The sequence below is a fragment of the Anoxybacillus sp. ST70 genome, assembly GCF_019553625.1.
Taxonomy (GTDB): domain Bacteria; phylum Bacillota; class Bacilli; order Bacillales; family Anoxybacillaceae; genus Anoxybacillus; species Anoxybacillus gonensis.
On record NZ_JAHZOF010000014.1, the window covers coordinates 1 to 49,660 of the forward strand.

Sequence of the window (49,660 nt, forward strand, 5' to 3'; positions counted from 1 at the left end):
ACGATGGCGGAGAGGTCACACCCGTTCCCATCCCGAACACGGAAGTTAAGCTCTCCAGCGCCGATGGTAGTTGGCGGGACACCGCCTGCGAGAGTAGGACGTTGCCGGGCAAAGAGAAGACCAAGACGATTTAGTCTTGGTCTTTTTTAGCTCATTGCTTTCTTTATACTCCCGCACAAAATGATTCGTTTCGAAGTATATTGTTATATGAAACTGGGAAAACTGTTAGCGGGAGGTGGAGAACAAATGTCTTATAAAGAAACTTGTATTGTATGTGATGGGCAAAATAAAAAAGGAATTCATGTTTTTCATCATTTTATATGCATGGATTGTCATAACGATCTCATTCAAACGGAGACAAATGATGAAAAATACAAATTTTACGTTGATCGGCTGAAAAAAATAGGAGAGAATAAAATATATTCATAACAAAAGGCCCCTACTATGATTAGGGCCTGTTTTATTTTAATATAAATATATAAAAACAACGAGCGAGGAAGCGAATAAAGATGGATCAAACGAAAACACCTCTATATACACTTTTATGTGAACATGCCTCGACACAACCGATTTCATTTCACGTACCAGGGCATAAATATGGAGCTGTTTTTTATGAAAAAGCTCTTTTTTCTTTTGCACCATTGCTACATTTAGATGTAACGGAACTTTCACATTTAGATGATTTACATCATCCAACGGGAGCGATTGAACAGGCACAACAATTAGCGGCAAAATTATATGGGGTAAAACGGACGTATTTTTTAGTTAATGGTTCTACTGCCGGTAATTTAGCGATGATTACAGCTGCATGTGAAAAAAACAAAAAAGTCATTGTACAACGTAATTGTCATAAATCTATTTTACATGCACTACATCTCGTTGGAGCAACACCTATTTTTATTTCCCCGGAATTTGATGAAGATGTTCGAGTGATGTCTTTTGTGTCGTTTGAAACAATTGATCATACATTGCGTGAGCATTCAGATGCCGCTGCGCTCATTTTAACAAATCCAAACTATTATGGGATGTCTATTGATTTAACGAAAATTATTCAATTGGCCCATTCTTATCGCATACCTGTGTTAGTGGATGAGGCACATGGAGCTCATTTTGTGCTTGGGGAACCTTTTCCAAAATCAGCTGTGGAATGTGGAGCAGACATTGTTGTACAATCGGCCCATAAAACACTTCCAGCTATGACCATGGGATCTTTTTTGCACTTTAATAGTGAGCTTATAAATGAACGTACGTTAAGATACTTTTTGCAAGTTTTTCAAACAAGCAGCCCATCTTATCCAATTATGGCTTCGCTTGATTTGGCTCGCGCTTATGTTGCGCAACAGACACGTGAAACGATTGATGAAATGGTTGAACAAATTCAATTATTTAAGCAAGAGTTGCGAACAATTGAAGCGATTCATGTGGTGGAATCACGGCATCCCCTTATTCGAACGGATTTGTTAAAGGTTACGTTACAAACGCGCAGTGCACATTCAGGTTACGAGTTGCAGCAGATATTAGAAAGAAACGGAATTTTTACAGAAATGGCTGACCCATATAACGTATTACTTGTTTATCCGCTTGCGAAAATCAAAACATTTCAAATGATTATAGAGCGAATAAAACATGCGCTACAATGTATTCGAAGCGAACGACAAAACGAACATGTACAATTTCAACTACCAAAGCATTGTCAAGCTGTGAGTTATGAATGGATTAAAGGTAGGAAAACAAAACAAGTGCTGCTTCATGATGCAATCGGACGTGTTTGTGCTCAAATGGTTGTCCCTTATCCACCCGGAATTCCTATTTTACTTATTGGGGAAATTGTGACAAGGCAACATGTTGAGCTTATTCAATATTTGAAGCAAACGGGCGCATATTTTCAAACAGATATAGAAGGAAATTGTATCGAAGTTTTTGAGGAGGCTTAAGATGAACTACTTATTTTTTTCATTTGAAGGTCCTGAGGGGGCAGGAAAAACAACGATCGTTCGCATGTTAACGGATTATTTAACTAAGCAGCACGTTGATGTTGTCGCAACACGTGAGCCGGGAGGGATCGATATCGCCGAGCAAATTCGTTCCGTCATTTTGCATCCTAATAATGATCGAATGGATGCACGAACAGAAGCTTTACTTTATGCAGCGGCGAGACGACAACATTTAGTTGAAAAAGTGATTCCTGCATTGAAGGAAGGGAAAATGGTTCTTTGTGATCGCTTTATTGACAGTTCGCTTGCTTACCAAGGGGTCGCGCGTGGTTTAGGAATAGATGAGATATTGGCTATTAATGAGTTTGCGATTGAAAATTGGATGCCAACATTAACGATTTATTTTGATATTGATCCAGCGCTTGGGTTAGCGCGCATTCGCGAAAATGGGTTGCGAGAAGTGAATCGGCTGGATTTAGAAGAGCTCGCGTTTCATGAACGAGTGCGTGATGGATATATGATGTTATTAGATCGTTTTCCAAATCGCATAAAAAAAGTAGACGCTACGCAATCTGTAACAAAAGTGTTTGAAGACGTGTGGGCGCTTATAGAGCCTTTGTTAAGAAAGTGAGAGGATCGTCATGTCATGGAAAATGCTCGAAACAAATCAACCACATGTAGCTAAAATGATCGTCAACAGTATAAGAAAAGGCAGAGTGGCTCATGCATACTTATTTGAAGGACAAAAAGGGACAGGAAAAAAGGAAGCGGCTCTTTTATTTGCAAAGCGTTTGTTTTGTTTAACAAATGTACATGATGACCCTTGCGAAACATGTGTGAATTGTCGGCGGATTCAATCTGGTAATCATCCAGACGTTCATCTCGTTGTGCCAGATGGAAATTCAATTAAAAAGCAACAAATTGAGCAGCTGCAAGAGGAGTTTACAAAAACGGCTGTTGAATCGAATCGTAAGCTATATATCATTGAGCATGCTGATCAAATGACCGTTCAAGCTGCGAATAGCTTGTTAAAATTTTTAGAGGAACCATCAGCAAAAACGGTGGCGATTTTATTAACAGAGCAATTACATCGCATACTTCCAACGATTGTTTCACGTTGTCAAGTGATTTCTTTTCGCAAATTACCGACAGAACAAATATACGCTCATTTACAAAAACAAGGTGTACCACGAGAGTTAGCGATATTAGCTGCTAGAGTAACAAATAATGTGCAAGAAGCATTTCAGTTAAGTCAAGATGATTGGTTTGCACAAGCACGAAAAATAGTGATACAATTATATGAAGCATTAAACAAGCAATATGTCCAAGCGTTGCTCGTCATTCAGCAACATTGGCTTAGCCATTTTACGAATAAAGAACAAATGAGCATAGGGTTAGATTTATTATTATATTTATATAAAGATTTATTATATGTGTTACTAGGGGAAGAACAACAAATTGCATACAGTGATTGCATAAATGAATTTCAGCGGTCGCGTTTTCTTTATTCTGAGAAGCAAATTGCTCAACATATGAAGGCCATTTTACAAGCAAAAGCGCGGTTGCATACGAATATGAATCCGCAGCTTTTAATGGAACAGTTAGTATTGCAGTTGCGGGAGGGATCTGCATTTGTATGAAGTTGTAGGCGTTCGTTTTAAGAAAGCAGGAAAGATTTATTATTTTGATCCTGGGGATTTACCGATTTCAAACGGTGATTATGTCATTGTTGAAACCGTTCGCGGCATTGAATTTGGAAAGGTTGTTGTGGCTAAAAAACAAGTCGATGAAAAAGATATTGTTTTGCCTTTGAAAAAAGTCATTCGGATGGCTGACCAAAAAGATAAACTTGTTGTAGAAGAAAATAAAAAGGCAGCGGAAGAAGCATACGACATTTGTTTGAAAAAAGTAGAAGAGCACGGATTAGAAATGAAACTTGTTGATGTCGAGTATACATTCGACCGCAATAAAATTATTTTTTATTTTACTGCTGATGGACGCGTTGATTTTCGTGAACTCGTTAAAGATTTGGCAGCCATTTTTCGCACCCGAATCGAACTGAGACAAATTGGTGTGCGCGATGAAGCAAAAATGTTAGGCGGTATTGGACCATGCGGACGGATGCTTTGTTGTTCGACGTTTTTAGGTGACTTTGATCCGGTTTCCATTAAAATGGCAAAAGATCAAAATTTATCGCTCAATCCGACAAAAATATCAGGATTATGCGGTCGACTAATGTGTTGTTTAAAATATGAAAACGATGAATACGAGACGGCGAAAGAGCAGCTGCCTGATTTAGGTGAAATGATTGAAACTCCTCTCGGATTCGGGAAGGTCGTTGGACTGAATATTTTAGAACGAGTGTTACAAGTCGAATTAGTCGAAAAAGATCGGGTCGTTGAATATACGATTGACGAATTATTAAAAGAGAAAGTTCTTCCTACTCAAGCCACAGAGTGATGGGGTGGATGGCGCGTGAATAAAAAAGAAATTTTCCAATCTGTAACAAGTATCGAGGAACAAATTGCTCATTTATATAAACAGCTAGGTGAGTTAAAAAATTATCTTGGGGAGTTAATTGAAGAAAATCATCGCCTTCAAGTTGAAAATGACCATTTACGTCGACGGCTTGAACAGCTGCCAGAGCGAAAAGACGAACAAGGCAAAAAACAAAAGAAAGCGAAATTAGTTGATATCGGCGAAGGATATGATAACTTAGCTCGTCTGTACCAAGAAGGATTTCACATTTGTAATGTACATTATGGAAGTTTACGGACCGATGGCGATTGTTTGTTTTGTTTGTCATTTTTAAATAAAAAATAGCCTTTCTGACGAATGGTCTGGAAGGCTATTTTGTTGTAGAAAGAGGGATTGTGTATGTTACGTGAAGATGAACGGCTCGACTATTTGCTAGCAGAAGATATGAAAATTATTCAAAGCCCATCTGTATTTGCTTTTTCGCTTGATGCAGTATTGTTGGCGAAATTCGTATATGTTCCCATTCAAAAAGGACATTTAGTCGACTTATGTACAGGGAATGGGGTCATTCCACTATTGTTAAGCAAACGAACAAAAGGGAAAATGATTGGAGTAGAAATTCAAGAAAGAATTTATGATATGGCGAAGCGAAGCGTACAATACAACAAGCTAGAGGAGCAAATTGAAATCATTCACGGTGATATTAAAGATATGCCTGCTCATCTTGGACATAGTAAGTTTGATGTTGTGACGTGCAATCCTCCGTATTTCCCAACACCAAACGAAGAAGAAATGAATAAAAATGAACATTTTGCGATTGCACGTCATGAAATTTATTGTACGTTAGAAGATGTCATTCGCGTAAGTAGTCAATTGCTTAAACAAGGTGGAAAGGCAGCCTTTGTTCATCGCCCTGAGCGGTTGTTAGATATCGTTACACTCATGCGACAATACCGTTTAGAGCCGAAACGTTTGCGTTTTGTTTATCCAAAAGAAGGAAAGGAAGCGAACACCATTTTAATCGAAGGAACGAAAGACGGCAATAAAGGATTGAAAATATTACCTCCTCTCTTTGTATACGAACAAAATGGCGAGTATACAAGCGAGTTAAAACATATTTTATACGGGGAATGAGATGAGATGAACGAACAAAAAAGTTTTATTGAAGAAGATGAAAAAGGAATTTTGTACATCGTCCCGACGCCGATCGGCAATTTAGAAGATATTACGTTGCGTGCCATTGAAACGTTACGAACAGTAGATTTCATTGCGGCTGAAGATACACGCCAAACGAAAAAATTGCTAAATCATTTCGATATTCATACGCCGCTTGTTAGTTACCATGAGCATAATAAACAATCGCGAGGAGAGCATATTCTCGCTTCTCTATTACAAGGGAAACATATCGCTTTAGTGAGTGATGCCGGAACGCCAACGATTTCTGATCCAGGTCATGAGCTTGTAGTTGAAGCGTTACGCGCACAATGTAAAGTGATTCCGCTTCCAGGTGCGAATGCGGCCATTACGGCGTTAACAGCTTCTGGATTACCGACAAATCATTTTTATTTTTATGGTTTTTTATCGCGACATAAGAAAGAAAAGAAAAAAGAACTCGAACAATTAAAACATATAAAAGATACGCTTATTTTTTACGAGGCACCACATCGTCTGCAAGAAACGTTAACAGTGATGCGCCATATATTTGGCAATCGACAAATGGCTGTGGCGCGCGAGTTAACGAAAAAATTTGAACATTTCATTCGTGGAACGATTGAAGAAGTGATGCATTGGGCAGAACATCACGAAGTGCGAGGGGAGTTTTGTCTCCTTGTTGAAGGGAATCTCACACATGATGAACAATCGATATGGTGGAACGATTTAACCATTGTTGAACATGTAAATTATTATATGGAAACGAAACAATATACATCGAAAGAAGCGATTAAACAAGTAGCTAAAGATCGTCAATTGCCGAAAAGAGATGTGTATGAAGCATATCATAAGTAAAAAAAGAAGTTTCTCTAGAAAAGTCTAGAGAAACTTCTTATTTTGACTGTTGAAGAACGTTTTGAATTTCTTGTAATAACGCCTCTGCGCCTTCTTTGCTTAAAATGATTTTTCCATCTGCAAGCTTGTAGTTATCGTCAGACACTTCCCCAGTTACTACGCAAGTCATGTTTGGTTTGTATTTTTTCAAAATGATGCGCTCATCATCTACATAAATTTCTAACGCATCTTTCTCTGCGATTCCTAATGTACGGCGCAATTCAATTGGAATAACAACACGACCTAACTCATCGACTTTACGAACAATACCTGTTGATTTCATCTTTATTCTCCTCTCCTTTTTCATCTTTTTTCGTCAATATTCGACAAAATCTCTATGGATTTATCATAACAACTTTTCCATTAAGCGTCAATCCTTTTATATGCAATGATTAAAAAAAATGTATGATTTACATGTCGTTGCATATAAAATTCGCCGAAATTATAGCTGAAGTGACAAAATCCGAATGATTTGACAAGAGATGCATAACAGTTTTTAACTACTTTTCAAGACGATACAAACCTTATTATAAATATTATTCGACAAAATTCAACACAAATTCGACAAATTTATCGATATATTTTCGACAAAATTCGACAAAAATATATGATTTGTCGACAATGCTATGTCGAATAGTTGACAGCGCTCTCTATTTTTATGTATATTTTGGTGAGATAAGAGGAATAGATGTATTGATCAAGAATACAAATATGCAATCGCTCTCGTCCTTTGGGCGAGAGCGTTTCTACTAAACGTGCAACAAGGAGGGGTACAAGTGACGAAAAAGACGTTTTATATCACCACACCCATTTATTATCCGAGCGATAAATTACATATCGGTCACGCTTATACGACGGTAGCTGGCGATGCAATGGCAAGATATAAGCGGATGCGCGGCTATGATGTGATGTATTTAACAGGAACAGATGAACATGGTCAAAAAATTCAACGAAAAGCAGAGGAAAAAGGAGTTACTCCACAGCAGTATGTCGATGAAATTGTTGCGGGAATTAAAGAGCTTTGGAAAAAACTAGATATTTCTTATAACGATTTTATTCGTACAACAGAACAGCGTCATAAACAAGTCGTTGAAAAAATTTTCGCCCGTCTTTTAGAACAAGGGGATATTTATTTAGACGAATATGAAGGATGGTATTGTACTCCGTGTGAATCGTTTTACACTGAGCGGCAATTAGTCGAAGGGAATTGTCCAGATTGTGGACGTCCTGTAGAAAAAGTAAAAGAACAATCATATTTTTTCCGGATGAGCAAATATGTCGATCGTTTATTAGCGTTCTATGAAGAAAATCCGCAATTTATTCAGCCGGAATCGCGCAAAAATGAAATGATTAATAACTTTATCAAGCCGGGCTTAGAGGATTTAGCTGTGTCACGGACAACGTTTGATTGGGGCATTCCTGTTCCGGGCGACCCGAAACATGTCATTTATGTATGGATTGATGCATTGTCAAACTATATTACTGCCTTAGGGTATGGAACAGAAAATGATGAAAAATATAAAACGTATTGGCCGGCTGATGTTCACCTTGTTGGAAAGGAAATTGTTCGTTTCCATACGATTTATTGGCCAATTATGTTAATGGCTTTAGATCTTCCGCTTCCAAAAAAAGTGTTTGCGCACGGCTGGTTGCTTATGAAAGACGGAAAAATGTCGAAGTCGAAAGGAAATGTTGTTGATCCAGTTACGTTAATTGATCGATATGGCTTAGATGCGTTGCGTTATTATTTACTTCGTGAAGTGCCGTTTGGTTCAGACGGTGTGTTTACACCAGAAGGTTTTGTCGAGCGCATAAACTATGATTTAGCGAACGATTTAGGTAATTTGCTTAATCGAACTGTAGCAATGATTGAAAAATATTTTGCCGGCCGTATTCCTGCATATCGTGGTACGCACACCTCATTTGATGAACAACTTGTGCAAACGGCGTATGATACTGTTAAACAGTATGAAGAAGCGATGGAACAAATGCAATTTTCACAAGCTTTAACAGCTATTTGGCAGCTTATTAGCCGTACGAACAAATATATTGATGAAACGCAACCATGGGTATTGGCAAAGGACGAAGCAGCGCGTGAACAGTTAGCTTCCGTCATGTCGCATTTAGCGGAGTCCCTTCGTTATGTAGCTGTTTTATTGCAACCATTTTTAACAGCAACGCCAAAACGAATGTTTGCTCAACTTGGCGTTCAAGATGAGCAATTAATGAGCTGGGACAGCTTACAAACGTTTGGTGCTTCACAACAAGAGCGAATGGTTGAAAAAGGAGCTCCACTGTTCCCGCGTTTAGACGTTCAAGAAGAAGTGCAATATATTCAAACACAAATGAGCGGGACATCAGCAAATGTAGAAGAAAAGCAGGAACAAAACGAAGAGAAAAGCGAAGAAATTACAATTGATGATTTTATGAAAGTCGATTTACGCGTCGCACAAGTGATTCATGCTGAGCCAATTCCAAAAGCCGATCGCTTGCTTAAATTGCAACTTGATTTAGGCTATGAAAAACGGCAAGTTGTATCAGGTATTGCAAAACATTACAAACCGGAAGATTTAATTGGGAAAAAAGTCATTTGCGTGACGAATTTAAAGCCTGTGAAATTGCGCGGAGAACTGTCACAAGGCATGATTTTAGCGGGGGAAAAAGACGGGGTATTGTCATTGGCGACAGTGGATGAATCGCTTCCAAATGGAGCAAAAGTGAAGTAAAGAGGTGTTGCAAAAACACCTCTTTGTTTCTATTTTGTAATGTAATTGTTATATAGCTGTGATTTATGTAACGGGATTGTGTGGTAAACTGAACATCGGAAGAAAAGAGGGGTTATATGTTATTTGATACACATGCACATTTAAATGCGACACAATTTAGCGAAGATGTTGAACAAGTGATTGAACGAGCACGTGCAGAAGGTGTGTCACATATTGTCGTCGTTGGCTTTGATCGACCAACCATTCAACGGGCAATGGAGCTAGCCGAGGAATATCCCTTTATCTACGCAGCTGTTGGATGGCACCCTGTCGATGCAATTCATATGACTGACGAAGATCTTGTCATGATTGAACGTTTAGCTGCGCACCCGAAAGTTGTAGCGCTCGGTGAAATGGGGCTTGACTATTATTGGGATCAATCGCCGAAAGACGTACAAAAAGAAGTATTTCGAAAACAAATTCGTTTAGCGAAAAAAGTGAAGTTGCCGATTATTATACATAATCGTGATGCGACAGCCGATATTGTTGATATTTTACGAGAAGAGCGCGCTGAGGAAGTCGGAGGCGTAATGCATTGTTTTAGCGGAAGTATAGAAGTGGCAAGACAATGCATCGATATGAATTTTTATATTTCATTTGGCGGTCCTGTGACGTTTAAAAACGCAAAAAAACCGAAAGAAGTGGCAAAAGAAATTCCACTTGATCGTTTGCTTATTGAAACGGACTGTCCGTATTTAACGCCACATCCGTTTCGAGGGAAACGGAATGAACCGAGCTACGTCAAATATATTGCCGAAGCGATCGCTGAATTAAAAGGGTTATCTTTTGAAGAAGTCGCCCAAAAAACGTCCGACAATGCGAAGCGATTATTCGGCATCATTTGATAGAGAATCGTGTCGATGATTAGGAAGACTTGTCTAAAGAAAAGATGAAACGAGATTGTTCTACAACTTTTTTTGCAAGCATACAATAAGCTTGTCGACAAGTCTTCCTTCCCTTTTGAAAGAATATTTTCAATAATAGATAATAAGCTTTATAGAAAGGGAGGGTCGTCGCGATCATCTATCGGAAAAGGAGGCGTTTTTATTTTGATTACGTATGTAAAAAATTTATTGCAATCAACATCAAAAAAGAAGATTGCACTTGCTACTGGAGGGTTTTTAGCCTTATCTGGCATGACGGGATATGCTAGCTATGAATGGACAAAAGAGACCGTGACGTTGTATGCAAACGGAAAAGAGGAAAAAGTGCGTACGCATGCAAATACAGTTGCTGAGCTGCTAAAAGAACAAAATATTCAGTTAAAACAAGAAGATTTTATATCTCCTTCCCCGAAAACTAAAATTGTTGATCATTTAACGGTGAAATGGGAAGCAAGCAAGCCGATTGTATTAGTCGTTGACGGGGTAGAAAAGAGATTAAGGACGACGGCGAAAACGGTGAAGGATGTATTGCATATTCAGCAAATCCAGCTTCGTGACTATGACGAAATATCACCAAACGTCGACGAAAAAGTAAAAGACAACATGAAAATAGTGATAAGTAAAGCGTTTCCGATTACATTAAATGACGGCGGCAAACAGCAACAAGTTTGGTCTACTTCGACTACGGTCGCTGACTTTTTAGCTAAACAACATATTACATTACGAGAGCTGGATCGCGTTCAACCAAAATTGAATGACATGATTCAACCAAACATAAAAATAAACATTGTTCGAGTTGAAAAAGTCACCGATGTAGTGGAAGAACCAGTCAATTATACTGTTGTGAAAAAGAAAGATGCGCAATTAGAGAAAGGAAAACAAAAGGTCATTAGCGAAGGGGAGAAAGGGCTTGTCGCAAAGCAATATGAAGTGATTTTAGAAAACGGGAAAGAAGTATCGCGCAAGCTTATTAAAGCAGAGACGATTAAACAAAGTAAAAATCGTATTGTTGCGATTGGAACAAAACAAGTTCCAAGAATATTAGCTTCCCGTGGAAGTGGTGAGGTAGCTGATGAACTTTATGTGATTGCCACAGCATATACAGCGTATTGTGGTGGCTGTTCTGGAACGACCGCAACAGGCGTAAATTTACGTTCAAATCCAAACGCCAAGGTAATTGCCGTCGATCCGCGTGTCATCCCGCTTGGAACAAAAGTATACGTTGAGGGGTACGGATATGCTGTTGCTGCAGATACAGGAGCGAATGTAAGAGGATATAAAATTGACGTATTTTTCCCAGATAAATCGACCGCATATCGTTGGGGAACAAAGCGTGTGAAAATTAAAATTTTAAAATAACTGCAGAGGATTTCGCGATCCTCTGTTTTTTTCGTTATAATGAGTGAAGATAAATGGATAGATGGAGGTTTTTATGAAAATTAAAGAAATTATCGTAGTCGAAGGACGTGACGATACGGTGGCGATTCGCCGTGCGGTAGATGCAGATACGATTGAAACGAACGGAGCAGCGATTAATGATGAAACGATCGAGCGTATTCGTTTAGCCCAGCAACAGCGAGGAGTTATTATTTTTACGGATCCTGATTACCCAGGAGAAAAAATTCGTAAAACAATTGCTGAGCGTGTGCCAGGATGTAAACACGCATTTTTGACGCGCGAAGAAGCGAGAGGCAAACACGGAAAAGGGCTCGGCGTTGAACATGCTTCCATTGAAGCGATTCGCACAGCGCTTTTAAGTGTGTACGAAGAAATGATCGATCCGCAAGAAGAGATTTCATTTCAGCAGCTTGTCGATGCAGGATTAATCGGGGGGCCGCTAGCGCGTGCTCGTCGTGAAAAGTTAGGTAAACTATTAAAAATCGGATATACAAACGGAAAACAACTGCATAAACGGTTACAAATGTTTCAAATTTCAAAAGAACAGTTTGTCGAAGCGATGAAGCAAGTGATGCAGGAGGAAGAACATGTATAAAGATATTGCTACACCGACGCGTACAAAAGAAATTTTAGCGAAATACGGTTTTTCATTTAAAAAAAGCCTTGGACAAAATTTTTTAATTGAACCGAATATTTTACATCGTATTGTTGATTTTGCTCAGCTTTCTGAACGAACAGGTATCATCGAGATTGGACCGGGAATTGGGGCGCTTACAGAACAATTAGCGCGACGAGCAAAAAAAGTGGTCGCATTTGAAATTGATCAGCGGCTTCTTCCTATTTTAGCGGATACGCTTTCCCCGTATTCAAACGTATCCGTTATTCACCAAGATATTTTAAAAGCTGACGTTCAACAAGTAATATCGGAACAGTTAGCGGATGTAGAAGATATTATGGTTGTTGCCAACTTGCCATATTACGTCACGACACCGATTATTATGAAGTTGTTAACGGATCGTTTACCTATTCGCGGAATGGTCGTTATGTTGCAAAAAGAAGTAGCAGAGCGCATGGCGGCAAAGCCTGGAACGAAAGACTACGGTTCCTTGACGATTGCTGTTCAATATTATACGCACGCGGAAACGGTCATGCATGTGCCACGAACTGTATTTGTACCGAAGCCGAATGTAGATTCTGCAGTCATTCGTTTATTGAAGCGAGAACAACCTGCTGTCGCTGTGTCGAACGAAGATTTTTTCTTTACTGTTGTTCGTGCAAGTTTTGGGCAAAGGCGTAAAACGATTTTAAACAATTTAATGAGCCACTTACCAGGCGGTAAACAGAAAAAAGATGAAATTGAAAAGGCGCTTCAAGCTGCTCATATTGATCCGAAGCGAAGAGGAGAAACGCTTACTATCGCTGAATTTGCTCTTCTGAGCGAGCGACTATACGACACTTTTTCACAAGAGGCTTAAAGCCTCTTTTTTTTACACGTTCGATCTTCTCGTTGCATATGTTACAAACAAAACAGATGAAAGGGCGGGCGTGTATGATTCAAATTGGTGACATTGTTGCGCGAAAATCGTATGAATATGATATTTTGTTTCGAGTCATTGATATAAAAGAAAAAGAAGGAGAAAAAGAAGCAATTTTATATGGAGAAGACGTTCGACTTATAGCGGACGCTCCATTTTCCGATTTAGTTGTTATTGATGAGCGAGAAAAGAAGAAGCGAGAAGAAAAGGAGAAACAACATATTGAGCAATGTTATAAATTGCTGCGTCAAGATTATCGATTGTTGCGGGAAAAAAGCGAATATGAAGCGACTGGTGGATACGAAGTGAAAATGGATTTTTTCCAACTGCCAGGACGAGTGCTTCATATCGATGGAGACCCGCTTTATTTACGAAAATGTATGCAGTTGTATGAACGAATTGGTGTTCCGGTATATGGTGTTCATTGTCACGAAACAGACATGCCTGATCGGATTATTCCGCTACTTGAACAAGTGCGTCCAGATATTTTAGTTGTCACTGGGCATGATGCATATTCAAAATCAAAAGGATCAGTGGACGATTTAAAAGCGTATCGTCATTCGAAATATTTTGTGCAAACGGTGCGACAGGCACGCAAAAAAATTCCGAATCTCGATCAACTCGTCATTTTTGCTGGGGCTTGTCAATCTCATTTCGAATCGCTTATTCGAGCAGGTGCGAACTTTGCTAGCTCGCCTGCACGCGTCAATATTCATGCGCTTGATCCTGTATATATTGTTTCACGTGTTAGTTTTACTCCTTTTATGGATCGTGTCAATGTATGGGATGTGTTAAGAAATACATTAACGGGGGAAAAAGGGCTTGGCGGTGTTGAAACGCGAGGCGTTTTGCGAACAGGAATGCCGTTTCGGACGATTGCTGAGCAAACATAAACAAATGCCTCTTGTCTTTTTGCCGTTGTGGTAAAAAGACAAGATAAGGCAATATGATTTTGTTTTTTAACACTTTTTATACATAATTTGTTTTTATTATTGTCCATAATAAAAACAAAAGTATTGACATAAAATATTTTTTGTTGATATAATTCTTATTTTTTGACTTATTCATTTCTGTTTGTTATACTACGTAATAGTGAGGTGGATACGATGGGAAAAACATTGTCGGAAATTAAAAAAGTGTTGGATTCGAATCTCGGTAAAAGATTGACGTTGAAAGCGAACGGTGGGCGTCGAAAGACAATCGAGCGTTGCGGCGTGTTGGCCCAAACATATCCGTCCGTATTTGTCGTTGAACTCGATCAAGAAGAAAACGCTTTTGAACGTGTATCATATAGTTATGCAGACGTATTGACAGAGACGGTGCAGCTTACATTTTTCGATGACGAACAAGTAGCGATGAGCAGCTCACATTCATGATAGTGAAGGAGGCGACCTATATCGGTTGTCTCTTTTTTTGTAGCTATTGAAAAGGCACGTATTTGTTCACTATTTTTTGTGGTAAAATGTCGATAGGAGTTTGAAGTCGGAAAAGTAGGTGAACAGGTTGAGGTTGTTAGTGAAAGCACCAGCGAAAATTAATTTATCTCTTGATGTCTTACATAAGCGTCCGGACGGTTATCATGAAGTCAAAATGGTGATGACGACAATTGACTTAGCTGACCGTGTAGAGTTAGCGGATTTATATTGTGATAAGATTCAAATTATCTCCCACAATCGTTTTGTGCCGGATGATGAACGAAATTTAGCGTATCAAGCTGCAAAATTGTTAAAAGAAAAGTTTGGCGTTCGTCGCGGCGTAGCCATTTCTATTACGAAATGCATCCCTGTTGCAGCAGGTCTTGCGGGTGGGAGTAGCGATGCAGCTGCAACGTTGCGCGGATTAAATAAACTTTGGGGGTTAGGTTTAAGTTTAGATGAGCTTGCCGAAATTGGCGCAGAGATCGGTTCAGACGTTCCGTTTTGTGTATATGGGGGAACGGCGGTTGCAACAGGACGTGGGGAAAAAATTGAACATATTCCTGCCCCTCCGCCAAGTTGGGTCATTTTAGCTAAGCCCACAATCGGGGTATCAACAGCGGATGTGTATCGCAATTTAAATTTACAATCCGTTGATCATCCGAATGTAGATGGAATGGTTGCGGCCATTAAAGAGAAAAATTACGAAAAAATTTGTGCACTTGCGGGGAACGTGCTAGAAAGTGTCACATTAAACATGCATCCGGAAGTAGCTCAAATTAAAGAACAAATGAAGCGTTTTGGAGCAGATGTATCGTTAATGAGTGGCAGTGGTCCAACCGTATTTGGCCTTGTTCAACACGATTCACGTTTGCAACGTGTATATAACGGGTTGCGGGGCTTTTGTGAACACGTATATGCTGTTCGATTAATCGGGGAAAGGCACGAACAATAAGGAGGTTATCACATGAAATTAAGGCGAAGCAGTCGGCTTGTGGATATGACGCACTATTTGCTTTATCACCCACATCAACTTGTACCGCTGACTTTTTTTGCAGAGCGATATGGATCAGCAAAATCGTCTATTAGTGAAGATTTAGCTATTATTAAGCAAACGTTTGAACAACAAGGAATCGGTTTGTTGCGCACGCTCCCTGGGGCTGCCGGAGGAGTGCAATATGTCCCGAAAATGTCGGAAGCAGAAGCAAAACAATTTATTCAGCAATTATGTACAAGCCTAGCAGACCCTGAGCGATTATTACCAGGGGGATATTTGTACATGACGGATTTGCTCGGTGATACGCGCATCGTCAACCAAATTGGGCGTCTATATGCTTCTGCGTTTGCGCATGAACATATTGATTTTGTTGTAACGGTTGCTACAAAAGGAATTCCGTTAGCTTATGCAGTTGCGAGTTTTTTAAATGTACCTGTCGTCATTATTCGTCGTGATAGTAAAGTAACGGAAGGATCAATGGTCAGCATCAATTACGTGTCCGGTTCATCAAAACGCATTCAAACGATGGTTTTATCTAAGCGGAGTTTAAGAGAAGGATCAAATGTCTTAATTGTTGATGATTTTATGAAAGCTGGTGGAACAATTAACGGTATGATTAGTTTGCTTTCAGAGTTTCGTGCAAACGTTGTTGGCATTGGTGTGCTCGTTGAGTCGGAAGAAGCAGAAGAACGACTCGTTGATGAATATGTTTCCCTTGTGAAACTAACGTCTGTGAATGTCAAAGAAAAACAAATTACCGTAGAAGAAGGAAACTACTTTCATTTTGTCAAATAAAAATAAATGATTTTTACATACAGGAGGAAGAGACATGAAAGTTGTGCACACAAATCAAGCTCCACAAGCGATTGGACCATACTCCCAAGGTATTATCGTTAACAATATGTTTTACAGCTCTGGGCAAATTGCTTTAACGCCGGAAGGAGAAATGGTACAAGGAGACATTCAAGCACAAACGCATCAAGTATTCAAAAACTTACAAGCCGTACTTGAAGCGGCAGGAGCGTCTTTAGAAACAGTTGTAAAAACAACAGTGTTTTTAAAAGACATGAATGATTTTGCAGCGATGAATGAAGTATATGGGCAATATTTTCTCGATCATAAACCAGCGCGTTCCGCTGTTGAAGTTGCCCGCTTACCAAAAGATGCGTTAATTGAAATCGAAGTCGTTGCGCTTGTCAAACAATCGTAAAAAAATTTTTTTATGTTAGCAGGAAAATAAAAAACGACGTGGAATAAATTCACTTAAGTTCTTATATAGGGAAAAGGTGGTGAACAGAATGGAAGTGACTGACGTGAGATTACGCCGCGTGAATACCGAAGGACGTATGAGAGCGATTGCTTCGATTACGTTGGATCATGAATTTGTCGTTCATGATATCCGCGTGATTGAAGGCAATAACGGCTTGTTTGTCGCAATGCCAAGCAAGCGTACTCCTGACGGGGAATTCCGTGACATCGCTCATCCAATTAACTCAACAACCCGCGGGAAAATTCAAGAAGCTGTTTTAGCTGAATATCACCGTGCTGGTGAGTTGGAAAAAGAGCTTGAAGAAGCAGGTGCTTCGTAATCATAACAAGAGGACCCTTTCGTTAAAAAAGGGTCCTTTTCATATGAAAATCACGTTCATCCTATTAGTAAAGAACATATAGTGAAAATGATGAATTTTTTTGGTAGATGACAATGTTTCCTTGAAATACATACATAATTGATATATATTCAATATGGATAAAGAGAGGTATGGAGGCCTTACGATGAAACGATATGCGATCATTTTAGCGGCTGGACAGGGGACGCGTATGCGTTCAAAGCTTTATAAAGTGTTACACCCTGTCTGTGGGAAGCCGATGGTACAACATGTAGTAGATGCAATTTCTACGTTACATGTCGATCGATTAATTACAGTTGTTGGTTTTGGAGCAGAACGAGTCAAAGAACAACTCGGCAATCAAAGTGAGTACGTCATTCAAGAACAACAGCTTGGGACAGCACATGCTGTCATGCAAGCAGCACCTCATTTAGCTGATAAAGATGGTGTGACTCTCGTTGTTTGCGGAGATACACCACTGATCACCTCAGAAACGATGGAAGCGCTTTTACAACATCATTTACAGACGAAAGCGAAAGCAACTATTTTAACCGCCCTTGCAGAAGATCCAACTGGATATGGTCGCATTGTCCGCAATCAAGATGGACATGTCGAAAAAATTGTAGAACATAAAGATGCAACAGAAGAAGAGCGAATGATTCGTGAAATTAATACAGGAACGTATTGTTTTGATAATCGTGCGCTATTTGAAGCGCTTACGAAAGTGTCGAACGATAATGCGCAAGGGGAATATTATTTACCAGATGTCATCGAAATTTTGAAAAAACAAGGCGAAATCATTTCAGCGTACGAAACGCCAATATTTGAAGAAACGTTAGGTGTGAATGACCGCATTGCACTTGCTCAAGCAGAAAAAATTATGCGTATGCGCATTCACCGACAACATATGGCAAATGGTGTGACAATCATTGATCCTGAGCATACGTATATAGCACCTGATGTGCACATTGGACAGGATACGATCATTTATCCTGGGACATGGATTGAAGGCTATACGGTAATTGGTGAAAATTGCATCATCGGACCGAATAGCGAAATTAAAAATAGTCGTATTGGTGACAATACATCGATTCGTCATTCTGTTGTACATGACAGCGAAGTAGGCAAAGATGTAACGATCGGTCCATTTGCCCACATTCGTCCGCTATCTAAAATTGGCGACGATGTGAGAATCGGAAACTTCGTTGAAATTAAAAAAGCGACGTTTGGAAATGGAAGTAAAGCATCGCACTTAAGCTATATCGGAGATGCTGAAGTAGGTGCTGATGTAAATATCGGTTGTGGTACGATTACGGTAAATTATGATGGGGTAAATAAATATGTGACAAAAATTGAAGATGGTGCGTTTATCGGTTGCAACTCGAACTTGATTGCCCCTGTCGTTGTAGGAAGCGGAGCATACGTAGCGGCTGGCTCAACTATTACCGATGATGTACCTAACCGCGCTTTAGCTATTGCGCGCGCTCGGCAAACAAATAAAGAAAATTATGTTGAACGTCTACAAGAAAAGAAAAAATCCTAATGGAGGTTTACTTACCCATGTCTCAGTATTTGAATTCTAATTTAAAGTTATTTTCGTTAAATTCGAATCCGATTTTAGCCCAAGAAATCGCAAAAGTCATTGGTGTTGAACTAGGAAAATGTTCCGTTTCTCGTTTTAGCGACGGGGAAATTCAAATTAACATTGAAGAAAGTATTCGTGGTTGCGATGTTTATGTTATTCAATCAACAAGCGCCCCTGTAAATGAACATTTGATGGAACTACTTATTATGATTGACGCATTAAAGCGAGCGTCTGCTAAAACAATTAATATCGTTATGCCGTACTACGGATATGCTCGTCAAGATCGGAAAGCCCGTTCTCGCGAGCCGATCACTGCAAAATTGGTTGCCAATTTATTAGAAACAGCGGGTGCTTCTCGCGTCATTACACTTGATTTGCACGCACCACAAATTCAAGGGTTTTTTGATATTCCAATCGATCACTTAATGGGTGTTCCGATTTTAGCAGATTACTTTAAAGAAAAACAACTTGATGATATTGTTATTGTTTCTCCAGACCATGGCGGTGTGACGCGCGCACGAAAAATGGCAGATCGCCTAAAAGCACCTATTGCCATTATTGACAAACGCCGTCCAAAACCAAATGTGGCAGAAGTGATGAACATTATTGGTAATGTGCAAGGGAAAACGACGATTTTAGTGGACGATATTATTGATACAGCTGGAACAATTACTTTAGCAGCAAATGCGTTAGCTGAGCATGGGGCGAAAGAAGTGTATGCATGTTGTACGCACCCTGTCTTATCAGGTCCAGCGATTGAACGAATTCAAAACTCGAAAATTAAAGAGCTTGTCGTAACGAATACAATTGCTATTCCTGAAGAAAAGAAAATGAATAAAATTGTAGAGCTATCTGTTGCTCCGCTTATCGGTGAAGCAATTATTCGTGTACACGAAGAACAATCGATTAGCGCATTGTTCGATTAATGGCGTTTAGACCTTCCTATTTTAGGGGAAGCTATGAGCGATTCTAAAATAGGAAGGTGATTTCATTGTTACAACTTCAATTACGTACAGATCATCGACGTTCTTATGTGAAACAAATGCGAAAACACGGTCACATCCCAGCTGTTTTGTACGGAAAAAAGACGAATAGCCAACCTGTTTTTGTTGATGCGGCCGAGTTTTTGAAACAATGGCGGGCTGTTGGCGGGAGCGGTCTTTTAGATGCTCAATTAAATGACGATCATATTCGCATCATCGTTCGCGATATGCAAAAGCATCCGATTCGCCATGATGTGATTCATATTGACTTTTTAGCGGTTGATGCAAAGACAGAAATTGATGTTCACGTTCCTATTCATTTGATTGGTGAAGCAGCAGGTGTAAAAGACGGTGGCGTACTGCAACAGGCCATGCATCAATTGTCCATTCGGGCGCTACCGTCCAATATTCCACCGTCTATCGATATAGACATAACAAATTTACAAGTAGGCGATGTCATTACAGTTTCACATATTCAAACGAACGGTGTTTACGAAATGAATCATGATCCGACAGAAGTGATCGCATCGATCTTGCCACCGAAGCAAGAAGAAGAAATTCATAGCGGTGAAGAACAAGAACCAGGAAAACCGGAATCGGAAGAAGGACGCGAAACAACGCCGTGACGGACGTAGCCATCATTGGTTACGTCTTTTGCAGTATGGAGAGAAGGAGCAGGGGAAATGGCAAAACTGTTTGTTGGTTTAGGCAACCCAGGAAAAGAGTACGAGCAAACGAGACATAATGTAGGTTTTATGGTCGTTGACGAACTTGCTCATCGCTGGGGTTTTGCCCTCAATCAAACGAAGTTTCAAGGTATATTTGCAAGTGGTATCATTTCAGGAGAAAAAGTCATATTATGCAAACCGCTTACATATATGAACTTATCGGGCGAATGTGTTCGACCATTGATGGATTATTATGACATTGATGTCGATGATGTCATTGTCATTTATGACGACTTAGACTTACCGACAGGGACGGTTCGCTTACGACCAAAAGGAAGTGCAGGCGGGCATAATGGGATGAAATCACTTATTCATCATTTGAAAACAGAGCAATTTAAACGTATCCGCATCGGTATCGATCGCCCGAAAAACGGGATGAAAGTGAGCGACTACGTATTAGGTCGGTTTACAGCTGAAGAAAAAATAAATATTGATCAAGCGATTCAAAAGGCCGCTGATGCGTGCGAGCGATCGTTACAAATTCCGTTCGCTCAAGTGATGAATGAATTCAATAAGTAGTTGAATAATTTCCTCCTAAATGGTTCAAAATGTATTCGATTAAATTAACCATTTAGGAGGGGGTACGATATGGCATTACACTATTATTGCCGCCATTGCGGCATGAAAATGGGGACGCTTGATGTGCTCGATTTAGAAAGTGAGCAATTAGGCTTTCATCAGTTAACGGAAGAAGAACGATTAGATATGATTCAATATCTCCCTTCAGGAGAAGTTTACGTCAAATCCATTTGCGAACATTGCCAAGAGGCATTAGATCGGAATCCTGATCTTCATCAATATGAAAAGTTCATTCAATAATTGGCTTTGGGGCTCCCAAAGCGTTTTTGTATTTATGTTTGGAGAGGAGGGAGTTTTTTGCGGGGCTTACGACAATATTTTATCAATCATGCGGACATGCAATCGGTTGCAGAAGGGATTCGTAATGGGTTAAAAGAGCAGCTTGTAACAGGGTTATCTGGTTCAGCCCGTTCTGTTTTTATTTCTTCTTTGTATGAGGAGACAGAACGGCCTTTATGCGTTGTAACGCACAATTTATTTCAAGCACAAAAAATATATGATGATCTGATTCAATTAGTGGATGAGGAGGAAGTATTTCTTTATCCGGTCAATGAATTAATTGCAGCTGAATTAGCTGTAGCTAGTCCAGAATTGAGAGCACAACGTTTAGAAGTATTGAACTATTGGTGTGAACGAAAGAAAGGAATCGTCATCGCTCCAATTGCTGCATTGCGACGACTACTTCCACCAAAAGATGTATGGGAGCGTTATCAACTTCATTTTCGTGTTGGTGAGCAAGTGGATGTCGAACGTTGTTTGCAACAATTTGTTGCGATGGGATATGAGCGTGTATCGGTCGTTTCGACGCCAGGGGAATTTAGCGTTCGAGGAGGCATTATTGATATTTATCCTCTCACTGCAGAACTTCCTTATCGTATTGAGTTGTTTGATATTGAGATTGAGTCAATTCGGACGTTTGCAGTTGACGATCAACGTTCGGTAGCTGAAATAGAAGAGGTATTCATCGGTCCAGCGACGGAACTCATTATTGAACAACAACATATGGCTGAAGCTATTCAAAAACTAGAAGTACAATTTCATGATACGTTGCAGCATATTCATGATGAAAAGACGAAAAATCGTTTATACGAACATGTGTCGTTTGAATTGGAACAGCTGAAAAATGGAAAATCAATCGAAGAAATGTACAAGTATTTCTCATTCTTTTACCCTTCGGCTGCAAGTTTGCTAGATTATATTCCAGACAACGGTGTAGTTGTCATTGACGAAATGAGTCGCATTCAAGAAGTAGCTGAAAAACTCGAACAAGAAGAGGCAGAGTGGTATACGAACTTATTGGAAGAAGGAAAAATCGTACAAAACGTATCCATTTCTCATTCGTTTCCCGAAGTGCTACAAAAACGGATGAGGCAAACGATTTATTTGTCTTTATTTTTACGTCATATCCCATATACACATCCGCAAAATATTGTCAATATATCTTGCAAGCAAATGCAAGTGTTCTATAGTCAAATGCAATTGTTAAAGGCGGAAATCGAACGTTGGCAAAAGGGAAACTATGCTGTTGTGTTGCTAGCGGGGGACGAAGAACGGGCGAAAAAGCTGAAACGAACGTTGGAAGATTATGAGATTGATGCGATTCAACTTGGAAAAGACGATGCGTTATTACACGGAAAATGTCAAATCGTTCCGTCTGGGCTCGTCGCAGGATTTGAATTGTCGATGCAAAAGCTGGCTGTCATTACGGAGGAAGAGCTATTTAAAAAGCGATTGAAACGTCCTATGCGACGTCAAAAATTGTCGAATGCGGAACGTATTAAAAGTTATACAGATTTAAAAGTTGGTGACTATGTCGTTCACGTCAATCATGGAATTGGAAAGTATTTAGGAATTGAAACGTTAGAAATTAACGGAATTCATAAAGATTACATTCATATTCAATATCAAGGGAATGATACGTTATACGTTCCTGTTGATCAAATGGATCTCGTCCAAAAATATGTTGGTTCAGAAGGAAAAGAACCGAAAATTTACAAACTAGGTGGAACAGAATGGAAGAAAGTAAAAAAGAAAGTAGAGTCTTCCGTTCAAGATATTGCCGAAGATTTAATGAAACTGTACGCCGAGCGAGAAGCAAGCAAAGGATATGCCTTCTCACCTGATAATGAAATGCAACGGGAATTTGAAGCAGCGTTCCCATATCAAGAAACAGAAGATCAGCTTCGTTCGATTCGCGAAATTAAACGGGACATGGAAAGCGAGCGGCCGATGGATCGGTTATTATGTGGGGATGTTGGTTATGGAAAAACAGAAGTCGCATTGCGTGCCGCATTTAAAGCGATTATGGACGGAAAACAAGTCGCATTTCTCGTCCCAACGACAATTTTAGCCCAGCAACATTATGAAACGGTCCGTGAACGTTTCCAAGGATACCCGATTAACGTCGGTTTATTAAGTCGTTTCCGTACAAAAAAACAACAAGCGGAAACGATTCAAGGTTTAAAAAACGGCACGATTGATATGGTGATTGGTACGCATAGGCTTTTATCAAAAGATGTATCGTTTAAAGATTTAGGTTTATTAATTATTGACGAGGAACAACGATTCGGTGTTGCTCATAAAGAAAAAATTAAACAACTAAAAACAAATATCGATGTATTAACATTAACCGCTACACCGATCCCACGCACGTTGCATATGTCGCTTATCGGTGTCCGCGATTTATCTGTCATCGAAACACCTCCGGAAAATCGTTTCCCCGTACAAACGTATGTGATGGAATATAGTCCGATCATTGTGCGAGAAGCGATTGAGCGCGAAATGGCGCGCGGAGGACAAGTATTTTTCCTTTATAATCGCATTGAAGATATCGATCGTAAAGCGGAAGAAATTTCGATGCTCGTGCCTGATGCGCGCGTCACGTATGCGCACGGAAGAATGTCCGAACATGAATTAGAGGCGGTCATGCTTGCGTTTTTAGAAGGACAGTACGATGTGTTAGTAAGTACAACGATTATCGAAACAGGTGTCGATATTCCGAATGTGAATACGTTAATTGTTTATGATGCCGACAAAATGGGACTTTCCCAACTGTATCAATTGCGTGGGCGAGTGGGACGTTCCAATCGCATTGCGTATGCGTACTTTACGTATCGAAAAGATAAAGTGCTAAATGAAATAGCTGAAAAACGATTACAGGCAATTAAGGAATTTACAGAGCTTGGATCAGGATTTAAAATTGCGATGCGCGATTTGTCTATTCGAGGAGCTGGGAACTTATTAGGGGCACAGCAACACGGGTTTATTGATTCCGTCGGTTTTGAGCTTTATTCTCAAATGTTGAAAGAAGCTATTGAGGAACGACGAGGAATGAAGCAAGAAAAACCGTTTGAAGTGGAAATGGATTTAGAAGTGGATGCTTATATCCCAGAGCATTACATTTCAAATGAACAACAAAAAATCGAGATGTATAAACGATTCCGCGCACTTGACTCGTTAGAGGAACTCGAACAATTGCGTGAAGAAATGTTAGACCGTTTCGGTGAGTATCCAGATGAAGTGGCGTATTTATTCCAAATCGCAGAAATGAAAATATATGCAAAACAGCATCTCATTGAGTCCATTAAGCAAACGAAACAAGATATTACGATTTTGTTCTCACAAGAAACGACAAAGCAAATTGATGTCAGCAAATTGTTTAAACTCGGTGAACCGTATGGAAGAGATGTTGGGTTTGGCATGGATGGCGATCGATTTAAAATTGTCGTTCATGCGAAAGGAATGAAGCCACAACAATGGATGATGATCATTTATGAGTTGCTAAAAGGGTTAAAATATGCTAAAAAATAATTGATTGTTTTATGTTTATTGTTTATAAATAAGTGGCAATGATGAAGATGGGGGATTTTCACTTTTAAAAAAAAATCCCCCTTCATTGTGTATATAACTTCGTTTGTTACGGATACTAATCACAACAATGGTGAATTATTCAACTGCTTCACCAGTGCCATTTTTAATAACTACATGAAAGTGAGGCATCGATAGATGAAAGCAACAGGTATTGTTCGACGAATCGATGATTTAGGACGAGTAGTCATTCCGAAAGAAATTCGCAGAACACTTCGCATTCGTGAAGGAGACCCGCTTGAAATATTTGTGGACCGTGATGGTGAGGTCATTTTGAAAAAGTATTCGCCGATTAGCGAACTAGGCGACTTTGCAAAAGAGTACGCTGAGGCTCTATTTGACAGCTTAGGACAACCTGTGCTCATTTGTGACCGCGATGTATTTATTGCAGTAGCAGGTGGATCGAAAAAAGAATATTTAAACAAAAGCGTCAGTGAACTTGTTGAAAAAGTGATGGAAGATCGTCAGTCCGTTTTGCATACGGAAGAAACAAACGTGTCATTTGCCCAAGCCCATGAAGAGCATATGCAATCATACGTGATTGCACCGATTATTGCCGGAGGAGATCCGATCGGGGCAGTTATTATTTTCTCGAAAGATAAAACACTTGGCGAAGTGGAGCATAAAGCAGCAGAAACGGCAGCGAGCTTCCTTGCTCGTCAAATGGAACAATAAAGGTAGCATCTCGCTACCTTTTTTTGATGTATCATTATACGCGAGTGAAAAGGTGAAAGATGATGGAAAGAAAAGATTGGTTGCGTGGAGCGTTCATATTGACGCTTGCGGCCTTATTTACAAAAATATTGAGCGCTTTTTATCGTATTCCGTATCAAAATATTGCGGGCGATGTTGGATTTTATATTTACCAACAAGTTTATCCGTTTTACGGTATTTTTCTTGCTTTATCAACGTATGGATACCCTGTTGCGATTTCAAAACTGATTGCTGAAAATAAACAGTCAACATATGAGTTTGCGGTTGTGCGGCTTTCTTTTTATTTTTTATCATTCATCAGCATGACTATGTTTTCCGTTTTGTATTTTGGTGCTTCGTTTCTTGCGAGCATGATGGGAGATGATCAATTAGCTTCGCTCATTCGTGCGATTTCGTTTGCCTTTTTGCTTCTCCCATTTACATCTGTTTTGCGCGGATATTTTCAAGGGAGAGAGGAGATGGTTCCGACAGCTGTTTCACAAGTCGTGGAGCAGTTCATACGTGTAGTAGCCATTTTGTTTCTATCTTTTCTTTTGCTTCATCGCGGCTTTACCGTTTATGAAGCAGGAGCTGGTGCGATGTTTGGCTCGCTCATGGGAAGTTTTGCAGCGCTTTTCGTTCTCGTTGCATATATGTTGCGAAGACGAATGAATGCCTATACGCGAATACAGTTGCCAAAACAGGAAAAGCGAAAAGTGCTGTCATTTTTAGCGATTCACGGAGTGACGATTTGCTTAGCAAACATGATGCTTGTTTTAATGCAGCTCGTTGATTCATTTACTCTTTTACCTTTGCTGCAACAAGCAGGCTTACATGAGCTAGCTAAAACGGCGAAAGGAATTTATGATCGTGGTCAACCGTTCATTCAACTTGGGACCGTAGCCGCTACTTCTTTTTCGTTAGCAATTGTGCCGATGTTATCGCGTGAACAAGCACAACGTGAAGGAATATATACAGCTGTTCGAGTAGCGTTTGTTATTGGATTAGGGGCAGCAGTTGGTTTAGTTTGTATATTAAAACAAGCGAATATTATGTTGTTTAAAGATCATGCTGGTGCGATGGAGTTAATGATTTTGTCTATTTGTATTTTTTTTACTTCGTTAACGTTAACGTTTATTGCTATTTTACAAGGACTTGGGGATATATTTCGTCCGCTTGTCATCGTATGTATAGGGATGGTAACGAAGTGGGTATTAAATATATGGCTTGTTCCTTTATGGCATACGGTTGGGGCAGCAATGGCAACATTCATCGCATATGTTGTCATGTGTACAAGCGCTCTTTTTTATGTGCAAAAACGAATGTCCCGTCCTTTGTTTTCGAGCGCTACGGTCATGCGAACGATGCAAGCGGCTGCAGTAATGGCAATCATTTTAATCGGGTACATCATGTTAACGAACGAGTTACCTGTTCATCAAGGAAGGATGTTTTCATCGCTTCAAGCAGTTGTTGGAGTTTTTATAGGGGCGTTTGTTTATATTATAATGATCGTTAAAAAAGGGGTTTTCACCGATAGCGAATTGCTTTCTATTCCATTTGGTCGTTATTTAACAAACATCAAACAAAGAAAGGCTGGATAGTCATGGGTACAATTACAATTGTCGGCCTCGGAGCAGGAGATATCGATCAGTTGTCTTTAGGTGTGTACCGTACGTTAAAACAAGCGGAGCGCCTCTTTTTGAGAACAAAAGATCATCCTGTTGTTGCACAATTAGAGGCAGAAGGAATACACGCTCAATCATTTGACGATATATATGAAAAATATGATCAATTTGAACAAGTGTATGAACATATTGTTGCTTATTTATGTGAAGAAGCAAAAAAAGGGGATATCGTATATGCTGTGCCGGGACACCCACTTGTTGCTGAGCGCACAGTAAAGTTATTGCTTGAAAAACGAGATCATATATCCGTTCGCATTGAAGGAGGACAAAGCTTTCTTGATGCGTTATTTGCCGCAGTTCGTCTCGATCCGATTGAAGGGTTTCAATTGATTGATGCGACTTCATTTCAATCGGACGAAATTCAATTGCGAAATCATATCATTTTTTGCCAAGTATATGATTCGTTTATTGCATCCGATGTCAAACTAGCTTTATTAGAAAAATTACCGCACGATTATCCGGTTTTTATCGTTTATGCAGCAGGAAGTAAACAAGAGCGCATCGAAAAAGTTCCACTGTACGAGCTTGATCGGGCGATGACCGTTAGCAATTTGACGAGCGTCTATGTGCCGAAAGTAGAAACGGATGAACTGTTGTATCACGATTTTATTACTTTACGACGTGTCATTGCGACATTGCGTGGGCCAAACGGTTGTCCTTGGGATCGAAAACAGACGCACGAGTCGCTGAAAAAATATTTGCTTGAAGAAGCATATGAGCTTCTTGATGCCATTGATCAGCAAGACGATGAAAACATGATTGAAGAATTAGGTGACGTATTGTTACAAGTCATGCTTCATGCTCAAATTGGAGAAGATGAAGGAATATTCTCGATTGATGATGTCATTCGGGTCATTACAGAAAAAATGATTCGTCGTCATCCACACGTATTTGGGGATGCTCATGTCGAGCATGCTGAAGAGGTTGTGCGTAATTGGCAAGCGATAAAGCAGGCAGAAAAACAAAGTGCGCCTCATTCATTGCTTGACGATGTGGCTAAAGCGTTACCAGGAACTTTGCGAGCATACGAATATCAAAAAAAGGCAGCGGAAGTCGGTTTCGATTGGTCGGAAGTAGAGTCGATGTGGCGTAAAGTGGAAGAAGAAATGAATGAAGTGAAACAAGAAGCCAATCGCATGGATGAACAAAAATTAAAAATGGAGTTTGGTGATTTATTGTTTGCGCTTATTAACGTATGTCGATATTATAAGGTCAATCCTGAAGAAGCGTTAGCAATGGCGAACGAAAAGTTTCACCGTCGCTTTCAATACATTGAACAAAAAGTAAAACAAAGCGGGAAAGATTGGAGATCATATTCGCTAGACCAGCTAGATGAAATATGGGAAGAAGCAAAAAGGGAGGGGTTATAATATGCGACTCGATAAGTTTTTAAAAGTTTCCCGACTTATTAAAAGAAGAACATTAGCGAAAGAAGTAGCTGAACAAGGACGTGTATTTATTAACGGTCAACAGGCGAAAGCAAGTTCAACAGTAAAAATAGGCGATGAAATTATGATTCAATTTGGTCAAAAACATGTGACAGTGAAGGTGGTCGACTTACAAGAACATGCGAAAAAAGAAGAAGCGAGCGCCTTATATGAAATCGTAAAAGAAGAGCGAGTGGAATAGCTTGTTCTAAACCATTTTTCCCCCTCATACACTTGTACAAACGATCGTTGTGAGGGGGAGACAATGATGACGCAAAATATCGGAAATAAAGGACCGATTCAAGAACATGACATTGTGATGCGCGGTCGCCGCACGTTAGACATTACGGGTGTGAAGCAAGTCGAAAGCTTTGATAATGAAGAATTTTTGTTAGAAACGGTTATGGGTTTTTTGTCTATTAAAGGACAAAATTTGCAAATGAAAAACTTAGACGTAGATAAAGGAATTGTGTCAATTAAGGGGAAAATTTTCGAAATCGTTTACTTGGACGAACATCATACGGAGAAAGCTAAAGGATTCTTTAGCAAGTTGTTTAAATGAGTTTACATGTGCAATTTACGACTTTGCTTGCGATGATTGGAACAGGAATTGTCATCGGTGCATCTTTTGATACATACGCACATATATTCCATCGTTCCGAACGTCATCGGCTGATCGTATGGATTGCAGATATTCTTTTTTGGATCGTACAAGCGCTATATGTATTTTACACGTTATTGCTCGTGAATAATGGGCAAATTCGCTTGTACATTTTTTTAGCTATTTTATGTGGGTACGCTGCTTACCAAGCGTTGTTTCAAAATATGTATGTTCGCTTGTTGCAACAGATTATTCGCATCGTTGTGACGTTATATCGTTTTCTTATGCGTTTATTTTATTACATCATCGTATTTCCACTCCGACTTCTTTACCGTTTTTTTGTTTTTTTATTGATCGCTACTTGTCATTTTGTTTTATCTATTGGTAAAATTTTATATAAAGTCATATATGTATGTATCCGCTTTTTATTACAACCATTTATATGGATTGGACATTTCATTTGGCGAAAAACCCCGCTTCGCTTTCAAGCAGCGCTTGGACGTTTCTTTCATATTGGAAAAGGGTTTCTCATCAAAATCACGAATATATTTAGAAAAAAAGGGTAATGAAGAAGGAGCGGTGAAAAACATGGGCGCCCCACAAAAAAGCAAAGTCAAAAAAATTCAAACGTCGTATGTTATTCAACAAGAAAAACAAGAACATAAAAAGGCGCGACGTCGCAAAAAAATCGTTATTCGCTTTAGCCTTGTGGCAACGATGGCGTTAGCCGCTTCTTCGCTGTTTTTATATACGATGATGACACAATCTTCTGCAATTGACCAACAAATAAAAACGAAAGAGCAACTAGAGGAAAAGTTGCGCACGTTACAAAAAGATGAAAAAAGGTTAAAAGAAGAGATCAAAAAATTAAATGACGATAAATATATTGCCGAATTGGCGCGAAAACAATATTTTTTGTCGAAAGAAGGAGAAATTATTTTCATCACTCCTGATGAGTAAGAGAGATAGGCATAAGGCTTATTGACACTTGTTTTTTTCATTATGTATAATGAAAGAAACGATTTTTCAGATTTTAAGGAGGAGCACTTTTTTTATGTCAATTGAAGTAGGCAGCAAGTTACAGGGAAAAGTAACGGGCATTACAAAATTCGGAGCGTTTGTTGAGTTACCAGAAGGCGCGACAGGCTTAGTGCACATTAGTGAAGTAGCTGACAGCTATGTAAAAGACATTAACGAGCATCTTAAAGTAGGCGATGTTGTCGAAGTTCGTGTCATTAATGTTGAGAAAGATGGAAAGATTGGCTTATCGATCAAAAAGGCAAAAGAACAAGCTTCACGTCCGCGCAATAAAGGCAATGATCGCGCTTCAAAAGAAAGTTTTGAGCAGAAAATTAGCCGTTTCTTAAAAGAAAGTGAAGATCGCTTAGCATCCCTTAAACGCCATACTGAATCGAAACGAGGAGGTCGTGGTGCTCGACGCGGTTAACTTGCTGCCGAATGAGACATGAGGCAGTTTATATAAGCATCCATTTCATGAGTGGATGCTTTTTCGTTTGAATTTCATAGTGAAAAAAACTATTGACTTTGTTTAAGGAACGTGTTATTATAATGAATGTCGTTGCATGGCGGCGTAGCTCAGCTGGCTAGAGCGTACGGTTCATACCCGTAAGGTCGGGGGTTCGATTCCCTCCGCCGCTACCAAATGATATAGTGGCCCGTTGGTCAAGTGGTTAAGACACCGCCCTTTCACGGCGGTAACACGGGTTCGAATCCCGTACGGGTCATCAAAAAAAAACACCAATTTCGTCACGAAATTGGTGTTTTTTTGTTTATGTAAGCCGTTTTTTGTGGGATTCCGTCGAAAGATTTATATGATTCATCTTCTTTTTTTGACAAAATTTTGATAATTCAGTCTGTATAATACAGAGTAATAGACGAATATATGGAAAAAAGGGAGAGGATGAATATGGAGAGATTAGAACGGAAGTTAGTCAATCAAATGGCGGAAGTACCTTTAAGTGAGACAAGAACAACAGTTTCACAATGGTTTCAACGGTTTACGGTTCGTCTAAGCCATTTGTTATTTCAGCAAGGATTTTTGTTTTTAGTCATTGGCTTTTTGCTTGGACGAGCCCTCATTTTAACGAAAATGACTCCGTTTGCCTTACCTTTTTTTGCGGCAATTTATTTACTTCGTCGCGATAAGTTAGGCTTTGTGTTTATTGCTTTATTTGCGGGAGCGTTGACCGTTTCCTTTTCCACCTCTTTATTTATTGTTGCTTCGATCGTTATGTTTCTCGTTTTTTATCGCTTGTTTTATTGGATTGATGCTCCACCGAAAAGATTGCCGGTTGTCGTCTTTTTCGCATCTGTCTTTGCGAAAACAGTCATGATTTATACGTGGAATGATGGATGGACGATATACGAAGGAATGACGATGTTTATTGAAGCTGCTCTTGCCTTCATTTTAACGCTCATTTTTTTACAAAGCGTTCCGCTATTTGACCATCAAAAATATAAACAAACGTTAAAGCCAGAAGAAGTCATTTCTTTTGTCATTCTTATTTCTTCCATGCTGACAGGAATGGTCGGTTGGTCGATTTACGATCTTTCGTTAGAACATGTGGCGGCGCGCTATTTATTGCTTTTGTTCGCTTTTGTCGCCGGTGCGACTGTTGGTTCAACTGTCGGGGTCGTCACAGGGCTCATTTTAAGCTTAGCGAACGTATCGAATTTATACCAAATGAGCTTACTAGCTTTCGCTGGATTGCTCGGTGGGCTATTGAAGGAGGGAAGAAAGCTAGGTGTTTCATTTGGTCTCGTCGTTGCAACATTGCTCATTGCCCTTTATAGCCAAGGGATAGCAGACATGATCCCAAATGTTGTCGAATCGTTATTTGCGGTTTTTCTTTTCATGATCACTCCGCAATCGCTAACGAGCAAAATGGCGAAATATGTGCCGGGAACGGTTGAGTATACAAATGAGCAACAACAATATGTAAGAAAAATTCGCGATGTTACAGCTCAACGAGTTGAACAATTTTCTCATGTGTTTCAAGCGTTATCGAAAAGTTTCTCGTCATACGGTGTGCTTACGCATGAGGAAGAGGAAGAACGTGAAATTGATTACTTTTTAAGCGATGTTGCCGCGAAAACATGTCAAACGTGTTTTAAGAAAGACCAATGTTGGATCACCCACTTTGATAAAACATATGATTACATGAAAAAGATTATGCAAGAAGCAGGCGAAAATGATCAAATGACGAATACGAAGTTGTTACGCGAATGGAACAAACATTGTGTGAAAGCGAATAAAGTCGTTCAAATTATTGAAAAAGACGTCTCGTTTTATAAAGCGAATAAAAAATTAAAGCAACAAATGAAAGAGAGCAGAAGACTTGTCGCAGAACAGTTATTAGGTGTATCGCAAGTCATGGAAGACTTTGCGAAAGAGATCCAAAAAGAACGTGAAAATTATTATGTGCAGGAAGAACAAATTTTACATGCCCTTCAACAGTTTGGGATCGATGTAAACGATGTTGAAATTTATAGTTTAGATAAAGGAAGCGTTGACATTGAGATGGTCGTTCCGTATTGCGATGGAAGAGGGGAGTGCGAAAAGCTTATTGCACCAATGTTATCTGATATTTTAGGTGAGACGATCATTGTAAAAAAAGAAGATTGTTCTGTATATCCGAATGGGGATTGTCGGGTTGCGTTTAGTTCTTCGAAAGCGTTTGTCATTGACACAGGTGTTGCGTATGTCGCAAAAGGAGGCGGATTCATTTCAGGCGACAGCTATGCAATGATGGAGATTGGCGGAGGGAAATATGCGTTAGCTATTAGCGACGGAATGGGGAATGGTGAACGAGCGCATTATGAAAGTAAAGAGACGCTCAAGCTGTTACAAAAAATTTTACAATCAGGAATTGAAGAACGAATTGCGATTAAATCCATTAATTCCATTTTAGCTTTACGGACGACAGAAGAAATTTTTTCGACGCTAGATTTGGCCATTGTCGATTTGCAAAATGCGACAACAAAATTTTTGAAAGTCGGTTCTTCGCCAAGCTTTATTAAACGCGGAAACAACGTGATGAAAATCGAATCGAGCAATTTGCCAATTGGCATTATTACAGGAGTAGAGTTTGAAATGATTGAAGAACAATTAAAAGCAGGCGATTTGCTTATTATGATGAGCGACGGCATTTTAGATGGCGTGTCGCACATTGAAAATCATGATGTATGGATGAAACGGAAAATTAAAGAATTAAAAACGAATGATCCGCAAGAAGTATCAGAATTGCTGTTAGAAGAAGTCATTCGTGTCAATGGTGGAGAAATTGAAGATGATATGACAATTGTTGTTGCGCGCATTAAGCATAATACACCGAAATGGGCGGTCATTCCGGCATATCAATATATGAAATAAAGGTATAAAATCCCCTCTGAACGTCGATGATGGGAGTATACTACTTTTTCGGAGGGGATAAACGTATGCGGAAAGGGACGTTACGTCAAATTTTATTAATTACAGATGGTTGTTCAAATCACGGTGAAGATCCAATTGCTATGGCAGCATTAGCGAAAGAGCAAGGAATTACAGTAAATGTGATTGGTGTTCTTGATCAAGACATCATTGATGAGCAAGGGTTGCGTGAAATTGAAGGCATTGCTCAGTCAGGTGGTGGAATTAGTCAAGTTGTGTATGCTAAACAATTGTCACAGACGGTACAGATGGTAACGAGAAAAGCGATGACACAGACGTTGCAAGGGGTTATTAATCGAGAGTTGAAACAAATTTTAGGATCACAAGCTTCGATCGAGCAGCTTCCGCCAGAAAAAAGGGGAGAAGTAATGGAAGTTGTCGAAGAATTAGGGGAAACGGTCAATTTACAAGTTTTAATATTAGTAGATACAAGCGGAAGTATGAAGACGAAGTTGCAAACTGTGAAAGAAGCATTGTTAGATTTATCAATTAGTTTAAATGCTCGTTTGGGAAATAATGAATTTTCTGTTTTTGTATTTCCCGGGAAAAAAGGAGAGGTAGACCGCATTTTAGATTGGACGCCGAAAATGGAGTCGATTTCAAGTATATTTCCGAAGCTAACATCTGGGGGAATTACACCGACCGGTCCAGCTATTCGCGAGGCGCTACAACAATTCCAAAAAAGACGTTCATTAAAAAGTTTATTTACTCACGATGGTGATGACGATGTATACATCGAACAATCTATGTAATATCCGAACAGGAACGGTCATACAAGGAAAGTGGCATAAACGTCGCTATGAAATTATTAAGCAGCTCGGTAAAGGAGCCAACGGGGTTGTTTATTTAGCGAAAGAAGGACGAACGTTTGTAGCGCTAAAAATAAGCAATGAAGCAACAGCTATGATGTCAGAAGTAAATGTACTGAAACGATTTTCAGAGGTCCAGGGAGTCGCCCTCGGACCTTGTTTATTAGATGTAGATGATTGGTTTTATCCGCAAGAAAAAAAATTTTATTCATTTTATGTGATGGAGTATATTGAAGGAGATGACTTATTAACTTTTATTCAAAAGCGTGGAAAAGACTGGATCGTTGTGATTATGTTGCAGCTGCTAGGCGATTTGCATCAGTTACATGAAAAAGGATGGGTGTTTGGAGATTTAAAGCCGGAAAATTTAATTGTTTCCGGGAAGGTTCCAAAAGTGCGGTTAATTGATGTGGGTGGTACGACGATTCGTGGGAGAGCAATTAAAGAATTTACAGAGTTTTTTGATCGAGGGTATTGGGGGATGGGAACAAGGAAAGCAGAGCCATCGTATGATTTGTTTGCCGTGGCGATGATTATGATCAATATGTGCTATCCAAAGAGATTCGAAAGAAAAGAAAATGGACGAGAGCAGTTGCGTCTCATGATTTCTTCCCATCCATATTTAAAAACATATGAAAAAATATTATGGCGTGCACTCGATGGAAAGTATACTTGCGCTTATGAAATGAGAAAAGAGCTATTGCAATGTATACAACAACCGTCTATGCAGAAAGAAAAAAAACGAGAAGAGAGAGTAGTGCGCGTAAAAGAAAAGAAAAAATTTCGTTGGGTAGAGACGATGTTTTTGTTTGTTTGCGTCTTATTTATGTATGTCGTTTATTTGTATGTTCAAATTCTTTAATTTTTTTCTGCGTTCGTTTTGAGTATAAGGAATGAGATATGGTACGATTGTAAAAAACGACGTTGTTAAGAGGGAGCGTATGTTAGAAGTTGTACACCAATTTATTGAAAAACATCAATTGCTCGAGCGTCATACGACCGTCGTTGTTGGTGTATCGGGCGGTCCGGATTCGTTAGCATTGCTCCATTTTTTATGGAGCGAACGAGAGCGATATGACATTCGAATCGTTGTGGCACACGTTGATCATATGTTACGAGGAAAACAGTCGGAAGAAGATATGCATTTTGTGAAACATTTTTGCGATCAACGTAGTATTATATGTGAGGCTAAACAGTTGAACGTCCAATTATATATGGAGCAAACGGGAAAAGGGGTACAAGAAGCAGCTCGTGATTGCCGCTACGCCTTTTTTGAACAAGTGATGCGTAAGTACAAAGCGCATTGTATTGCTTTAGCTCATCACGGGGATGATCAGATGGAAACGGTGCTTATGCGACTTGTGCGCGGAAGCACATCGAAAGGATATGCAGGCATACCAATCAAGCGTCCATTTGGAAACGGATATATTATTCGTCCTTTCTTATGCATTGATCGACAGCAAATTGAACAGTATTGTCAAAAGAATGGTTTACGTGCTCGTCACGACCCGAGCAATGAAAAAGATGATTATACGCGCAATCGTTTTCGCCGTTACGTTCTCCCTTTTTTAAAAAGTGAAAACAGTCATGCTCATGAACATGTGCAACAATTTAGTGAGATGATAAGCGAAGATGAAGCATTTTTAGAGCAATTAACGAAAGAAAAATTGAAAAATATTCTCGACCAACGAGAAGGATGTGTTCGTATCGCTATCCCTTTGTTTATGCGCATGCCAAAACCTTTACAAAGGCGAGGGATTCAACTAATATTAAACTATCTTTATGGGAATGTTCCATCGTCGTTATCTTCTATACATATAAACCAAGCGCTACTTTTTTTAAAACGACAACATCCTTCGGGTATGCTTCATTTTCCAAATGGATTAAAGCTCATTCGTCAATACGAGGTATGTATATTTACGTTTCAACAGGAACAAACGAATGGATATGAATTTCTTCTCCAAGTTCCTGATACGCTCCGATTGCCGAACGGATGTCAACTCACTAGTCAGTTTGTTGATCGTTATCCCGTCATTGAAGACGATGAGCATGTAGTGATTGATGTTGATCAATTAGCTTTGCCGCTTCGGGTGCGAACGAGAAAGCGCGGAGATCGCATGAAAGTAAAAGGAATGGAACATCCGAAAAAAGTGTCCCGCATTTTTATTGACGAAAAAATCCCAGCGAACGAACGGGAACAATGGCCAATTGTTGAAGATGCAAATGGGAACATCATATGGATTCCTGGTGTGAAAAAATCGATTTATACAGCAACAAATATTACAAAAAATCGCTATATTGTATTACACTATAAAAAGCAATAAATGATGGTAGGAGGAAAGAATATGGGTATGCATCAAGATATGGAAAAAATTTTAATTACTGAGGAACAAATTCAACAAAAAGTAAAAGAGTTAGGAGCATTATTGACGAAAGAATATGAAGGTCGCTTTCCGCTTGCGGTTGGTGTACTAAAAGGTGCTATGCCGTTTATGGCAGACTTAATTAAGCATATAGATACATATTTAGAAATTGATTTTATGGATGTATCAAGTTATGGAAACGCGACAGTGTCTTCTGGAGAAGTGAAAATTTTGAAAGACTTAAACACATCAGTTGAAGGCCGCGACGTGCTCATCATTGAAGACATTATTGATAGCGGTTTAACGCTAAGTTATTTAGCAGATTTATTCCGTTATCGTAAAGCGAAATCGATTAAAATCGTGACTTTGCTCGATAAACCATCTGGTCGAAAAGCAAATATTGAAGCGGATTATGTCGGTTTTATCGTTCCAGATGAATTCGTTGTCGGTTATGGGTTAGACTATTGTGAGAAATACCGAAATCTTCCGTACATCGGTGTGTTAAAGCCAGAAGTATATAGCAAATAATTTTTTCATGCACATCGTTTGTTTTGGAACGTTTTTCTATGATACTATTGACTATAGCGTGTTTTAAGTGTGGGAGGAGGTAGGAGATGAACCGCATTTTCCGTAATACAATCTTTTACTTACTTATTTTCCTTGTCGTCATTGGCGTTGTCAGCTTTTTGAATGGCGGCAATCAACGGGCGGAACGGATGACGTACGATGCGTTCATTACCCATCTAGAAAATGGTGATGTAAAGTATGTCTCGTTGAAGCCAGAACGAGGCGTTTATGAGATTCGCGGGCAATTAAAAACTTACGCTGAAGGGCAGTTTTTTACAACATATGTCGCAAACAGCCCACAAGTGCTTCAGCGAATCGATGAGGCGGCAAAGCAGGCGAAAGTAGAAGTGTTGCCTGCTGATGAAACGAGCGGATGGGTGACGTTTTTTACGTCCATTATTCCGTTTATCATCATTTTTATTTTGTTCTTCTTTTTATTAAATCAAGCGCAAGGCGGCGGCAGCCGAGTGATGAATTTTGGCAAAAGCCGTGCGAAATTGTATAACGAAGATAAGAAGCGCGTGCGCTTTAAAGACGTTGCCGGTGCGGATGAAGAAAAGCAAGAACTTGTTGAAATTGTTGAGTTTTTAAAAGATCCTCGCAAGTTTGTCGAGCTTGGTGCTCGCATTCCAAAAGGGGTTCTTCTCGTCGGACCGCCTGGAACAGGGAAAACATTATTGGCAAGAGCTGTTGCTGGAGAAGCAGGTGTTCCGTTTTTCTCTATTAGCGGTTCAGATTTCGTTGAAATGTTTGTCGGTGTCGGTGCTTCGCGTGTGCGTGATTTATTTGAAACAGCGAAGAAAAACGCTCCTTGTATCATTTTCATTGACGAGATTGATGCGGTCGGGCGTCAACGCGGTGCCGGCTTAGGTGGAGGACATGATGAACGGGAGCAAACATTAAACCAATTGCTCGTTGAAATGGATGGATTTAGCGGAAATGAAGGAATTATCATTATCGCTGCAACAAACCGTCCAGACATTTTAGACCCTGCCCTTTTACGTCCGGGTCGTTTTGACCGTCAAATCACCGTTGATCGTCCAGATGTGAAAGGACGTGAAGCCGTTCTTCGTGTGCACGCGCGCAACAAGCCACTTGATGAATCTGTTGACTTAAAAGCGATCGCGATGCGTACACCTGGTTTTTCTGGTGCAGATTTAGAAAATTTATTAAATGAGGCTGCGCTTGTTGCAGCTCGGCGCAACAAGAAAAAAATTGATATGAGCGATATTGATGAAGCAACGGATCGCGTCATTGCTGGTCCTGCTAAGAAAAGTCGCGTCATTTCTGAAAAAGAACGAAAAATCGTCGCTTATCACGAAGCAGGTCATACAGTCATTGGCATGGTGCTTGCTGATGCAGAAATGGTACATAAAGTAACGATCGTACCGCGCGGTCAAGCAGGCGGCTATGCGGTCATGTTACCAAAAGAAGACCGTTATTTTATGACAAAACCAGAATTGCTTGATAAAATTACAGGTCTTCTCGGCGGACGCGTTGCGGAGGAAATCGTATTTGGTGAAGTGAGTACAGGAGCACATAACGACTTCCAACGTGCCACAAGCATCGCTCGTCGCATGGTTACGGAGTTCGGTATGAGCGATAAGCTTGGACCGATGCAGTTTGGTCAATCTCACGGTCAAGTGTTTTTAGGTCGTGATTTGCATAACGAGCAAAATTATAGCGATCAAATCGCATACGAAATCGATCTTGAGATGCAGCGCATTATTAAAGAATGTTATGAAAAAGCGAAACGCGTATTAACGGAAAATCGCGATAAACTAGAGCTTATTGCGAATACGTTGCTTGAAGTTGAAACGCTTGATGCGGAACAAATTAAGCATTTGTTTGAGCACGGTACGTTACCGAATCGAAATGGCAATCAACAAGATGAGGTAAAAGTAAATATTCAAACGAAAAAAGAAGAATAAAGGTGTCTCTTTTTATAGAGGCATCTTTTTTTACCGTCCGCTTATGGTATGATGAAAAAAAGAACAAATTGTGGAAAAGTGGGGATGAGCGATGATTTTTGTATTAGACGTTGGAAACACAAATACCGTACTAGGTGTATATGACGGAGATGAACTGAAGTTTCACTGGCGCATTGAAACGAGCCGAAGCAAAACAGAAGATGAGTATGGGATGATCGTGAAAATGTTATTGCAAGATGTCGGATTGCATTTTTCTGATATTGACGGCATCATTATTTCTTCCGTTGTTCCACCAATTATGTTTGCGTTAGAGCGAATGTGTACAAAATACTTTCATATTAAGCCGCTCATTGTCGGTCCAGGCATTAAAACAGGGCTGAACATTAAGTATGACAATCCAAAAGAAGTCGGAGCAGACCGAATTGTCAATGCTGTAGCAGGCATTCATTTGTACGGGGCACCGCTCATTATTGTTGATTTCGGTACCGCAACAACATACTGTTATATTAACGAGCATAAACAATATATGGGAGGAGCTATTGCGCCAGGTATTACGATTTCTACGGAAGCGCTTTATTCTCGTGCTGCTAAACTTCCACGCATTGAGATTGCCCGTCCAGACGATATTATTGGGAAAAATACAGTAAGTGCGATGCAGGCAGGTATTTTATACGGATATGTTGGACAAGTAGAAGGAATTGTGTCACGGATGAAAGAAAAAAGCACTATTCCTCCAAAAGTAATTGCAACAGGTGGGTTAGCTTCATTAATTGCCCATGAATCGAATGTGATTGATATCGTCGATCCGTTTTTAACGTTAAAAGGATTGCAATTGTTATATGAGCGAAACAAGAAAGGTGAGTGACAGCAATGGCAGATTATTTAGTAAAAGCGTTGGCATACGATGGGCAAGTGAGAGCGTATGCCGTACGAACAACAGAAACCGTTCGGGAGGCGCAGCGGCGACATAAAACATGGCCGACAGCGTCTGCAGCATTAGGTCGTGCGATGACAGCGGGCGTGATGATGGGAGCGATGTTAAAAGGAGATAGCCAAATTACAATTAAAATTGAAGGTGGCGGACCTATTGGGCATATTCTTGTTGATAGTAACGCCAAAGGACATGTGCGCGGTTACGTATCCAATCCACATGTTCATTTTGAATTGAATGCGAATGGGAAGCTCGATGTCGCTCGAGCAGTTGGGACAAATGGAACATTAACAGTTGTGAAAGACTTAGGGTTACGCGATTATTTTACAGGACAAGTTCCGCTCGTATCTGGAGAACTTGGTGAAGACTTTACATACTATTTCGTTTCCTCTGAACAAACTCCATCATCCGTTGGGGTTGGTGTGTTAGTGAATCCGGATGATACGATATTAGCGGCGGGTGGTTTTATTTTACAACTTATGCCGGGTACAGAAGAAAAAACAATTGCCGACATTGAAAAAAATTTAGCTACTATTCCGCCGATCTCAAAAATGATTGAAAGTGGTTTAACGCCGGAACAAATTTTATATGAATTGCTTGGTGGGGAACAAAATGTAAAAATTCTCGAAACGATGCCTGTATCATTTGTTTGTCGTTGTTCACGTGAACGAGTAGCAGATGCGATCATTAGCTTAGGAGCGGAAGAAATTCAACAAATGATTGATGAGGAAGGGAAAGCGGAAGCCTCTTGTCATTTTTGTAATGAAACGTACACATTTTCGGCCGAAGATCTTGAGGAGTTAAAAAAATTAGCAAAACAAAAATAAATGATTGACAATTTCGAAAATAACTGATAAATTGGTTACAAATTCTATAAAAATACTCGGGATTAGAGGTGGATGAAATGGCGCGTGTAGTACAATCCATTACAGAGTTAATTGGTCAAACACCGGTAGTGAAGTTAAATCGCATCGTTGACGAAGATAGTGCAGATGTATATGTGAAGTTAGAGTTTATGAATCCAGGAAGCAGCGTAAAAGACCGGATTGCGCTTGCGATGATTGAAGCAGCAGAAAAAGCCGGAAAAATTCAGCCTGGGGATACAATCATTGAACCGACAAGCGGAAATACGGGAATTGGTTTAGCAATGGTTGCTGCCGCAAAAGGATATAAAGCCATTTTCGTTATGCCTGATACGATGAGTTTAGAGCGCCGTAACTTACTTCGTGCTTATGGGGCAGAGCTTGTATTAACCCCAGGAAGCGAAGGAATGCGAGGGGCTATTCAAAAAGCAGAGCAGCTTGCACAAGAGCACGGTTATTTTATGCCGCAACAATTTAAAAACGAAGCAAATCCAGAAGTGCATCGTTTAACGACAGGAAAAGAAATCGTTGAGCAAATGGGCGATCAATTAGATGCGTTTGTAGCCGGAATTGGAACGGGTGGAACGATTACAGGAGCTGGAGAAGTGTTGCGTCAAGCATATCCAAACATTAAAATTTATGCGGTTGAACCAGCTGACTCTCCTGTGCTTTCAGGTGGAAAACCAGGTCCGCATAAAATACAAGGAATCGGTGCGGGATTCGTCCCAGATATTTTAAATACATCCATTTACGATGAAGTCGTCACTGTAAAGACGGAGGAAGCATTTGCAGCCGCTCGTCTAGCTGCTCGCCAAGAAGGCATTTTAGGAGGCATTTCATCTGGTGCAGCGATTCATGTAGCGTTGCAAGTGGCGAAAAAATTAGGGAAAGGAAAGAAAGTGTTAGCAATTATTCCAAGTAACGGTGAACGTTATTTGAGCACACCACTATATCAGTTTGAAGAATAATTCGGCAAGAATGTCCTTGCCGAATTTTTTTTCGTGATTGTTTCTATATGTTCGTTGTACAATAAGCGTATGGACTGATGGAGAGGAGTGGACATCTGTGACCCAGCAAAAGCGACGACCGATGATGAAAAAAATCACATACGCACAACGTGATTGGTTTTCTCAATATAAAGCATTGTCACGAAAACAGTTGCATCATGTTTTGCTTGAGAGTGGACGGGACGGTCGATACAGTATTATCGGTTTACAACCATTTGCGGTTGTCATTGGGAAAGATGACAAGTTGACAGTGTGGCAGAAACATCGCACAGAGACGTTTGAAGGGAATATATTGCAATCATTAAAAAAATGGTTTAATCAATGGAAGATAGAAAAATTAGAGGAAGGCCCAGACTTTCAAGGCGGAGCGATTGGATACATCAGTTACGATTGTGCGCGGTATATTGAAAAGCTTCCTTCGATCGCACGTGACGATTTAAATATGCCCGATTTGTATTTCCTCGTATTTGACGATGTGTTTGTATATGATCACTTTGAATCATCCCTTTATTTCATTACTCACTATGTAGACGGAGAAGAGCAGAAAGCGCACGAACGTCTTGCACGATACGAGCAATTATGGACAACGGACTTGGCCGATGCTTCTCGTCCGTTTATTCCGAACTATGAGAAGGAAGAAACGGTATCAATGAGCGAAGAGCAGTTTATGGAAGCTGTCGAAAAAGTGCGTGCGTATATTGCGCAAGGCGATGTTTTTCAAGTGAACTTGTCTGTGCGACAGTCGAAACGGTTACTTACTCATCCGTTTGCGGTGTATGAAAAATTACGTACATTAAATCCATCACCATACATGGCATATATGCATTTTCCTGAATTTCAACTCGTAAGCGGTTCCCCAGAGTTACTTGTGAAAAAGAAGGGGGAGTATGTAAGTACACGTCCGATTGCAGGAACGCGTTCACGTGGTAAAACAATTCAAGAAGATGAACAAATTGCGCAGTCATTATTAGCAAACGAAAAAGAGCGAGCGGAACATTTAATGCTTGTTGACCTAGAACGGAACGATCTTGGACGTGTATGTGCATATGGGACGGTACATGTAGACGAGTTTATGGTGATTGAAAAATATTCTCACGTAATGCATCTCGTCTCACATGTTTCTGGACGACTTGAAGAAGGGAAAGACGCGTTCGATGTGATATCCGCTGTGTTTCCAGGTGGAACGATTACAGGGGCTCCGAAAGTACGAACAATGGAAATTATCGAAGAGCTAGAGCCTGTTCGACGTGGTGTTTACACAGGTTCCATTGGTTGGATCGGATTTAATGGCGATATGGAGTTAAACATTGCGATTCGAACGATGATTGCGAAAGATGGTCTTGCCTATGTACAGGCGGGGGCAGGAATCGTTATTGATTCTCAACCAGAACATGAATATAAAGAATGTTTAAAGAAAGCATTTGCTTTATGGAAAGCCAAAGAGCTGAGCGAAGAAGAGTATGTACAATTAAGCATGAGGTGAGCAAAATGATTTTAATGATTGATAATTATGATTCGTTTACGTATAACTTAGTCCAATATTTAGGGCAATTAGGGGAAGAATTGATCGTTAAACGAAACGATGAAGTAACGATTGCTCAAATTGAACAACTTCAACCACATTTTTTAATGATTTCCCCTGGTCCGTGCAGTCCGAATGAAGCAGGCATCAGCATGGAGGCGATTCAATATTTTGCAGGGAAGATCCCGATTTTTGGTGTATGTCTTGGGCATCAGTCGATTGCGCAAGTGTTTGGTGGGGAGGTTGTTCGGGCGGAACGTTTAATGCATGGTAAAACATCACCGATTTTTCATGATGGAAAGACGATTTTTACTCAAATTCCGAATCCGTTTACTGCTACGCGTTATCATTCGCTAATTGTAAAAAGAGAAACATTGCCCGATTGCTTTGACATTTCCGCGTGGACAGAAGAAGGGGAAATTATGGCCATTCGCCATAAAACATTGCCAATTGAAGGGGTGCAGTTTCATCCTGAGTCGATCATGACGGAATACGGTTTAGAAATGCTTAAAAATTTTATTACATTATACAGACGAAAGTGATGTCGTATGTTCGTTTACGTAAATGGACAAATCGTAAAAAATGAAGATGCTCGTATTTCATCGTTTGATCATGGATTTATGTATGGGCTCGGGGTGTTTGAAACATTCCGCGTATATGATGGACACCCATTTTTGCTTGATGATCATTTAGTTCGTCTTCATAACGGACTTGATATGCTCAACATTTCATGTTCTATCACTCGAAATGATGTTTTGCATATTCTTTCCCAATTGTTAGAGGCAAACGGTTATCGCGATGCGTATGTTCGTTTAAACGTCTCAGCTGGAATCGGCGATGTGGGGCTACAGGTGGAACAGTACACACATCCGACAATCATTATGTATATGAAACGTATTCCAAACTTTGCGGAAGAGAAAGCATGTCAAACTTTACAAGTGAGACGAAATACGCCAGAAGGGGGCGTTCGGTTAAAATCGCATCACTATTTAAATAATATTTTAGGTAAAAGAGAAATTGGTCATCATCCGAACGTAGAAGGTATTTTCCTTACAGAAGAAGGATTTGTAGCAGAAGGAATTGTTTCTAACATTTTTTGGGTGAAAGATGGTGTTGTGTACACCCCTTCCGTACAAACAGGGATTTTAAACGGTGTGACTCGAATGTTTGTGATCGATTTACTGCACTCATGGGGCATTCATGTCGAAGAAGGGTTTTATTCCTTGCAACAGCTGAAAAACGCAGATGAAATCTTTTTAACAAATTCCATTCAAGAAGTTGTGCCGGTTTGTCGGCTAGATGAGAATATATATCCCGGGAAATGTGGGGAAATAACAAAACGTCTCCAACGTGCATACGCATCGTTTACAACGCGTTTATGGACAAGGTACGACAGAAAGGATGGGTACGTCAATTGATTGATGTCATTTATTGCGGAAAGCATAAGTTAGATTTAAGAAAACAAACGGTCATTATGGGCATTTTAAATGCAACGCCTGATTCTTTTTCTGATGGTGGGAAGTTCAATCACGTAGAGCAGGCGGTTGAACGTGCAAAACAACTCGTAGCTGAGGGAGCGCACATCATTGATATCGGGGGCGAATCAACTCGCCCTGGGGCTGAAAAAGTACCGCTTGAAGAAGAGTTGCGTCGCGTCATTCCAATTGTAGAAGCAGTCGCTAAAGCAGTAGATGTACCAATCTCTATCGATACGTATAAAGCAGAAGTCGCAAAACAAGCCATTGAAGCAGGAGCAACGATGATTAACGATGTTTGGGGAGCGAAAGCCGATCCGAACATGGCTAAAGTAGCGGCTAATTACGGTGTTCCGATTGTGTTAATGCATAATCGTCACGATCGCCATTATAAAGATTTTATTTCAGATATGATCAATGATTTAAAAGAGAGTATACATCTTGTAAAGCAAGCGGGTGTGACGGACGAGCAAATTATTATCGATCCAGGTATTGGTTTTGCTAAAACAGTAGAGCATAATTTAGAAGTAATGCGTCGATTGGACGAGTTTTCTGTTCTCGGTTACCCTATTTTGTTAGGGACATCGCGAAAGTCATTTATCGGACATGTGCTTGATTTACCCGTTCATGAACGAGTAGAAGGAACAGGAGCAACAGTTTGCCTCGGTATCGCCAAAGGAGTGCATATCGTTCGCGTACATGACGTTTTACCGATCGCTAGAATGGCTAAAATGATGGATGCGATGATCGGGAGAGGGTGGGAGTATGAGCGATAAAATTTACGTTCAGCAAATGGGGTTTTACGGTTATCACGGGGTATTTCCTGAAGAAAATAAGCTCGGTCAACGCTTTTATGTTGATGTCATCATTGAAACAAATTTAAGAAAAGCAGGCGTCACCGACGATTTAAATGAAACGGTTAACTATGCACATATATATGACATATGTCAAAGTATTGTCGAAGGGAAGCCATTTCAATTGATCGAAGCAGTAGCAGAACACATTGCTGAGCAAATTTTATCTGCTTATGCAACAATCTCATCTTGTACTGTCAAGGTGACGAAGCCAAACCCACCTATTAAAGGTCACTATGCGTATGTGGCGGTTGAAATTACGAGAGGGCGTTAACAAATGGAACATATTGCTTATATTGCATTAGGCTCAAATATAGGAGATCGTTTTGATTATTTACGTAGAGCGGTCACGGCTTTAAATAACCACCCATGTATTTCTGTTTTAGCGACATCTTCCGTTTATGAAACAGATCCGGTTGGATATGTCGAACAAGCTTGTTTTTTAAATATGGTTGTAAAGGTTGCTACGTCGCTATCTCCATTTGCTTTGTTAGAAGCAACGATGGACATTGAAAAACAGTTTGGTCGAAAACGAGAAGTTCATTGGGGGCCACGAACGTTAGACCTTGACATTTTGCTATATAATCACGAAAATATTGAAACAGAACAACTTATCATTCCGCATCCGCGTATGTATGAACGGGCGTTTGTATTAATCCCGTTGTTTGAAATAGATGAATCGTTAATTATTCCTTCCGTTCAACGTCCTTTACGTTCGTACGTTGAACAGTTATCGGATCAAGGTGTTCGTATATGGAAAAGTCGCCAAACGGTGGAGGAACAATTTATGTTAGCAAGAAAGGAGGGAGTTTAATGTTCAAGATCGGAAATGTACAAATTAATAATCCTGTTGTGCTTGCTCCGATGGCAGGCGTATGTAATTCAGCTTTTCGCCTAACTGTAAAAGAGTTTGGTGCAGGGCTTGTTTGTGCAGAGATGGTTAGCGATAAAGCGATTTTATTTAATAATCCAAAAACAATGGGAATGCTCTATATTGATGAGCGTGAAAAACCATTGAGCTTGCAAATTTTTGGTGGAGAAAAAGAAACACTTGTACAAGCAGCTAAATATGTAGATAAGCATACAAATGCGGACATTATTGATATTAACATGGGATGCCCTGTCCCGAAAATTACAAAATGCGATGCGGGGGCAAAATGGCTATTAGATCCAAATAAAATTTATGATATGGTGGCAGCAGTTGTTGATGCCGTAGAAAAGCCTGTAACGGTAAAAATGCGGATTGGTTGGGATGAACATCACATTTATGCTGTTGAAAATGCTCAGGCGGTAGAACGGGCAGGGGGACAAGCTGTGGCTGTTCATGGGCGAACACGCGTGCAAATGTATGAAGGGAAAGCCGATTGGAACGTCATTAAGCAAGTAAAAGAAGTGGTTCGTATCCCTGTTATTGGAAACGGTGATGTCCAGACTCCTCAAGATGCTAAACGAATGTTAGAGCAAACAGGTGTTGACGGAGTGATGATTGGTCGAGCTGCCCTTGGTAATCCTTGGATGATTTATCGCACAGTTCGTTATTTGGAAACAGGTGAGCTCATTCCGGAACCATCAGTACGTGAAAAAATCGAAGTATGCATTTTGCATTTAGAACGTTTGATCGCTTTGAAAAATGAGCATATTGCTGTGAAAGAGATGCGCAAACATGCTGCATGGTACTTAAAAGGTATTCGTGGAAACGCGAAAGTGCGTAACGCGATTAACGAATGTCAGACGCGCAATGAGCTTGTGGCGTTACTGATGAATTTTGTCGAAGAAGTTGAGGCAAAAGAAAGTGATGTCGTGATGGAAGTGTAAAACATACTGTCAGTTCATACTGGCAGTATGTTTTAAAAAAATAAAAGGTCATTGGAGTGAACTTTCGTATGTCACATGAAGAATTAAATGATCAGCTATTAGTTCGTCGTGAAAAGTTACATAAATTACGTGAAAAAGGAATTGATCCATTCGGGAAACGATTCGAGCGCACACATAAAGCTGAAGAGTTGTTTGCGCTATACGGTCATTTATCGAAAGAAGAACTTGAGGAGAAACAAATTCATGTTTCTGTAGCCGGTCGCATTATGACAAAGCGCGGCAAAGGAAAAGCTGGATTTGCACATATTCAAGATTTGACGGGGCAAATTCAAATTTATGTACGCAAAGACGATGTTGGCGAAGAACAGTATGAAATTTTTGATACGTCAGATTTAGGGGATATTGTTGGTGTCCAAGGAACAGTATTTAAGACAAAAGTGGGCGAACTTTCTATCAAAGTGCATGCATATGAAATGTTGACAAAATCATTGCGTCCACTTCCTGAAAAGTATCATGGGCTTAAAGATATTGAGCAACGTTATCGCCAACGTTACCTCGATTTAATTATGAATCCAGAAAGCAAAAAAACATTTATTACACGCAGCTTAATCATTCAGTCTATGCGTCGTTACTTAGATCAAAGAGGGTATTTGGAAGTAGAAACGCCGATGATGCATTCGATTGCTGGAGGGGCTGCTGCTCGTCCGTTTATTACGCACCATAATGCTTTAGATATGACGTTGTATATGCGCATTGCAATCGAGTTGCATTTAAAACGTTTAATTGTTGGTGGGCTAGAAAAAGTATATGAAATTGGTCGTGTATTCCGAAACGAAGGCATTTCAACACGCCATAATCCAGAGTTTACAATGCTTGAATTGTATGAAGCTTATGCTGATTACACAGATATTATGAAATTAACAGAAGATATGATCGCGCATATTGCTCAAGAAGTGCTTGGAACTACAAAAATTCAATATGGAGAATATGAAGTAGATTTAACACCTTCTTGGAAACGACTTCATATGGTTGATGCGATTAAAGAATACGTTGGTGTTGACTTTTGGAAGCATATGAGCGATGAAGAAGCTCGTCAACTAGCGAAAGAGCATGGAGTAGAAGTAGCTCCGCATATGACATTTGGTCATATTGTAAACGAATTTTTCGAACAAAAGGTAGAACAACACCTTATTCAACCAACATTTATTTACGGTCATCCGGTTGAAATTTCGCCTTTAGCGAAGAAAAACCCAGAAGACCCTCGCTTTACAGATCGCTTTGAATTATTTATCGTTGCACGTGAGCATGCAAATGCATTTACAGAATTAAATGATCCAATCGATCAACGTGAACGATTTGAAGCGCAATTAAAAGAAAAAGAACAAGGAAATGACGAAGCGCATGAGATGGACGAAGATTTTATCGAAGCGCTAGAGTACGGTATGCCACCAACAGGTGGATTAGGAATTGGTATTGATCGCCTCGTTATGTTGTTAACGAACTCACCATCGATTCGCGATGTGTTGTTGTTCCCTCAAATGCGCCATAAGTAATCGCGAAAGTCCCGAGATGATCGGGACTTTTTTTAAAAAAGAGAAAAAATATATTGCTAAAAGATAATCAAATATGATATATTACTAATCGTCCGTGTTGAAGATAACACGAAAAAGTAAAAAATAAAAAAGTGTTGACAAGAAAAAACGTAAATGTTATATTAAAAAGGTCGCTTCAAAAGCGATAAGATGTTCCTTGAAAACTGAACGAAGCGAAAAGCGTACAGAAGCTAAGGATAACTTTTCTATGGAGAGTTTGATCCTGGCTCAGGACGAACGCTGGCGGCGTGCCTAATACATGCAAGTCGAGCGG

At 39.9% G+C, this 49,660-nt stretch carries 51 protein-coding genes, 2 tRNA genes and 2 rRNA genes; 54 read left to right on the forward strand and 1 reads right to left on the reverse strand.

What is annotated here, in order from left to right; all coding sequences use genetic code 11:
* From rrf to rsmI, 9 genes are all read left to right on the forward strand, one after another.
* Positions 1–110: ribosomal RNA gene (gene rrf, locus K1I43_RS14055) — 5S ribosomal RNA — on the forward strand; the annotation flags it as partial.
* Between the two features lie 136 nt (positions 111–246).
* The gene (locus K1I43_RS14060; protein WP_019418065.1) at positions 247–429 is read left to right on the forward strand and encodes a sigma factor G inhibitor Gin; all 183 of its coding nucleotides are present in this window, start codon (positions 247–249) and stop codon (positions 427–429) included.
* An 80-nt stretch (positions 430–509) separates the two neighbouring features.
* Entirely contained in the window at positions 510–1,934 is a 1,425-nt protein-coding gene (locus K1I43_RS14065) for an aminotransferase class I/II-fold pyridoxal phosphate-dependent enzyme (protein WP_019418064.1), read from the forward strand.
* A 1-nt stretch (position 1,935) separates the two neighbouring features.
* Positions 1,936–2,565: a dTMP kinase gene (gene tmk, locus K1I43_RS14070; protein WP_009360790.1), complete on the forward strand. Its 630-nt coding sequence runs from the start codon at positions 1,936–1,938 to the stop codon at positions 2,563–2,565.
* A gap of 10 nt (positions 2,566–2,575) precedes the next feature.
* On the forward strand, positions 2,576–3,574 hold the full coding sequence (holB, locus tag K1I43_RS14075; protein ID WP_009360789.1) for a DNA polymerase III subunit delta': 999 nt from the start codon (positions 2,576–2,578) through the stop codon (positions 3,572–3,574).
* Positions 3,567–4,394 (forward strand): PSP1 domain-containing protein, encoded by an 828-nt coding sequence (locus K1I43_RS14080; protein ID WP_009360788.1) that lies wholly within the window; start codon positions 3,567–3,569, stop codon positions 4,392–4,394. The genes holB and K1I43_RS14080 overlap by 8 nt, the downstream gene beginning before the upstream one ends.
* A 15-nt stretch (positions 4,395–4,409) precedes the next feature.
* On the forward strand, positions 4,410–4,757 hold the full coding sequence (gene yabA, locus K1I43_RS14085) for a DNA replication initiation control protein YabA (RefSeq protein WP_019418063.1): 348 nt from the start codon (positions 4,410–4,412) through the stop codon (positions 4,755–4,757).
* Positions 4,758–4,811: 54 nt separating this feature from the next.
* Complete coding sequence (locus K1I43_RS14090) at positions 4,812–5,546, forward strand: tRNA1(Val) (adenine(37)-N6)-methyltransferase (protein WP_019418062.1); 735 nt, start codon at positions 4,812–4,814, stop codon at positions 5,544–5,546.
* Between the two features lie 6 nt (positions 5,547–5,552).
* The gene (gene rsmI, locus K1I43_RS14095) at positions 5,553–6,419 is read left to right on the forward strand and encodes a 16S rRNA (cytidine(1402)-2'-O)-methyltransferase (RefSeq protein ID WP_019418061.1); all 867 of its coding nucleotides are present in this window, start codon (positions 5,553–5,555) and stop codon (positions 6,417–6,419) included.
* Positions 6,420–6,456: 37 nt separating this feature from the next.
* On the opposite strand, the gene K1I43_RS14100 is transcribed toward rsmI, so the two are convergent.
* The gene (locus K1I43_RS14100; RefSeq protein ID WP_180271095.1) at positions 6,457–6,747 is read right to left on the reverse strand and encodes a transition state genes transcriptional regulator AbrB; all 291 of its coding nucleotides are present in this window, start codon (positions 6,745–6,747) and stop codon (positions 6,457–6,459) included.
* Positions 6,748–7,234: 487 nt separating this feature from the next.
* On the opposite strand from K1I43_RS14100, the gene metG reads away from it, so the two are divergent.
* From metG to K1I43_RS14325, 45 genes are all read left to right on the forward strand, one after another.
* A complete protein-coding gene (metG, locus tag K1I43_RS14105) occupies positions 7,235–9,184 on the forward strand; it encodes a methionine--tRNA ligase (RefSeq protein ID WP_009360783.1) in 1,950 nt (649 codons plus the stop codon).
* Between the two features lie 116 nt (positions 9,185–9,300).
* Positions 9,301–10,068 carry a TatD family hydrolase gene (locus tag K1I43_RS14110; RefSeq protein ID WP_019418058.1) on the forward strand — a complete coding sequence of 256 codons (768 nt, stop codon included), beginning with the start codon at positions 9,301–9,303 and terminating at the stop codon, positions 10,066–10,068.
* A 204-nt stretch (positions 10,069–10,272) separates the two neighbouring features.
* Positions 10,273–11,466 (forward strand): resuscitation-promoting factor, encoded by a 1,194-nt coding sequence (locus tag K1I43_RS14115; RefSeq protein WP_019418057.1) that lies wholly within the window; start codon positions 10,273–10,275, stop codon positions 11,464–11,466.
* 61 nt (positions 11,467–11,527) lie between these two features.
* Positions 11,528–12,100 (forward strand): ribonuclease M5, encoded by a 573-nt coding sequence (rnmV, locus tag K1I43_RS14120; RefSeq protein WP_019418056.1) that lies wholly within the window; start codon positions 11,528–11,530, stop codon positions 12,098–12,100.
* Complete coding sequence (gene rsmA / locus K1I43_RS14125; protein ID WP_019418055.1) at positions 12,093–12,980, forward strand: 16S rRNA (adenine(1518)-N(6)/adenine(1519)-N(6))-dimethyltransferase RsmA; 888 nt, start codon at positions 12,093–12,095, stop codon at positions 12,978–12,980. The genes rnmV and rsmA overlap by 8 nt, the downstream gene beginning before the upstream one ends.
* Positions 12,981–13,054: 74 nt before the next feature.
* The gene (gene yabG, locus K1I43_RS14130) at positions 13,055–13,933 is read left to right on the forward strand and encodes a sporulation peptidase YabG (RefSeq protein ID WP_009360778.1); all 879 of its coding nucleotides are present in this window, start codon (positions 13,055–13,057) and stop codon (positions 13,931–13,933) included.
* Between the two features lie 213 nt (positions 13,934–14,146).
* Positions 14,147–14,416, forward strand: coding sequence for a biofilm formation stimulator Veg (veg, locus tag K1I43_RS14135; protein WP_009360777.1), 270 nt, complete (start codon positions 14,147–14,149; stop codon positions 14,414–14,416).
* A 127-nt stretch (positions 14,417–14,543) separates the two neighbouring features.
* The gene (ispE, locus tag K1I43_RS14140) at positions 14,544–15,410 is read left to right on the forward strand and encodes a 4-(cytidine 5'-diphospho)-2-C-methyl-D-erythritol kinase (protein ID WP_026011756.1); all 867 of its coding nucleotides are present in this window, start codon (positions 14,544–14,546) and stop codon (positions 15,408–15,410) included.
* 12 nt (positions 15,411–15,422) lie between these two features.
* A complete protein-coding gene (gene purR / locus K1I43_RS14145) occupies positions 15,423–16,247 on the forward strand; it encodes a pur operon repressor (RefSeq protein ID WP_019418051.1) in 825 nt (274 codons plus the stop codon).
* A gap of 34 nt (positions 16,248–16,281) precedes the next feature.
* The gene (locus tag K1I43_RS14150) at positions 16,282–16,662 is read left to right on the forward strand and encodes a RidA family protein (protein WP_019418050.1); all 381 of its coding nucleotides are present in this window, start codon (positions 16,282–16,284) and stop codon (positions 16,660–16,662) included.
* Positions 16,663–16,750: 88 nt separating this feature from the next.
* Positions 16,751–17,041, forward strand: coding sequence for a septation regulator SpoVG (spoVG, locus tag K1I43_RS14155; protein ID WP_003398210.1), 291 nt, complete (start codon positions 16,751–16,753; stop codon positions 17,039–17,041).
* A gap of 184 nt (positions 17,042–17,225) precedes the next feature.
* Positions 17,226–18,602: a bifunctional UDP-N-acetylglucosamine diphosphorylase/glucosamine-1-phosphate N-acetyltransferase GlmU gene (gene glmU, locus K1I43_RS14160; RefSeq protein ID WP_009360774.1), complete on the forward strand. Its 1,377-nt coding sequence runs from the start codon at positions 17,226–17,228 to the stop codon at positions 18,600–18,602.
* Positions 18,603–18,619: 17 nt separating this feature from the next.
* The gene (locus K1I43_RS14165) at positions 18,620–19,570 is read left to right on the forward strand and encodes a ribose-phosphate diphosphokinase (RefSeq protein ID WP_009360773.1); all 951 of its coding nucleotides are present in this window, start codon (positions 18,620–18,622) and stop codon (positions 19,568–19,570) included.
* A 56-nt stretch (positions 19,571–19,626) separates the two neighbouring features.
* Complete coding sequence (locus tag K1I43_RS14170; protein WP_019418048.1) at positions 19,627–20,253, forward strand: 50S ribosomal protein L25/general stress protein Ctc; 627 nt, start codon at positions 19,627–19,629, stop codon at positions 20,251–20,253.
* Between the two features lie 57 nt (positions 20,254–20,310).
* Positions 20,311–20,874, forward strand: a complete 564-nt coding sequence (gene pth, locus K1I43_RS14175) for an aminoacyl-tRNA hydrolase (protein WP_033383528.1) — start codon at positions 20,311–20,313, stop codon at positions 20,872–20,874.
* A 69-nt stretch (positions 20,875–20,943) separates the two neighbouring features.
* On the forward strand, positions 20,944–21,174 hold the full coding sequence (gene fin, locus K1I43_RS14180) for an anti-sigma-F factor Fin (RefSeq protein ID WP_009360770.1): 231 nt from the start codon (positions 20,944–20,946) through the stop codon (positions 21,172–21,174).
* A 57-nt stretch (positions 21,175–21,231) separates the two neighbouring features.
* On the forward strand, positions 21,232–24,744 hold the full coding sequence (gene mfd / locus K1I43_RS14185) for a transcription-repair coupling factor (protein ID WP_026011754.1): 3,513 nt from the start codon (positions 21,232–21,234) through the stop codon (positions 24,742–24,744).
* A gap of 195 nt (positions 24,745–24,939) precedes the next feature.
* Positions 24,940–25,476 (forward strand): stage V sporulation protein T, encoded by a 537-nt coding sequence (gene spoVT / locus K1I43_RS14190; protein ID WP_009360768.1) that lies wholly within the window; start codon positions 24,940–24,942, stop codon positions 25,474–25,476.
* Between the two features lie 62 nt (positions 25,477–25,538).
* Entirely contained in the window at positions 25,539–27,095 is a 1,557-nt protein-coding gene (locus K1I43_RS14195) for a putative polysaccharide biosynthesis protein (RefSeq protein WP_019418046.1), read from the forward strand.
* A gap of 2 nt (positions 27,096–27,097) precedes the next feature.
* The gene (gene yabN / locus K1I43_RS14200; protein ID WP_019418045.1) at positions 27,098–28,549 is read left to right on the forward strand and encodes a bifunctional methyltransferase/pyrophosphohydrolase YabN; all 1,452 of its coding nucleotides are present in this window, start codon (positions 27,098–27,100) and stop codon (positions 28,547–28,549) included.
* Position 28,550: 1 nt separating this feature from the next.
* Complete coding sequence (locus tag K1I43_RS14205; protein WP_009360765.1) at positions 28,551–28,808, forward strand: RNA-binding S4 domain-containing protein; 258 nt, start codon at positions 28,551–28,553, stop codon at positions 28,806–28,808.
* A gap of 66 nt (positions 28,809–28,874) precedes the next feature.
* On the forward strand, positions 28,875–29,168 hold the full coding sequence (gene yabP, locus K1I43_RS14210) for a sporulation protein YabP (protein WP_026011753.1): 294 nt from the start codon (positions 28,875–28,877) through the stop codon (positions 29,166–29,168).
* Positions 29,165–29,773 carry a spore cortex biosynthesis protein YabQ gene (gene yabQ, locus K1I43_RS14215; RefSeq protein WP_009360763.1) on the forward strand — a complete coding sequence of 203 codons (609 nt, stop codon included), beginning with the start codon at positions 29,165–29,167 and terminating at the stop codon, positions 29,771–29,773. Before yabP ends, yabQ begins: the two co-directional genes overlap by 4 nt.
* Positions 29,774–29,795: 22 nt before the next feature.
* Complete coding sequence (locus K1I43_RS14220; protein ID WP_009360762.1) at positions 29,796–30,167, forward strand: FtsB family cell division protein; 372 nt, start codon at positions 29,796–29,798, stop codon at positions 30,165–30,167.
* A gap of 94 nt (positions 30,168–30,261) precedes the next feature.
* Positions 30,262–30,654 (forward strand): S1 domain-containing RNA-binding protein, encoded by a 393-nt coding sequence (locus K1I43_RS14225; RefSeq protein WP_006323664.1) that lies wholly within the window; start codon positions 30,262–30,264, stop codon positions 30,652–30,654.
* A 138-nt stretch (positions 30,655–30,792) separates the two neighbouring features.
* Positions 30,793–30,869: transfer RNA gene (locus K1I43_RS14230), tRNA-Met, on the forward strand.
* Between the two features lie 11 nt (positions 30,870–30,880).
* Positions 30,881–30,952, forward strand: a tRNA-Glu gene (locus K1I43_RS14235).
* A 182-nt stretch (positions 30,953–31,134) separates the two neighbouring features.
* On the forward strand, positions 31,135–33,600 hold the full coding sequence (gene spoIIE / locus K1I43_RS14240; protein WP_026011752.1) for a stage II sporulation protein E: 2,466 nt from the start codon (positions 31,135–31,137) through the stop codon (positions 33,598–33,600).
* Between the two features lie 29 nt (positions 33,601–33,629).
* On the forward strand, positions 33,630–34,409 hold the full coding sequence (locus K1I43_RS14245) for a vWA domain-containing protein (protein ID WP_081957775.1): 780 nt from the start codon (positions 33,630–33,632) through the stop codon (positions 34,407–34,409).
* Complete coding sequence (locus K1I43_RS14250; RefSeq protein ID WP_019418042.1) at positions 34,372–35,328, forward strand: serine/threonine protein kinase; 957 nt, start codon at positions 34,372–34,374, stop codon at positions 35,326–35,328. Before K1I43_RS14245 ends, K1I43_RS14250 begins: the two co-directional genes overlap by 38 nt.
* Positions 35,329–35,407: 79 nt before the next feature.
* On the forward strand, positions 35,408–36,790 hold the full coding sequence (gene tilS / locus K1I43_RS14255; protein ID WP_019418041.1) for a tRNA lysidine(34) synthetase TilS: 1,383 nt from the start codon (positions 35,408–35,410) through the stop codon (positions 36,788–36,790).
* A 21-nt stretch (positions 36,791–36,811) separates the two neighbouring features.
* A complete protein-coding gene (hpt, locus tag K1I43_RS14260; RefSeq protein ID WP_009360757.1) occupies positions 36,812–37,357 on the forward strand; it encodes a hypoxanthine phosphoribosyltransferase in 546 nt (181 codons plus the stop codon).
* 86 nt (positions 37,358–37,443) lie between these two features.
* Positions 37,444–39,327 carry an ATP-dependent zinc metalloprotease FtsH gene (ftsH, locus tag K1I43_RS14265; protein WP_009360756.1) on the forward strand — a complete coding sequence of 628 codons (1,884 nt, stop codon included), beginning with the start codon at positions 37,444–37,446 and terminating at the stop codon, positions 39,325–39,327.
* Positions 39,328–39,418: 91 nt separating this feature from the next.
* Positions 39,419–40,192 (forward strand): type III pantothenate kinase, encoded by a 774-nt coding sequence (locus tag K1I43_RS14270; RefSeq protein ID WP_009360755.1) that lies wholly within the window; start codon positions 39,419–39,421, stop codon positions 40,190–40,192.
* Between the two features lie 5 nt (positions 40,193–40,197).
* Positions 40,198–41,085: an Hsp33 family molecular chaperone HslO gene (gene hslO, locus K1I43_RS14275; RefSeq protein ID WP_009360754.1), complete on the forward strand. Its 888-nt coding sequence runs from the start codon at positions 40,198–40,200 to the stop codon at positions 41,083–41,085.
* Between the two features lie 77 nt (positions 41,086–41,162).
* Positions 41,163–42,089 (forward strand): cysteine synthase A, encoded by a 927-nt coding sequence (cysK, locus tag K1I43_RS14280; protein ID WP_009360753.1) that lies wholly within the window; start codon positions 41,163–41,165, stop codon positions 42,087–42,089.
* Between the two features lie 121 nt (positions 42,090–42,210).
* Positions 42,211–43,611: an anthranilate synthase component I gene (trpE, locus tag K1I43_RS14285; protein ID WP_033383529.1), complete on the forward strand. Its 1,401-nt coding sequence runs from the start codon at positions 42,211–42,213 to the stop codon at positions 43,609–43,611.
* Between the two features lie 5 nt (positions 43,612–43,616).
* Complete coding sequence (gene pabA / locus K1I43_RS14290) at positions 43,617–44,192, forward strand: aminodeoxychorismate/anthranilate synthase component II (RefSeq protein WP_009360751.1); 576 nt, start codon at positions 43,617–43,619, stop codon at positions 44,190–44,192.
* Between the two features lie 6 nt (positions 44,193–44,198).
* Positions 44,199–45,068 (forward strand): aminodeoxychorismate lyase, encoded by an 870-nt coding sequence (gene pabC, locus K1I43_RS14295; RefSeq protein WP_019418034.1) that lies wholly within the window; start codon positions 44,199–44,201, stop codon positions 45,066–45,068.
* Positions 45,029–45,901 carry a dihydropteroate synthase gene (gene folP / locus K1I43_RS14300; RefSeq protein WP_050982330.1) on the forward strand — a complete coding sequence of 291 codons (873 nt, stop codon included), beginning with the start codon at positions 45,029–45,031 and terminating at the stop codon, positions 45,899–45,901. The genes pabC and folP overlap by 40 nt, the downstream gene beginning before the upstream one ends.
* Positions 45,891–46,253, forward strand: a complete 363-nt coding sequence (gene folB / locus K1I43_RS14305; RefSeq protein WP_019418033.1) for a dihydroneopterin aldolase — start codon at positions 45,891–45,893, stop codon at positions 46,251–46,253. Before folP ends, folB begins: the two co-directional genes overlap by 11 nt.
* Before the next feature lie 3 nt (positions 46,254–46,256).
* Positions 46,257–46,793, forward strand: a complete 537-nt coding sequence (gene folK / locus K1I43_RS14310; RefSeq protein WP_019418032.1) for a 2-amino-4-hydroxy-6-hydroxymethyldihydropteridine diphosphokinase — start codon at positions 46,257–46,259, stop codon at positions 46,791–46,793.
* On the forward strand, positions 46,793–47,794 hold the full coding sequence (dusB, locus tag K1I43_RS14315) for a tRNA dihydrouridine synthase DusB (RefSeq protein WP_026011750.1): 1,002 nt from the start codon (positions 46,793–46,795) through the stop codon (positions 47,792–47,794). The genes folK and dusB overlap by 1 nt, the downstream gene beginning before the upstream one ends.
* A 68-nt stretch (positions 47,795–47,862) precedes the next feature.
* Complete coding sequence (gene lysS / locus K1I43_RS14320) at positions 47,863–49,347, forward strand: lysine--tRNA ligase (protein WP_019418030.1); 1,485 nt, start codon at positions 47,863–47,865, stop codon at positions 49,345–49,347.
* 244 nt (positions 49,348–49,591) lie between these two features.
* Positions 49,592–49,660 (forward strand): 16S ribosomal RNA (locus tag K1I43_RS14325); the annotation flags it as partial.

Excerpts from the sequence above, each read along its gene's own strand:
- K1I43_RS14060 (WP_019418065.1), top strand. The coding sequence starts at position 247 with ATGTCTTATAAAGAAACTTGTATTGTATGTGATGGGCAAAATAAAAAA.
- spoIIE (WP_026011752.1), top strand. The coding sequence starts at position 31,135 with ATGGAGAGATTAGAACGGAAGTTAGTCAATCAAATGGCGGAAGTACCT.
- holB (WP_009360789.1), top strand. The coding sequence starts at position 2,576 with ATGTCATGGAAAATGCTCGAAACAAATCAACCACATGTAGCTAAAATG.
- purR (WP_019418051.1), top strand. The coding sequence starts at position 15,423 with ATGAAATTAAGGCGAAGCAGTCGGCTTGTGGATATGACGCACTATTTG.
- spoVT (WP_009360768.1), top strand. The coding sequence starts at position 24,940 with ATGAAAGCAACAGGTATTGTTCGACGAATCGATGATTTAGGACGAGTA.
- spoVG (WP_003398210.1), top strand. The coding sequence starts at position 16,751 with ATGGAAGTGACTGACGTGAGATTACGCCGCGTGAATACCGAAGGACGT.
- K1I43_RS14090 (WP_019418062.1), top strand. The coding sequence starts at position 4,812 with ATGTTACGTGAAGATGAACGGCTCGACTATTTGCTAGCAGAAGATATG.
- ftsH (WP_009360756.1), top strand. The coding sequence starts at position 37,444 with ATGAACCGCATTTTCCGTAATACAATCTTTTACTTACTTATTTTCCTT.
- K1I43_RS14165 (WP_009360773.1), top strand. The coding sequence starts at position 18,620 with ATGTCTCAGTATTTGAATTCTAATTTAAAGTTATTTTCGTTAAATTCG.
- glmU (WP_009360774.1), top strand. The coding sequence starts at position 17,226 with ATGAAACGATATGCGATCATTTTAGCGGCTGGACAGGGGACGCGTATG.
- veg (WP_009360777.1), top strand. The coding sequence starts at position 14,147 with ATGGGAAAAACATTGTCGGAAATTAAAAAAGTGTTGGATTCGAATCTC.
- rsmA (WP_019418055.1), top strand. The coding sequence starts at position 12,093 with ATGTATAAAGATATTGCTACACCGACGCGTACAAAAGAAATTTTAGCG.
- dusB (WP_026011750.1), top strand. The coding sequence starts at position 46,793 with ATGTTCAAGATCGGAAATGTACAAATTAATAATCCTGTTGTGCTTGCT.
- rsmI (WP_019418061.1), top strand. The coding sequence starts at position 5,553 with ATGAACGAACAAAAAAGTTTTATTGAAGAAGATGAAAAAGGAATTTTG.
- K1I43_RS14110 (WP_019418058.1), top strand. The coding sequence starts at position 9,301 with ATGTTATTTGATACACATGCACATTTAAATGCGACACAATTTAGCGAA.
- K1I43_RS14205 (WP_009360765.1), top strand. The coding sequence starts at position 28,551 with ATGCGACTCGATAAGTTTTTAAAAGTTTCCCGACTTATTAAAAGAAGA.
- tilS (WP_019418041.1), top strand. The coding sequence starts at position 35,408 with ATGTTAGAAGTTGTACACCAATTTATTGAAAAACATCAATTGCTCGAG.
- tmk (WP_009360790.1), top strand. The coding sequence starts at position 1,936 with ATGAACTACTTATTTTTTTCATTTGAAGGTCCTGAGGGGGCAGGAAAA.
- pabC (WP_019418034.1), top strand. The coding sequence starts at position 44,199 with ATGTTCGTTTACGTAAATGGACAAATCGTAAAAAATGAAGATGCTCGT.
- K1I43_RS14195 (WP_019418046.1), top strand. The coding sequence starts at position 25,539 with ATGGAAAGAAAAGATTGGTTGCGTGGAGCGTTCATATTGACGCTTGCG.
- yabG (WP_009360778.1), top strand. The coding sequence starts at position 13,055 with ATGATTCAAATTGGTGACATTGTTGCGCGAAAATCGTATGAATATGAT.
- K1I43_RS14225 (WP_006323664.1), top strand. The coding sequence starts at position 30,262 with ATGTCAATTGAAGTAGGCAGCAAGTTACAGGGAAAAGTAACGGGCATT.
- K1I43_RS14065 (WP_019418064.1), top strand. The coding sequence starts at position 510 with ATGGATCAAACGAAAACACCTCTATATACACTTTTATGTGAACATGCC.
- K1I43_RS14245 (WP_081957775.1), top strand. The coding sequence starts at position 33,630 with ATGGGAGTATACTACTTTTTCGGAGGGGATAAACGTATGCGGAAAGGG.
- lysS (WP_019418030.1), top strand. The coding sequence starts at position 47,863 with ATGTCACATGAAGAATTAAATGATCAGCTATTAGTTCGTCGTGAAAAG.
- fin (WP_009360770.1), top strand. The coding sequence starts at position 20,944 with ATGGCATTACACTATTATTGCCGCCATTGCGGCATGAAAATGGGGACG.
- folB (WP_019418033.1), top strand. The coding sequence starts at position 45,891 with ATGAGCGATAAAATTTACGTTCAGCAAATGGGGTTTTACGGTTATCAC.
- cysK (WP_009360753.1), top strand. The coding sequence starts at position 41,163 with ATGGCGCGTGTAGTACAATCCATTACAGAGTTAATTGGTCAAACACCG.
- folP (WP_050982330.1), top strand. The coding sequence starts at position 45,029 with ATGGACAAGGTACGACAGAAAGGATGGGTACGTCAATTGATTGATGTC.
- K1I43_RS14250 (WP_019418042.1), top strand. The coding sequence starts at position 34,372 with ATGGTGATGACGATGTATACATCGAACAATCTATGTAATATCCGAACA.
- yabN (WP_019418045.1), top strand. The coding sequence starts at position 27,098 with ATGGGTACAATTACAATTGTCGGCCTCGGAGCAGGAGATATCGATCAG.
- hpt (WP_009360757.1), top strand. The coding sequence starts at position 36,812 with ATGGGTATGCATCAAGATATGGAAAAAATTTTAATTACTGAGGAACAA.
- K1I43_RS14150 (WP_019418050.1), top strand. The coding sequence starts at position 16,282 with ATGAAAGTTGTGCACACAAATCAAGCTCCACAAGCGATTGGACCATAC.
- rnmV (WP_019418056.1), top strand. The coding sequence starts at position 11,528 with ATGGAGGTTTTTATGAAAATTAAAGAAATTATCGTAGTCGAAGGACGT.
- yabP (WP_026011753.1), top strand. The coding sequence starts at position 28,875 with ATGACGCAAAATATCGGAAATAAAGGACCGATTCAAGAACATGACATT.
- pabA (WP_009360751.1), top strand. The coding sequence starts at position 43,617 with ATGATTTTAATGATTGATAATTATGATTCGTTTACGTATAACTTAGTC.
- K1I43_RS14270 (WP_009360755.1), top strand. The coding sequence starts at position 39,419 with ATGATTTTTGTATTAGACGTTGGAAACACAAATACCGTACTAGGTGTA.
- hslO (WP_009360754.1), top strand. The coding sequence starts at position 40,198 with ATGGCAGATTATTTAGTAAAAGCGTTGGCATACGATGGGCAAGTGAGA.
- yabQ (WP_009360763.1), top strand. The coding sequence starts at position 29,165 with ATGAGTTTACATGTGCAATTTACGACTTTGCTTGCGATGATTGGAACA.
- pth (WP_033383528.1), top strand. The coding sequence starts at position 20,311 with ATGGCAAAACTGTTTGTTGGTTTAGGCAACCCAGGAAAAGAGTACGAG.
- trpE (WP_033383529.1), top strand. The coding sequence starts at position 42,211 with ATGATGAAAAAAATCACATACGCACAACGTGATTGGTTTTCTCAATAT.
- K1I43_RS14220 (WP_009360762.1), top strand. The coding sequence starts at position 29,796 with ATGGGCGCCCCACAAAAAAGCAAAGTCAAAAAAATTCAAACGTCGTAT.
- folK (WP_019418032.1), top strand. The coding sequence starts at position 46,257 with ATGGAACATATTGCTTATATTGCATTAGGCTCAAATATAGGAGATCGT.